The organism is Streptomyces spinosus (assembly GCF_020400655.1).
GTDB lineage: Bacteria > Actinomycetota > Actinomycetes > Streptomycetales > Streptomycetaceae > Streptomyces > Streptomyces argyrophylli.
Genome location: NZ_JAINRC010000034.1, coordinates 1 through 48,831 on the forward strand (window position 1 = coordinate 1; position 48,831 = coordinate 48,831).

The window sequence follows — 48,831 nt, forward strand, 5'->3', positions numbered from 1 at the left end:
GGCATACCCTCCGGGATCCCCCATGCACGTACAGGAACTGGACGCCCTCGTCACTCAGCGCACCACAGCCGAGAGCGTGAAGCTCACCAGCGACGACTTCGGCGCCGCCGCCGCTCCGCTGGTGACCGAATGGCTGGGTGGCGCCCTCACCGTCACCGGGGTGACGCGCAGCACCCGGCCCGACGGGACCGTCGTCCTGAACGGAACCACCGACCTGCTCGGGGTGACCGGCCGGCCGGTCACCGGTATCGAGATCGGGCTCGACCCCGCCGACCAGCGGCCCTCGCTCTACCTCCCCTTCACGCTCCCCATCACGTGGAGATTCCCCACGTCCTTCCCGGAGACCAAGGACAGCGACCTGGCCCGGCTCGCCTTCGCCAGGGAACCGGAGTTCCTCCTCAGCTCCACCGTCCGGCCGGCGGCTGACGGGCGACCGCCCCTGCGCCCGGGGCTGACCTTCCACGGCGCCGGGGTGACGAAGCCGGACGCCCCGGAATGGCTCGGCGAGCTGCTCACCCTCGCCCAGGGCGCTCTCGCACTGTCGGGTCCCGTCACCCGCACGGCCGGTCCCGAGAAGAAGCGCCGGGCCGAGATTACGCTGACCTCGCCGGCGCGGGGTGCCGGGGTGCTGGGGGCGTCCTTCTTCCTGTGGGCCGGCTCACGCACCACCACCACCGACGACGGCACCAGCACGGTGACCCACCCGGTGTGCCTGCGCGCCGACCTCGCGCTTGGCCAGGACGTGACGGCGACCGTCAGCGCACCGCTGCCCACCGGCAACGACAAGGTGGCGTTCACCGCGGAGGTGCTGCCCGGTGAGCACCTGCCGGCAGCCATCCTGGCGTCCGGCAGGCCGTGTGCCGGTGCTCGGTCCACGTCGTCTCGGAGCAGGGCGAGGAGTACCTGGTCGCCGTGGCGCAGGGGACGATGGTGCGGGCGGCCAACCAGGTGGATGCCCCACAGGTTGCTCGGCCTGCACCACCGCGGCCCCGCTGGTTGCGGCCAGTGCCGTCAACGCCTGCTCCAGCATCCCCGTCCCTCCCCCTCCCGAAGGCCGGATGACCTCGCCGGCACGGAAGCGCCGCGTCCGGCGTCGGCGGATTTCTGAGAGATCAGTCAGTCGCGCGGCAGAAGCGGAGGGACGGCGGGGACCTCGACGGCGTTCTCGATGTCCTCGGGGCTCATCCTGAACTCTTCGGGGTAGTGGTCGCGCCGGGTGCGGCGCGCCGGTTCGCTGGTACGCCACGTGTACAGGCACCGCTGGCACTGGAGTACGTCCCACACACCCGGGACGGGTGAGGTGAACAGCTTCTCAACACTCTCGTAGACGCAACGTGGGCAAGTCGGGGGTGTCTCCACGGCACAGGTCCTTCCGAAGTCCGGGGTCGGGTGGGATCAGCGGGCGGCAGCCAGTCGTTGCAGCCTGGTGAGCCATTCACCGGCCTCGGGCAGGTCACGCACCCGGGAACTGCGGTCGCCTCGCCGCTCGGGTTCGACGGGGGTGGTGGCGTCAATGATCAACTTGTCGACGATGCCCGGCGTGTCGGCCTGTGGGGCCAGCGGCACCACCGACATGGCGGGCAGCCGGACAAGGTCGTGGGCCGGGTTCATCTTGGTCGACAGGGCCCACATCACCTGCGTCAGGTTGAAGGGATCGACGTCCTCGTCGACGACGATGACGGTGGCCGCGTACCCCAGGCCGTGCGACGTGCTCAGCACCCGCGTGCCGACCGCCTTGGCGAAGCCGCCGTACCGCGTCTTCGTGGAGACGATGACGACGAGCCCGTGCGTGTACGTGGCGTTGACTGCCTGCACCTCCGGGAAGTCTCTCTTCAGCTCTTGGTGGATCGGCACACAGGTGTTGGCGGCCATCAAGTAGTCGATCTCGGTCCACGGCATACCGAGATACAGATGCTCGAAGACAGGATCGGTGCGATAGGAGATCCGGTCGATGCGGATCACCGGCATGGAGCGTCCGCCGGAGTAGTGACCTGTGAACTCGCCGAACGGACCCTCGATCTCCCTCGTACGTCCCTCGACGACACCCTCGATGACGACTTCGCTGCCCCACGGCACCGGCAGCCCGGTCAGCGGAGCCTTCGCGATCGGCGCCGGCGCACCGCGCAGCGCCCCGGCCAACTCGTACTCGTTCTCGTCGTACGCCATAGGAGTCGCGGCGACGATGGAGATGACGGGATCGTTGCCGAGCGCGATGGCGACGGGCAAGTCCTCGCCCCGCTCCTCGGCCTTGCGCAGATGGAGGGCGATGTCGTGCACCGGCGCCGGTTGCAGGGCGAGCCTGCGCTTGCCCTTGACCTCGATGCGGTAGATGCCGACGTTCTGTTTATCACTGTTGTCCGGGTCCTCCGGGTCCTTGGAGACGACGGCGGCCTTGTCGATGTAGAAACCGCCGTCGCCGTCGTTGAGGCGGAACAGTGGGAGCACCTGAAAGACGTCGACGTCACCGCCCTCGACGGCATTCGCCGCCCAGAGGGGTTCCGCCCGCCACTCGGGCTGCACGGGGAAGTCCTCCCAACGGCGGATGAACTCGGCCACCTGCGCCTTGGCCCCCGTCTGCTTGGGGAGACCGAGCGCCAGGGCGTGGTTGGCCCACGAGCCGTGCACGTTCATCGCGATGCGGGCGTCGATGAAGCCCCGGACGTTGTCGAAGTACAGCGCGGGGGCCGCATCTCCCATGCGTGGTGCCGCGTTCGCCGCGGCGGCGATGTCCGGTTCGGGCACCACCTCGTCGGTGACGCGCAGGAGTTGGCCCTCTTTGTCGAGGGCATGGAGAAAGCTGCGAAGGTCGTCGTAAGCCATGAGGAAGCTGAACTCCTTGGTACGTGGTGCCGCGGCCGGTCAGACGGCGGGTTCGAGCCCGCGTGCGGCGCGCATGCCCGCCCATCGCTCGGCGGCGGGCGCGGGCAGGTCGAGCTGGTCGAGGACGCGGGCGGCGACGTGGTCGACGATGTCGTCGACGGATCGCGGGTGGTTGTAGAAGGCGGGCATGGGCGGCACCATCGTCGCCCCCATGCGCGTCAGCGCCAGCATGTTCTCCAGATGGATCTCGCTCAGCGGCGTCTCCCGCGGCACCAGGACGAGCTTGCGCCGTTCCTTCAGGACGACGTCGGCGGCCCTGCCGATCAACCCGTCCGCGAAGCCGGCCCTGATTCCCGCCAGGGTCTTCATCGAGCACGGCGCGATGATCATGCCGTCGGTCCGGAAGGAGCCCGACGAGATGGTGGCGCCCTGGTCCCCGGGCGCGTGCAGCTCGTCGGCGAGCTCGCCGACCTCGCGGACGGAGAGGCCGGTCTCCAGCTCGATGGTGGCGCGCGCCCAGCGGCTGAGCACCAGGTGTGTCTCCACCTGCGGTAGCCGGCTCAGACACTGCAGCAGGCGGATGCCGAACACCGCGCCCGTCGCACCTGTCATACCCACGATCAACCGCATGTCGTACCCCTTTCTCTGGCGCACGGCAGGGAAGACGGGAGGTCACGGACTCTTTTCGGTCACCCACACTTCCGTGCGATCACTACGCTAGGTACACATCGCAGGGACAGCGCAGTAGGCTGGGGACACGCTATGAGCAAAAACGGTCAACCTGATGTCACGGACATCCCGTACCAGTCGTCCGCGGGAGCTCCACCGGGGATCGAGGTGCTTGACTTCCCCGGACTGGCCGCGCGTGCCGCGAGTCACGGCGTCGACCCGTACTCCCCGTCGAGGGCGGCTTTCCACGAGGTGCTCACCGTGCGGACCGGCTCATTGCGCTATTCGCTGGACTTCACTGAACACCGGTTGGACGAGGGCCACTGGCTGTGGGCCCGCCCCCGGCAGATCCACCAGTACCGTTCCGACCTCACGGCCGCTGAGGGCGTCGTCGTCCTCTTCCAGCCGGGCTTCCTCGACGCGGCCACCGCCCAGGCCGCCGACGCGGACCGACCCCCGCCGCAGGGCCTGCTCGTTCCGGACTTCGCCGCGCGTGACCGGCTGCAGCGAGTCCTCGAACTGTTGGAGAGCGAGTACCGCGAGTTCGCCGGCCTCCCCCTGGACGTGCACATCCAGGTGCTCGGACACCTGCTCGCCACCCTCCTCCTGCACCTTGCTCACCTGCAGGGCTCCCAAGGCGGCGGCCAGGTCGGCAATGACGTGTTCCACCGCTTCCGGGATGCGGTGGAACGCGACCACACCCGGAGCCACCGCGTGGAGGACTACGCCAGGAAACTCCGTTACAGCACCCGCACTCTCACCAGGGCCACAATCGCCGCCACCGGGTCCGGTGCCAAGCGCTTCATCGACGACCGCGTTCTGCTGGAGGCGAAACGCCTCCTGGTCCACACCGATCTGTCCGCCGCCGCAATCGGCGAACGACTCGGCTTCCCGAGTGCCACAGTCTTCACGAAGTTCTTCCGGCAGCGCGTCGGCCGGACACCGACCGCCTTCCGCGCCTGCGAACTGGGCACCCGGACCTGACCGACCAGACGCCGACGACGCCCTTGGAGCGGGTAAATCTTCAACTCGTGTGTCGGAGGCTCGTTCAGCTGGGCGGTGGCGCGGAACCTTGCGGTCGGCGTGCGGAGGCGGAGGTGGACCGGGGACATGGTGGCCGCGTGCTTCCGCGAGCGGAAGGGCCCCCTGTTCCACGCGGCTGATGGTCATGGCGGTGAGCCGAAGAGTCGACGCCAGTGCCGGGCAGATCAGGCACCCGTGACCGCGGCATGTGCGGAGCACTCGCTTGCGTTCTCGGGGCTCGTCGTATGAACGGTGTCATCAGAGTGGTTGGCTTACCGGCGAGCCGCTGAGAGTCGGACGTCGAAGCAGATGCCGCCGGCGATCAGGACGGTCTTCCAGCGCACGGTTGGACACCTCAGACCGCTGAACGCTTGGAGCAAACACCGCCGGATGGACGGGGAGAGCCGCGCCCTCCCCGATGGGACGCACCACCCACCCAACGGGCGCTCCAGCGCAGCAACCACCCGAAGGAGGGATCACCGATCCGTCATGGCGGCCGCCGGTGCCGCCCGCAGTGCTTTCGTCCTGCTTCTGGCTGCGCCCGGCCCGGCCTCCGCGGCAACCGGCCAGTTCCGCTCCCGGCCGATCGGCCGCCAGTAGTCGCCCTCGATACGGACCGCACCGCGTTGGGCCCGGGGAATGGACGGTCCGACCACTCCTGGTGTGTACGGCCTGTTCTCGCGCCACCGAGCGGGGCACCGTGCATGGACTGACCCGCAGGACGGGACCACCAGCCTGCTCGGCGAGTTCGAGGTGGTACCGAGACCCCCGAAGTGGCCGGGGGCGCAGGCTCAGTCGGCCGCCGCGACTGCGTCCCTGATGAGCCGGTGCGCGGCCGCGTCGGTACGGGCCGCGTCATGGGTCACCAAGCGGTCCTGGCACAGACCGCGCAGGCCGGAGACGAGGAGCGTGGCCGCTGTCCGCGCCTGCTGTGGTGGGTGCCCCAGCCGGACGTAGGCCGCGGCGATGGGGCCGATCATGACCTCGACGGTCTCGGCCGCGATGTCGCCGTACTGCTCGGGATCGGTGGCGGCCAGGCTGAGCAGCTGCAGCAGCATGCGGACCGGCCCGGACTGCTCCCCGACCGTCATCGCTTCCCACAGGGTGTGAGCCGCCTTGCGCAGTCCCTCGCTGTCGCGGACGTCGTCGAACATCGCGTGCGCGTCGGGACGGCTGGTGGCCAGGGCCCGGGCCAGGAGGTTCTCGCGGCTGCCGAAGTAGTACAGAAGCATGCGTTTGGTGGTGCCGATCGACTCGGCGAGCGGACTCAGCGACATCTGCGCGACGCCGTGCTGCTGGAGGTGGTGCACCACCTGCTTCAGCAGCTCGGCGCGCTTCTCGGCGTTGACGGGGCGAGGCACGCTTTTGACTGTACCGACCGGTACGCGTAGGGTCCAGTAAAACGTAGATGTGCCGATCGGTACGTTAATCGAGTGGCGCCATGGCGACGGTCAGGCGCGGCACAGCCGAGAGGGGCGCCGTGAAACGGGTTGGACCGCGAACAGTGAAGGACCACCGGTACCGGAGAGGCGACCACGGGGTGACCGGGCATCGGGTCGGCCGTGTGCCCCGCGGGCTCGGCGGCACGGCCCGCCGTGGCGGCCGAGGGGTGGTCCTGTGAAGCACCGGATCGAGCGTCCCCGGGGCATATCCGCGGCCAGAGTCCTCGTCGAGACCCTCACGATCCCGGCAGCACTCTTCCTCGGCCTGCTCTTCTGCTTCCCGCTGGCCTTTCACCAGCCCGAGCCCCACGATGCCAAGCTCGTGGTCGCTGATCTCGCGGTGGAACGCAAGGTCGACACCGCTCTGCAGGCGCAGCGTCCCGGCGGATTCGACGTCACCGCCGTTGCAGATGCCCGGGAAGCCCGCCGGGCGGTGCTGGACCGGGACGCCGTGGCCGGCTTCGCCACCAAGGGCGGACATGCCGTGCTGTACGTGGCCGGAGCCGACGGCGCGTCCCTCGAACAGGCGCTGACCACGGGCTTCACCCAGCTCGCGGTGCACAACCACCAGAAGCTCACCGTCACGGACGTAGCCCCCACCGTCAGCAAGGACGGGTCCGGCGCGACCCTGGTCTACTTCGGGATCGCCTGGAACGTCCCCGGCTACATACTCGCCACCACCCTGCTGCGGGCGGTGACCTTCAACCGGCGCACGAAGCTGATCACGATTGCGGGCGTCGCCGGTCTCTTCAGCGCCGTGGGCTTCCTCGTCGGCGTGGGACTGGGTTTCTTCCCCAACGACCCCACAGCCCTGGCGATCGCCTTCCTGCTCACCACGGCCGTGGCCACGTTCTCCCTCGGCATGGCGCCGTTCGTCAAGCACTTCTTCCCGCTGGCGGGTCTGGGCCTGTACGTCGTGCTGAGCGTCCCCTCCAGCGGCCTGGTCCCCGTCCAGCTGCTGCCGAGGTTCTTCCAAAACCTGCACGCCGTCATGCCGCTGGGCAACGCGGTCGACGGCCTGCGGGGAATCCTGTACTTCGACCATGTGGGGGTGCTGAAGCCGGTCCTCGTGCTGTGCGCGTGGATCACCGCGGGACTGGCGCTGCTGGGCCTCGACGCGTGGCGGCACCACCGTATGGCCGTACGACGGGGAGCGGAGGACGAGAACCAGGACATTCCCGAACCGCCGGTGGAGGACCCGTCCGTGGAGGCGCCCGCACCCACGGCACTACCGGTCCACCCGCACCACTTCGGCGAGCCGTTGCCGATGCTGGAGGGCACCGTCCGCGATGGCGAACAGCAGCCCGTCCGCCATGCCGCGGTGACCGTCATGGACACCGGTGGTCGGCAGTTGGTGCGGACCACGACGAACGCACGGGGCGAGTACGCCGTGACCGGTCTGCCCGAGGGATACATCAGCGTCGTCGTCTCGCACCCAGGCCGAGACCCCCTCGTCCACCAGAAAGTGCTGCAGTCCGGTGTGGCCGTCCGGGCCGACTTCACCCTGCACGACCGGCGCGACGGGACGTCCGTCCGCGCGGGCGCTCAACGTCTCGATCTCGGACACGCGAGACACGGCTCTTGAGACCACACGGATGGCGCCGGCCGGGGCCGACGTGGGTGACGCGCCCTGCTCGATGCACATTGAGACGATCTTGGTTCCTCGGGAAGCCGCCGCCCCGCGTGGTGGCCCCTGGCGCCATCGCACGGCCGGAGGATGCGGCCGGAACCATCATGTCTGACAAGAATCACGCCACGGTGGCGGTCACCGGGGTGACTGGTGCGCTCGGCAGCCGGATCGCGGCCCGACTCGCCGGCCACGGCGTCCCGCAACTCCTCGTCGGACGTAGTCCCGACCGCATGCCCGAACTGCCAGGCGCCCAGCGACGCGGTCCGGCCGCCTACGCCGACGCCGCAGACATGCGCAGGGCACTGTGACCTCATCTGCAGATGGAAACGTACCCGGGCTATCTCGGCGGTGACCTTCTCCCCGGGCAGCACTCCACCGATGCCGGGCTTGGCTCCCTGGGACAGCTTCAGGGACACGCACTTCACGCTGTCGTGAGCGGCCTTGTCCGCGAACCGCGCCCGGTCGAAACGGCCGTCCGCGGTGCGGCAGCCGAAGTAGGCTGTGCCGATCTCCCACACCAGGTCGCCACCGTGACGCAGATGGTATTCCGACAGGCCGCCCTCACCGGTGTCGTGAGCGAATCCCCCGAGGGCGGCGCCCCGGTTCAGGGCGAGGATGGCATTGGCGGACAGCGAGCCGAAACTCATCGCCGAGACATTGAACAACGACATGTCGTAGGGCTTGGTGCAGTCCGGACCGCCGATGCGGACCCTCGGCTGCTCCGACGGCACCGGGCGTGGCCTCATCGACGACTCGAAGTACTCGTAGCCTTCGGCATAGACGTTCCGTTCGGTCCCGAACGGTTGCTCCGCCTCCAGGCCCTTGGCGCGCTGATAGACGAGACTGCGCACATCCCGGTCGTAGGGACGGCCGTCGTAATTGCGCTCGATGAAATACTGCTGCAACTCCGGCCGGATCGACTCCAGCATGAAGCGCACATGTCCCAGCACGGGGTAGTTGCGCAGTACCGAGTGGCGCTTTTGGAAGAGATCATAGGCACCCACACCCGCCAACGCCGTGCACAGCAAAGCGGCCGGCCACCACCAGGGAGACACGGTCGACGCGAAGACTCCGAAGGCTACTGCCAGGGCTCCGATGAATGCGATCGCTGAGATTCTCATCATCTAGGGAACCTACTCCTGCCCCATCCGTCTCACAAAGTATCGATGATGCGATATGCGGCACATTCGCCGGGACGGAAGTCCTGTCAGCTCGGCGTGTGCGCATTTCGTTGGCAGTTTCTCCTCTCCGGAAAACAGGGAGTGATTGTTTTGCGCACCGAGAACAAGCTCGCACGGCGTACAGCGACCGCCGCCGCGCTGGCATTCTCCGGAGGAACTTGGAATAGCCGGAAACGCGGGAAACCTGCCGGTGTCCGGCCGCCGCGGCCGCACGCCGGACCGCCGCAGAAGGCACACCGCCGAGCTGCTCGCCACGTGCGCCGCCTGTCTCATGCCGTGGACCGTGATGCTGGGTCTGACGCTGCCGCCGTCCCACCACGTGCACGAGTGGCGCCTGCCCGGGTCGGATTCGACGTGCTGCTCATCTCGGTGCCGGCGTCCACGGCGTTCCTGGCCGACCGCGCACACCGCCATCGGCGACACCGCCGGGAGCGCGCCGGAACCGGCCCCGGAGGGGCGCGGATGCCTGGCAGTGGATCAGACGGTCGTGACCACTTGGTCGTATGTCAGGCGTGGGGAGCGCGGGAACCAGGCGTTCTCGCCCGGCCTGCCGATGTTGACGACGGCGAGAACGGAATGCTCGCCATCACCGAAGAACTCCCTGTCGATGCCCTCGGCGTCGAAGCCGGTCATCGGTCCCGCGGCCAGGCCTGCCGCGCGGACGCCGATGATGAAGTAGCCGACCTGGAGGAGCGCATTGAGCCTTGCGGAACGCTCACGCACCGCCCGCTCGGCGAAGAGATCCATTGCCTGCGGGAAGTGGGGGAACTGGCTGGGCAGTTCCTCGTGGAACTCGTTGTCCGCGGCGAGGACGGCGACGAGAGGGGCGGCCGCGGTCTTCTTGCGGTTCCCCTCGGACATGTGCCCGATCAAGCGTTCGCGCGCCTCGGCGGAACGAACCAGCAGGATTCGCAGCGGCTGCTGGTTCATGCTGGTGGGGCCGTACTTGATCAGATCGTAGATGGCCTTCGTCTGCTCGTCCGTCACCGGCTCGTCGGTGAAGGTGTTGGCTGTACGAGCCTCCCGGAACAGCAGGTCCTGGGCTACGGGGTCGAGTGCGAGCGACATGGTGAACCTCTTACGCTTGTACGGTTTTGGCATCTGGGTGATTCGGCGAACTGTGAAGCAGAGGAACCGGGCACGCGCAGCGAGCAGACGGACAGCCGTCGTGGTCGTCCCGACGCCCACAGGAGGGGACCGGAACAGCACCGGGGGAAAGTCCTGCCACGCCGGTACTCCTTCTCGAGCGCCGGGTACGCGGCCCGGTCGCTCTCCGGGCTCAACCTCCGCTCGCGATCGGATCGCTGACGGCGCCGTGCCTGCGGCGCCGTCGCGACCAGCATCACCCGTACGTCAGGCGCCGGCATCGCCTATATACGGGATCTTCGCGGTCGCGCCCCGCCGCCGCAGGCGTCGCTCAGTGCGCCCTGTCGGAGATGCCGCCCCGTTCGATCGCCAGCCGGGTCAGCTCGACGCGTGTGTTGATGCCGAGCTTGGTGAAGATGTGCTTCATATGCGTGTTGACGGTGTGCACGGACACGTAGAGCCGGTCGGCGATGGCCCGGTTGGTCAGGCCCTCCACGACGAGCGGAATGAGCTTCCGCTCGGACTCGGTCAGGTTCTCCCATCCCGGTGCCCCGGTCGTGTGGTGCAGTGGGGCAGCTGTGCGCACGCCGAACTGTCTGAGGCGCCGCATGATCCGGTCGTGATCGCGCAGGGCTCCGGAAGCCGACGCCAGCTCGCCCGCCTCCTCGAAGTACGGGATCGCCGAGGTGGTGTCGCCCGACGCGGCCACGAGATCCCCGAGGTCCTCGCAGACCGCGGCCAGGGCCAGCCGCCTGCCGGTGCTCCGGTAACCGGTGACGGCGGACGCGAGCGCACCCCGGTCGTTGTGGAGCAGGCCGTCCACATGGGCACGGACGGTCCCGATGATCTGCTGGCTGTCGTCCTCTTCGGCGAGGGTGCGCAACGCGCCGGACACGGCCTGCGCGAGCGGCAGGTCCTCGCCGCGGAGCGCCATGCGCGCGATCCCGGGCCAGTGGGACGGCGGCACCGCAAGCAGCTGTGCCGGCTTGGCGCCCGCGAAGCTGCCGCCCAGCGCCGCTGCCGCTGCGGCGTCCCGGCCCTCCGAGTCGGCCAGGCAGGCACGCGCGAGCGACACCCACAGGCCGAACCTCTGGGTACTCGTGCCGGAACCGGCTTCGGCGGCACGGAGCTGGTCCCTGGCTTTGGCGAGGTCACCGCGTCTGATCTCCACCAACGCCAGCACAGAGAGGGCCTGGGGATTCAGCTGGGTGATCTCGAGTTCGTCGGCCACGTTCAGACTGGACTCGGCCTCCACCGCCGCGTCGTCCAGCGCCCCCTGTTCGAACAGCGCGCAGGCACGGCTCGCATGCCAGTGGGGAAGTGACCAGCCCAGGCCCAGCGCCTCCGCTTCGCGCTGCCCCTCCCGCAGCACCCGCTCGGTGTCCGCGAGCCGGTCGGTGGCGGTCAGCACCGTGGCCAGCCACAGCGCGGGAATCCGCGGCGGCCGCAGGTGGAGTACGCCGGACTCCGTGCCGGCGCGTGCCGTGGCCTCCCCGGCGAGCTCGAGGGCGCGGGCGAGACGCCCACGGTAGAAGGACGTCTGCGACTGGAACACCATGGCGCTGACGACGACGGCCGGGTCCTCGCTGCGGTAGGAGGCCTCGACCAGTCCGACGTCGGTCTGCTCGGCAGCGGTGATGTCCCCGAGGTACACGTGGCCCGTCGCCTTGGTCTTGAGCAGCCGGACCCGCAGGTCGGCCGGCAGCCCGGGAAGGGCCAGAGCCTGCTGGAGATGCGTCATCGCCGCGGCGTCGTCCCCCGCCGCCTGGTGGATCTCGGCGGCCACCAGGCGCAGACGCGCCTCCTGGAGCGGCTCCAGCCGGTCCGACAGGGTGGCGTCGACCAGGTTGAGCGCCTGGTGCACCCGGCGGGTCCGGCCGAGGTACTCGGCGGCGTCGGTCAGCAGGGCGATGCGCCGCCGGTCGTGCATGGGCAGCAGTCCGGCGATCTGCTGGGCCAGGTCCGCGGCCGCGTCAGGGGCCGACGAGGACAGTTCCCGTACCGCGGTGGTCAATGTGGTCACGGCGTCGTCGTCGACCGGTCCGCCCGACAGCACGACGTGCCAGGCCACCTCGGCCGATCGTGCCCCGATGCCACGCAGGATGTCGGCGGCCTCCTGGTGCAGCGCGGTCCGTACGGCCGGCGCCAGATTCTCGTGGACGGCCTGCCGCATGAGGTCGTGGCGGAACGCCAGTCGCGGCCCGTCGCCGGAGAGCAGACCGGCCTTCAGCGCCGCCTCGACGCCCGACAGCAGGCTGCCGGCCTGCCTGCCGAGCATGCGGGCGGCCGTACCGAGATCGAACTCCCGGCCGAGGACGGACCCGATCTGGAGCAGGCGCACGGCATCCTCCGGGAGCCGGTCCAGACGCGCGGCGACGCTCCGCCGAAAGCCGACGGGAATGCCGTCGTGCAGCAGGCTCGCCACGCCCGCCTCCACTTTGACGGCGTCCGTGTCGGCGAAGGCGCGCACCAGTTCGATCGCCAGGAACGGATTGCCCGCGACACCCCCCAGGAGCCGGGCCAGCCCGGGTGACGGTTTGGCCCCGAGGACGTCGGCCGCGATGTGCTGCAGTTCCTGCTGCGGCAGGGGGCCGAGGGTCAGCCACCGGGCCCCGAGGCGTTCGAGGTCCTCCCGCACCCTGGCAACGGTCGGCCGCTCGGTCTCCGACCGTACCGCCAGCACCCACAGGATGCGCGAGGCCGCCAGTCTCCGGGGCAGGGTGCGCAGCACCAGGAGCGTGGCCGGATCCGCCCACTGCGCATCGTCCACCAGCACGGCGACCGGGGCGCGCTGGGCACGGTCCTCCAGAGCGTCCGTGATGCTGTCCAGCAGCCACAGCCGCTGGTCGTCGGCGGCCGCGGCCGCTCGTTCGGAACCGTCGGAGAGCTGCAGGGCGGACTGCAGGGCGGCTCCGGCGGCGTACTGGTCGAGTTCGTCGGCCCGTACGGACACCACGTCGAACCCGGACCGCCGTGCCAGGTCGTCCAGCTCCGCGAGCAGCCTGCTCTTGCCGACGCCGGGTGCGCCTTCCACGACGACGCAGGCGCCCCGTCCGCCACGCACCGCGTCCAGGGCCTCACGGACGGCGGCCATCTCGCGGCCCCGTCCCCTGAGGCGCAGCCCGCTCCCGGCCTGGTTCCCTCGCCCACCGGGCCGGTCGCCCGCGGGGCCTGTGCTGCGCATGGGGCCCAGCATGCCGCACGGCCACATCCGCCTCAAGGCCGGTTTCCGTCTGCCCGGCGCTTTCACCCGGGTGATTGTCGGTTCCACTCCGTCCGCTCACCCCGTCGCGACGCATAGTTCCGGGCGTCCAGATCTGTTGCCTCCGAGAGGAACATGACGTGCGTACAGGCAAGGAGTACCTGGCGGCGCTGAACGACGGCCGCACGGTGTGGGTGGGTGACGAGCTCGTCGACAACGTGGCCACGCACCCCAGGACGAGGGCGTACGCCCGGAGCATCGCCGACTTCTACGATCTGCACTACCGCCCGGACCTCGAGGACGTCATGACGTTCGTGGACGAGGACGGTGTCCGGCGGTCCATGACATGGTTCCAGCACCGCTCCAAGGAGGATCTGCTGCGCAAGCGGCGCTACATGGAGACGGTGCAGCGGGAACTGGGCGGCGGTGCGATCCCGCGCACACCGGACGTCAACAACTACGTCCTGCTGACCTACGTCGACGACCCCGAGCCCTGGAGCAGCCAGTCCGTCGGGGCCGACGGGCGGGACCTCACCGGGGGGATCGTCGACTTCTGGAACGTGATGCGGGACGGCGACCTCAACGCGACGCCGGCCTTCGTCGACCCGCAGGCGGACCGCTCGCGCGATTCGGCGCAGGCCCAGTCCCCCGCGCTGCGGGTGGTCGCCACCTCGGACGAGGGCATCACCGTGCGGGGTGTGAAGGCGATCAGCACCGGCGCGGCCTTCGGGGACTGGATCCACATCGGCGTCTTCTACCGCCCCGGCATCGTGTCGGAGCAGATCATCTACGGGGCGGTGAAGCCCAACACCCCCGGGGTCACCATCATCTGCCGCGAGAGCAACGTCCGCGACGGCGAGGAGGTGGAGCACCCGCTCGCCTCGCAGGGTGACGAGTTGGACAGCATCATCGTGTTCGAGGACGTACTCATCCCCTGGAACCGCGTCTTCCACATCGGCAACCCCGAGCACGCCTCGCTGTACCCGCAGCGCGTCTTCGACTGGCTGCACTACCACTCGCTGGTGCGTGCCATGGTGAAGGCCGAGCTGATGCTCGGTCTGGCCCTGCTGATCACCGAGCACATCGGCACCTACCAACTGCCCCCCGTCCAGGCCCGGATCGCCCGGTTCGCCGGCTTCCTCCAGACGCTCAAGGCGCATGTGATCGCCTCGGAGGACGAAGGGTTCTTCACCCCAGGCGGCATCTACAAGCCGAACGTCCTGATGTTCGACTTCGGGCGGGCGTACTACATCGAGCACATCACCGACCTGACCCACGAGCTCATCGACCTGTCCGGTCGTGCCGCGCTCATCTATCCCACCGAGGGGCAGTGGGAGCGGCCCGAACTGCGGCCGTGGCTGGCGGCGCTGCAGACCGGACCGGTCGGCAGGCCGCACGACCGGCTGAAGATCAGCCGCGTGATACGCGACATGTTCCTGTCCGACTGGGGCGACCGCATCAGCACCTTCGAGAACTTCAACGGCACACCCCTGCTGGCCATTCGAAGCCTCACGATGAAACGTGCCGAGATGTCCCCCTCCGGCAGCATGGCGGACCTCGCGCGCAAGGTCTGCGGCATCGAGAGCGTGAGCGGCGACGGGGAGCAGGAGACCGCGTACCTGGCCCAGGCCGACTACGCCCGACGTCAGGACGCCTCTCGTCAGAACGCCTCGTAGCAGGATGCCGGGGCCCGGGTCAGAGCATGCCCCACTCCCGGGCCCTGGCAACCGCTGCGCTCCGGTCGTGTGCGCCGAGTTTGCGGAAGATCGCCCGTACCTGTGTCTTGACGGTGTTGTGGGACACGTAGAACTCGGCGGCGATCTCACGCAGTGTCAGCGGACCGCACAGGGCGTGGAGCACCCGGCGCTCCCCGAACGACAGCTCTTGGGAGCCGGACACGACCAGCGGCACGACGGTGTCCTCGACGACCCGCCCGAGGAGTTTCGTCAGTGCTCCTGGTGACTCGCACCGGGCCGCTGCCCGCTCGGCTGCCACACGGGCCTCCCCCGCGGCGGCCGTGTCGTGCTGAGCGGTGGCAAGTCGTGCGCGTGTGACGTGGTACCAGGCGTGCATCTGGGGTTCGCTGCCGGTCCCGGACGAGTCCGCCAGCGCCGCTTCCGCGTCGGCCAGGGTCCGTTCGGCCTCGTCGGCCCGTCCCTCGTCGAGGAGCAGGCCGGCCCTGCCGATGTAGGCGGGCGCAGCGACGAAGTGCTGCCGCAGCCCGGCCGCCCCGGCCGCGTCCAGGGCTTCGTCGCTCAGCATGCGCGCCGGCTCATGGCGTCCGGCCAGCAGGGCGCACAGCGCCCGCAGACCCAGCGCGCGGACGAGCGTCAGGCCGTGCCCGGCGGCATGCGCGTCACGGGTCGCCTCGCCGAGCAGCGCCTCGGCCTCCTCGTACCGCGAGGTCCACAGCAGAGCGGTACCGCGGGCTGTACAGGCCAGGGCGCGCCAGGAAGTCAGCGGGACGGTGCCGGCGAAGACGGTTTCGGCGAGGCGGTCGCCGGTCAGGATCTCCCCCTGTAGCCAGCAGGCCACGGCCTGGGCGACGGCTGCCGCATCGGACACCGTGCTGCCCTCTCCGACCGTCTCCGCTCCCGGCTCCCTGAGACGGACGACGTCCAGCCAGCGCCGGGCCGTTTCCGGAGCGCCCCTCGAGAGGGCCGCCATCGCCGCCACCACGCACAGTCTCGCGTCGGCGGCGACCGTGCGGGGCGGCAAGAGCTCAAGCCATTGCGCGACCTCCCGGCTGCGGCCTGCCGAGATCGCCTGTTCCCAGCCCTGGAGTACCGCCGCGACCGCGGCGGCCTCGTCACCGCCCCGCACCCAGTGCCGTACGGCCGCGGTCGTCTCGCCATGCCGTGAGTACCACCGAGCCGCCGATCGGTGCAACGGTACGGCGGTCTCCGGCCCTTCGGCTCCGAGGAGGTCGCAGAGCAGCGCGGACAGTGCGCGGTGACGCCGGTATGCCGAGGGATCCGCGGCGACGGGTACGAGCAGTTGGACGGTCCGTGCGAGCTCACGCAGCAGCACGCCCGCCCGGTCCCCGGCGAGGGCCCGGCACGGCCCGGCGCTCAGCTCGTCGAGCACACTGGTGCGGAGCAGGAACCGGCGCTGTTGGGTGGTGAGCCGGTGGAGCACTTCGGCGGCCAGGTACTCGGTGACCGCTCGCCTGCCACGGGCCAGGCCCGCCTTCGTATCGGCGTCGTCCGACGAGCGGGCGAGGGTACGGCCCATGATGCACACTCCCGCCGCCCACCCCTCGGTGGCCTCGTACAGCGCGCTCGCCGTGTCCGGGGCCGGAGCGGACCCGAGCAGATCGGTGAGCACGGCGTGCGCCTCTTCGGGGGTGAAGGCCAGGTCGTGCTGGTCGAGTTCGGCGACCGCGCCCCGAACGCGCAGGGTCGGTACGGGTCCGCCCGGTACGTGACGGGTCGACAGAACGACGCGAAAGCCCCGCGGAAGCCTTGTCACGAAGTCCGAAAGGCCGCGGACCGCGTCGACGTCCGTGATCGATTCCACTCCGTCGAGGATCAGCGCGAGCGGTCCCTGTCCGTCCCGTCCGGTCACGAGACTCGGCAGGCTCTCCTGGAGCCACGCGTCGAGTGTCCACTCGCCGCTTCGGGGGTGGTCGGGCAGTTCCGGTCGTACGTGCTGCAATGCCCGCAGGATGCCGGCCCAGAGCCTGCCCGGGGCGTTGTCGTACGCGTCCAGGCTGAGCCAAGCGCACGCGCCACGAGGTGCGAGACTTCGCGCCCACTCGGTCAGGAGCACCGTCTTTCCGGCACCGGCGGGCGCGGAGACCACCACCACGGGCTCGGCCGACGCGTCCAGCCGGCGCAGCAGCCGGGGGCGGGTCAGCAGGTGCGGGGGCTGGTCCGCGGGACGCAGCTTGAAGGTCGGCACGGAGCTGGTCATGGCACCTTCGGTGGAGTCGTCGGGACGAGCTGAGCCCCCGGCGTCCGTGGCTCGCCTGCAGGAGCCGGACGTCGGAGGCCGTTGTGGTCCGGGTCAGGGGTACGGCAGCCTCAGTCGGGCCGCTCTCACCAGCGCTAGCACGGGGGCCTGAGCGTGCCGAAGTCTCCTCCGAAGTGGAGCAGCGGCCGGCCTTCCACCCGGTGTTCGAAGTGGCGGACGTCGCCCACGAAGATGGTGTGATCGCCGCCGGGCAGTGCCGCCGCGACGTCGCACACGACAGCCGCGATGGCGTCCTTCAGCACCGGCACCCCGTGGTCGTCGGTGATTTCCACACCCGTGAACTTGTCCGGCTTGGAAACGGCGAAGTTCCGCGCGAGGTGCTCGCTGTCCTCGCCGAGGACGTTGACGGCGAAGCGACCGTGCTCCGCGATCGCGGTCCGCGTGTACAGCTGGTTGCCGATACACACGATCAGTTGGAGCGGGTCGAGGGACAGCGCGGAGACGGCGCTCGCCGTCATGCCGATGGCCGTGCCGCCCGAGCGTGTGGTGATCACGCTGACGCCTGTGGCGAGTCGGCTCATCGTGGCGCGGAAGCCGAAGACCTTGTCGAGGGTTTCACTCATCTGAAGACCTCCGTGAATGCGGGGCCGGACCCCGCGGTGTGATGGAGTGTTCGGCGTCGGCCGTCCTGGTGGATTGCCGGTTCTCGTCGTGGTGGCGCCCTGGGGATCAGTCCGTGACGAGGGGTTCGAGGACGAAGGTGTGGCGCAGCAGGGTGTACGGGACCTCGGTCGTTCCCCGGTAGGGCCCGGCGTCGGCCGCGTACGTGTCGTAGCGCTCGATCAGCGACTGCCTGACGCCGAACACCGGATCGGTGTCCAGGTACGGGTCGTCCGAGGGGAAGAGCATGGTGGTCACACGCTGGAATCCCGGAGCCTCGATCAGGACGTGCACATGGGCGGGACGCATGAGCGACCTGCCGGTCGCGCTCATGAGTTCGCCGACCGGGCCGTCACCGGGGATCGGGTAGCTGGACGGGCGAATGGAACGGAAACCGAAGTGCCCTGTCCCGTCGGTACGGAACAGCGCGCGCATCGCCGGCTCGTCCAAGCCTGGTACCTCCATGTCGTAGTGGCCGTCCGAGTCGCTGTGCCAGACGTCCACCGCCGCATCCGCGACCGGCGCTCCCTCGTGGTCCACAACCCGTCCCTCGAAGAACAGCGGGGTACCGGGCAGACCTCCGGAGATGTCGGCGGCGTCTGCCTGCTGCGGCCGGTCCTCCCTGAAGTACGGGCCCAGCACGCTGTTCTGCGTGGCCCGGCTGGGGCGTCGGTTGGTCAGGGTGTCGACCAGCATGGTGCTGCCGAGCACGTCGGACAGCAGGATGAACTCCTGACGCGTCGGGGTGCACGTCTGCCCGGTGCGCGTCAGGAAGTCGACTCCCCTGGCCCATTCGTCCTGCGTCAGTCCGACGTCGCGGACGAAGGCGTGCAGGTGCCGCACCAGTGATTCCAGGATCTCGGCGACGCGGGAGTCCTTGGTGTTCCGCATGGTCGAGATCACGGCCTCGGTGATGGCGTCGCTGGTCAGATCACGCATGACGCGCTCCCGTGGTGGTTGGGTGGTGGGTCGCGGACATGGTCCGGGGATGTCCGTCGCCTGCTGATGTGCACGGCTGCTGCCCTGCCCAGGCGCGGGCCAGGAGGGCGCGTACAGCGGTCCGTTCGACCGGTCGCGGGTTCCAGTAGCCGTCCCGCACGATGAGTTCGGCCGCCTGCTCGATGCCCGATTCCGGCATGCCGAGGTCCCGCAGTGCCCGGGGGGCGCCGAGCCTTCCCGCGAAGTCGAAGAGACCGCCGGCGGCATCAACCGCCGACAGCGCCTTCGCGATGCGTGCCATGGCCTCGGGTGCCGCCGGCGCGTTGTAGGCCACCACGTGCGGCAGGACGACAGCGTGGGTTTCGGCGTGCGGAAGCCCGAACGTGCCGCCCAGCACATGGCACACCTTGTGATGCAGGGCCATGCCCACCGTGCCCAGGCACGTGCCGGCCAGCCACGCCCCGTGCAGGGCGTCGGCCCGCGCCTCGCGGTCGTCCGGGCGTTGTGCGACGACCGGGAGGGAGTGGACGAGGGATTCGAGCGCTTCACCGGCCATCAGGAAGGCGAGAGGGTCCCGGTCTTGTGCGTAGAGGGCTTCCACGGCGTGCGCCATCGCGTTGATGCCGCTGACCACCGATGCCGCCGCGGGAAACGTGAACGTCAGGTCGACGTCGTACACCACGGTCTTCGGCAGCACCTCCGGCAGCCGGCGGGTCGTCTTCCGGCGCCCTTCGGTCTCTCCGAGGATCGGCGTCATCTCCGAGCCGGCGTACGTGGTGGGCAGCGCCAGCTGTGGCAGCCCGGTCCGCAGGGCGATCGCCTTGCCGAGGCCGATCGTCGAGCCACCGCCGATGGCGAGGACCGAGTCCGCTCCCACGGTCCTGGCGTATGCGACCGCCTTCTGCGTGACCTCGACGGGGGTGTGCGCAGCGGCTTCCGTGAAGGTTCCCACCGCCACCGTACCCAGGACGTCGTGTACCTCCGCTGCCTGGCCCGCTTGACCGGGTGCGCACAGGATGAGCACCCGACGGCATCCGAGGGCATCAGCCTCTTCCGGGATACGGCTGCGGGTACCGCTGCCGAAGACCACCTTGGTGATCTGTCCCCGGTGCACGAATGTCTTCATGAGTATTTCCCCAGTCCCCCCGTCTGCTTGGGAGCAAGACTCTCGATGCTCGAATGACGGGGGTCAACGGAAATTGCGAGGGATAACGAACGCCGGCGGTCAAATACCTTGTTCGTGGGACAGGCGCCGTGCGCGTGCCTCCGTCTCTCGACGGATATCACCCATCTGCGGTATGCCGGGGATGCCCAGGAGCTGGGATGGTGGATGCGGAAGTCCGCCAGGCGGCATATGCCTGGCGACATCACCGAAGCGACGTCTGACGGCTCCGCAGTGACGGGCGGCGAGGGTGCACGCAAGGGAGCGTGCAAACCCGGGATCCGGGCGCTTTTCGCGCGTTTCCCAGGCCAGGTGCCGACAGTCCGGCACGCACCTGATCCACGGCTGAGATCCAGCCGTCGCCCCCACACCGGGAAGCCGCCACTCAAGGGATCGCCGACATGGCGCAGGCAGCCGTCGGCACAGTACTGCGCGGGTCTTCACGGCCCTCCTACCCGGCGTCCGGGAGAGCCCCGGGCCGGAGGGCGCGAGCTCTTCTCGCAGGGCCCTGAACGACACAGAGCGATCGATCAACGCGCTCGCCGACAGGAGACAACGATGCTGACCGTGCTGTCGCCGATCTTCGCTCTCCTCGCAGCTGCGACCAACGCTCTGGGAACGGTGATGCAGCGCCGGGCCGCCACCCTGGTCCCGCAGTCCAACGCTCTGCGCATCGGCCTCATGTGGGACCTGCTGCGCACCCCGGTCTGGCTGCTCGGCATAGGCGGGGTCGTCCTCTCGGCGATCTTCCAGGGCGCCGCGCTGGCCACCGGTGCGCTGGCGATCGTGCAGCCGCTCTTCATGCTGGAGTTGCCGTTCGTGCTGCTGCTCGCGAGCGTCGTCTTCGGGCGCCCGTTGCCCAGGGCCGGCTGGCTGCCCGTAGGCGGTATCGCCGTCGGCCTCGGCCTGGCGCTGTTCGCGGCAGCGCCGACCGGTGGCACTCTCCGGGTTCCTGCGGCCCGGTGGACGGCGGTGGGAACCTGCTGCCTGCTCGCCGTGGCGGTGCTGTGCAGCGTCGCGGTCAAGCTGCCCAACGGCCCTGGCCGCGCCGCATGCCTGGGGTCGGCCGCCGCCGTCTCCTACTCCCTCACTGCCGCGCTCATGAAGTCCTCGACCGTCGTCCTCGGCCGCCAGGGTATGAGTGCCTTCCTCGCCGCATGGCAGACCTATGCGTTCGCCGCTCTCGGCGTGTGCGCCCTGTTCCTGCTGGAGAACGCCATGCAGTCCGGACCACTGGTCGCCTCCCAGCCGGCCCTGACCCTCGGCGACACGCTGGTGAGCCTGGCTCTCGGTGTCACGCTCTACGGGGAAAGGCTCCGTGGTGGCTGGTGGCTGGCCCTGCAGGTATTCGGGCTCGCGCTGGTGGCGTATGGGGTGACCCGCCTGTCACGTCAGCATCTCATTCCCGCAATGACGTGAAATACGGTTCGGTGCGACAAAGGCCGGCAGCACAATTCCGGGATCGCAGCCAATATCGCCGATCTGCGCGGTGGCCATGTGTATGCGACCGGAGTCTCCCCGAGCGACCCCGACTACTTCGGCCTCGCCCCGTCGAAGCCGTCAACCGGGCCCTGGCCGAAGCCGGCCGGGCCTTCGCCGAGCTCGACCTCGACCTCGACCTACGGGAGCTGAACGAGGCCTTCGCCGCCCAGGTCCTCGGCTGCCTCGCCGCGTGGCCCGAGTTCGACACGGCGATCCTCAACCCGCAGGGCGGCGCGATCACGCTCGGCCACTCCCTCGGCGCCTCCGGCGCCCGCCAGCTCGCCGGCCGCGGCACCGGCACCGGCGTGGCCACCCCCTGCATCGGCGCGGGCCAGGAACTCGCCCTCGCCCTCGAACGCTGACACGCACGGGACGAGCACACCGTCGTGGGGCACAGCGTCCGTGACGGGAATCGGCAGCGGCCTCCGCGCGGGGGCGGCAGGTGCGGACGTACGGTACTGGTATGTGCGCCATGCGGGAAAGCGGCACGGCGCGGCCCGACGGGCCCCGCCCCCCTTCGCCCGCCGCCGGGTCGCTGCGCCGTGCCGAGCTGGACCGGCTGCTGGAACTCGCCGTGCGCGACACGGGCGTACACGCGGGAGCGGTCTTCCTGCTGGCGTCCGACGGGCAGACCCTGCGGCTGGAGGTGACCGCGGGGATGCCGGCGGAGTATCTCGCGCCCTGGTTCGGGGTCCCGCTGTCGAGCCGCTTTCCGGTCGCCGACGCGGTGCGCGAGCGGCGGCTCGTCTGGCTCGGCGACCCGGAGGAGCTCGCCCGTCGCTACCCGCGCACGGCGATCGCCCTGCCCTACCACCATGCGGTGGCCGCGGCACCGGTCCTCACCGGCACCACGGTCTGGGGCGCACTGCTGCTGCTCTGGCCCGGCGCCGGCTCCCCCTGTGCCGACGGCCCGAGCCCTGAACGGGTCCGTGCCGCCGGTCGGCGTCTGGGACGGTTCCTGCGCGACGCCGCCGGCACCGGTCATGCCGTCGGTCCGGGACCCACACCCCGCACCCTGGTGCGGCCGCCCGCCCGCAAGCGGGGGCCGGCCGAGGCGCGTGCCGCGGCCGACCTCGTCGAGCGGCTGCCCTGGGGCAGTTGCTCCCTCGACCTGGAGGGCAGGTTCACCTACGTCAGCGCCACCGCCGCCGCCCTGCTGGGCGCGAGCAGCACCGACGCACTGATCGGCACGCGTCCCTGGCAGTCTTTGCCCTGGTGCACCGACCCGGCCTTCGAGGACCGCTTCCGCGCCACCGTGGTCAGCCGGAAGCCCGGGCGTTACACCGCCGTGCGCCCACCGGACCAGTGGCTCGCGTTCGAGCTCTACCCCGACGACTCGGGGGTAAGCGTCCGCATAGCGCCGACCGGTCCAGGCGGAGATACGCAGCCGGCGCCCACCAGGACGGAAACGTTCCGGGGCGAGCCGATCCGCCTGGGCGAGGTCTACCGGGTACTGCACCTGGCCGCCGCCCTCTCCGAAACCGTGGGCGTCTCGGACGTGGTCGATCTGGTCACCGAGGAGATGCTGCCGGCGTTCGGAGCCCGGACCGTCGCCCTGCTCGCAGCCGAGGACGGCAGGATGCGGGTCATCGGCCGCAGCGGCTACAACCCCTCGCTGCTCGAACACTTCGACGGCATTCCGCTGACCCACCCGGCACCCGTGGTCCGGGTCCTCGCCACCGGCGTGCCCAGCTTCTTCGCCTCCTTCGACGAGCTGTCCCGGGCCTACCCGCCCGCCCCGCACCAGAAGGGTCTGCATGCCTGGGCGTTCCTGCCGCTGATCGCCTCCGGGCGTCCGGTGGGCTCGTGCGTGTTCGCCTTCGACCGGCCCCACCCCTTTCCCGACCAGCAGCGGGTCGTCTTCATCGCGCTCGCGGGACTGATCGCGCAGGCGCTGGAACGGGCCCGCCTGTACGACACCAGCAACGAACTCGCCAAGACCCTGCAGGCGGCCCTGCTCCCCGACTCGCTGCCCAACCTTCCCGGACTGGATGTGGCGGCCCGCTATCTGCCCAGCGTCCGCGGCATGGACATCGGCGGCGACTTCTACGACCTGGTCCGGGTCGACGACAACACCGCCGCCGCGGTCATCGGAGACGTCCAGGGCCACAACGTCAACGCCGCCGCGCTCATGGGCCGGGTGCGCCCCGCCATCCGCTCGCACGCCGCCTCGGGGGCCACGCCGTCACGGGCCCTCGCCCAGGCCAACCGCCAGCTGGTCGCCATGGACACGGGCCGCTTCGTCAGCTGCCTCTACGCCCATCTCGACCTAGCACACCGCCGAGCCGTCCTCGCCACCGCCGGCCATCCCCCGCCCGTTCTGCGCCGCCCGGACGGCCACGCCGAGGTCCTTGCGCTCCGACCCGGCGTGCTGCTCGGCATCGACCCCTTCGCGGACTATCCCGCCACCGAGATCCCGCTGACCCCCGGCACCGTCCTCGCCCTGTACACCGACGGCCTCGTCGAGACTCCCGGGGTCGACATGGACGACGCCATGTCAGGGCTCGCCACCCAGCTCGCCCGGGCCTCGGCCCAGCCCATGGACCGGCTCGCCACGACCCTGATCGACCATGCACGGCAGACCGCGCCCCGGACGGACGACATCGCCCTGCTGCTCATCGGGATTGCCACCACCGGATAGCGCGCGCCCCGGCTGGGCTTGCACGGCAGGCACTGCGACCGCGCGGCATGCCTTGACAGCGCAGAGACCGAGGGCAACGATGGGAACCATGGAAACTAATCAAGTTTCTTCAGTTTCCCCCCATGACGAGTGGCGTGCGGACGTGATCGTGGAGGCGGCCGGCCGGCTGTTCTTCGGGTCGGGTCTCGCGCGCGTGAGCATGGACGATCTCGCTCGTGAGCTCGGGATGAGCAAGAAGACGATCTACCGTCACTTCCCCGACAAGCGCAGCCTGCTGACCGCGGTGCTGGACCGCCAGTTCGCCGCGGTGGAGCGCACGCTGGTGGCGGCGACCGAGGAGGCGGAAGGGCGGCCGTTCGCCGTGCGGGTGCAGCGGTTCCTGATCGCGGCGGGCGGTGAGCTCGGGCGGATCGGCGCGCCTCAGCTCGCGACCGGGCGGGGCGACGCGATGCTGCGCCAGTACGTGCAGCAGCGTGTGGACGCGGTGGTCTACCAGCGGCTCGACGAGTTGTTCCGGGAGGGACACCAGCAGGGCTTGCTGCCGGCGCCGCCGGAGCTGCTGAGTGAGATCACCCGCGGCGCGCTGGAGCGGCTGCTCATGTCGGATCTGCCGCGCGATCTGGACTGGACCGCGGCCGATCTGCTGCGGGCGACCGTCGACACCGTGCTGTACGGGGCGATCCGCCCGACAGGGCAGGGCATCGACGACGAACAACCCCGGGCGGTTATCCCGACGGCCCGCGATGACGAGCAGGAGGTGGGCCCATGACCGGGACGACCGGCAGGGTGGCGTTGGTGACGGGGGCCAGCAGCGGAATCGGCGCGGCCACGGCGCGACTTCTGGCCGCGCGAGGAATGCGCGTGGTGGTCAACTACCTCCGCAACACCAAGGCGGCCGAGGAGGTCGTGGCCGACATCGAGACCGCAGGCGGCCAGGCCATGGCCGTGCAGGCCGACGTGCGCGAGGAGACGGCCGTCGAGAGTATGGTCGGGCGGGTCCAGGCCGCGTGGGGCGGCGTCGACGTGCTCGTGCACAACGCGCTCATCCCCTATGCGGTCAAGCCGTTCCAGGACATGACGTGGGAAGAACTGGGCGGCAAGATCGACGCCGAGATGCACGCGGCGTTCGCGGTCACCAAGGCCGTACTGCCCACGATGACCGAACGGCGCTGGGGACGCCTCGTCTACATCGGCACCGGACTCAGCCGCGTGCCTCGGGCGGGCATGATCGCGCTGGGCGTCTCCAAGGCCGCACTCGAGCAGTTCGCCCGGTATCTCGCCCAGGAACTCGGCCCGCAGGGCATCACGGTGAACGTCGTCTCGCCCGGCCCGGTGGAGTCCCGCACCGCCGATGCCGTGCTCGACGACGCGACGAGGCAGCGGCAGGTGGCCGCCACCCCCCTGGGCCGCCTGGCCCACCCGGCCGACGTCGCCCAAGCGGTCGCCTTCTACACCGCCGAGGACAACTCCTTCATGACCGGCACCACGGCCGCGGTCAACGGCGGCATGGCCATGTACTGACACGCGCTGCCCGCACACTCGGCCGCCCTCAAACGATCAAGGAACTGCGTTCATGCACACGATCGACCTGGCCTACGTCGGACGGGGCCTGCACGAAGAACTCGCCGCCTACATCGCCGACCAGCAGGACTTCTACGCCGAAGAGGGCGTCCACGTCGCGCTGCGCGACGGCTGCACCTGGGACGTGGAACGGCTGCGCCGCTGCGCCACCATCGGGCTCGGCCGGGCACTGCTGTCACGACTGACCGACGGCACCCCGTGGGTCGCACTCAGTGTCAACACCCAACGCCCGCTGTTCTGGTTCCTGGCCCGCCCCGGCCTGACCTCCCTGTCCGACCTGGCCGGGCGACGGCTGGCGGTCCACGCCCCGCACACCCCTCCCGGCGCATTCGCCCGGATCGTGCTGCGAAAGGCCGGCCTGGATCCGGACCGCGACGTGAAGACCATCGTCCGCTCGCCCGGCGACTACGGCATGGACCTGCGCCGGCTCAACGACGGCAGCATCGACGCCGCCTACGTCGGCAGCACCATGGCACCGGAGGCGGTGGCCGCCGAGCACGGCTGGAACGTGCTGGCCTGGGTCGGCGACCACTTCCAGATCCCCACCGTGGGCGTGGCCGTCGACCCCACCTACATCGCACCGGACGACCCCGCGGTCCATGCCGTCGTACGAGCCCACCGGCGCGCCCTTCAGGTGATCCACGACGACCCCGACACCACGGTGCGCCACATGCAGACGTTCCTCGGCGGACAGACCGCGGAAGAAGCCCGAGCCCACTACGACACGTTCATCGCGCCGTACTTCACCACGGACGGCCAGGCCGACCTCACTGTCGGCGACAAGGCGATCACCGCGGTCGCCGCCGAACTCGGCGTTCCCGCCGGCTTCACCGCGGCCGATTTCTACCGCACCGAGATCACCTCTGGCTGAGGACGCGGCCTGGTACGCGGGCTCGGTACAGGGGTCGTGGACGAGCAGTGGCGGCGATCCCGGCGAGAGATCCGTCTGCGGGAGCGGCCGCGAACCCGCACCACCGGGGTCCGGCCGCGCTGTGACAGGTCTTCGCGTGCGGCGGCGTCATGGGGAATCCGGCTTCGTCCTCGAAGATGAGCCAGGCTCCACTGGCCGCCGCGAGTCTCCCGCGCAGGGCCACACCCCCTTGACCCACCCGGCCACCGCCTCGTCGTCCCGCTCCATGGCGCGCCGGGCCGGGACTTGCCAGGACCAGCCGTTACGCGCCAGCAGTTTCCGCACGCCCTGGATCGTGTAGGCGATATGGAAGCGCCGACCGATCACCGTCGTGATCCGCGCCAGTGTCCAACGCTGATCGTCCCAGCCGTGCACGGCCGGCCCCTTGGCCAGCACCGCCTCCAGTTGCGCGAACTGCTCCTGGCTCAGCCTCGGCAACGATGCCGGCCCCTGCGACCGCACGGCCCGCGTACCGCTCCTCCCCCTTCTGCCGCCACCGTTGTACCGAGCGGACGTTGATGCGCAGGGCCCTGGCGATGACCGAGCTCGCCTCGCCCTGGGCGAACCGCTCGGCTGCCTCGAGCCGTAACTCCTCGCGGAACCGCTGCCGTTCGGCAGTCGGCCCGCCTCCTTGTGGACACCGCATGCCCCGGTAATACCGCACGGACAACGAGTCATCAGCCCCTACGACACCACGAGTTCAACCTCAGTAGATCGCGGGACGCATCGACTCAGCCGCCGCTCTTGCGCCTGAACGACCGCTGGCTCGCAGCCGGGCCATGGGCCGAACGCACCTTCGACGCATCGGACTTGGCGGCGATGTCAGCGGCGTCCGCCTGTGCACCGCGCTTGCGCGCCAGGGCTTCGCGGAACTTGCGCTTGAGGTCGTAGTTGCCGTCGCTGTCCGGCTCCAGAGGGGACGTCTCGGGGACAGCCGGCTCCGAACCTTCCGTAGATACGGGCTTTGCGGTCATGGTGATCTCCTGAGTTCGGGGGTGGTCAAGCACAGCTTGTCATGCTGGGCGCAGCGCGAGGCGCCGGCAACGTCATTCTGCTCCGTTTCGGCGGGTATCCCTCTCGCGGCCAAAGGCGTTGACTTCGTGAGTGAGGCGCGCATGACGACTTCGAGCCGGGCCGAGGGTCGCCGATCCCGTGGCCAGGCTGCCAGGGCAACGGCTCTCAGCCGTTGCGACGCACGAGGGCGGCCCTGCTGGCCTCGGCGAGCTTGCGGGCCTCGCCGGCCTTTCGGGACTTGCCGCCGGCGCCGCGGGAGGTGCCCTTGCTGGTGCCGAGGCCGCGGAAGGGAGCGTTGGTGTTCTTGGGCCGAGGGACGGTGGGCTCGCCGTCGAGCGGGATCCCGGAGGGAGTCCTGGCGCCGGTGATCCGGCTCAGCTCCGCCTCGCCCGAGCGCACCTTGGTGACGGTCGGCTCGATGCCGGCTTCGGCCATCACGCGGCTCGTCTCGCGACGCTGGCCCGCCAGCACGAGCGTGACCACGCTGCCGGACTCACCGGCGCGCGCGGTGCGACCCGCCCGGTGCACATAGTCCTTGGGGTCGGTGGGCGGGTCGACGTTGACCACGAGATCGAGGTCGTCGACGTGCAGGCCACGGGCCGCGACGTTGGTCGCCACCAGAACGGTGATCGCACCGTTCTTGAACTGCGCCAGGGTCCGTGTGCGCTGCGGCTGGGACTTGCCGCTGTGCAGGGCCCCGGCGTGCACTCCACTGGCCCGCAGATGCCGGGTGAGCTGGTCGACGGCGTGCTTGGTGTCGAGGAACAGCAGTACGCGGCCGTCGCGGGCGGCGATCTCCGTGGTGACGGCGTACCGGTCGGGGCCGTGGACGACCAGCACGTGGTGCTCCATCGTCGAGACCGCTCCCGCGGAGGGGTCGACCGAGTGGACGACGGGGTCGTGGAGGTAGCGGCTGACCAGCTGATCGACGTCGCGGTCCAGAGTGGCCGAGAACAGCATCCGCTGACCGTCGGGACGCACCTGGTCGAGCAGGTCGACGACCTGCGGGAGGAACCCCAGGTCGCCCATCTGGTCGGCCTCGTCCAGCACGGTGATCCTCACCCGTCCCAGGCGGCAGGCGTTGCGCTCGATCAGGTCGTGCAGGCGTCCGGGGGTGGCGACGAGCACCTCGGCCCCCTCACGCAGCGCGGCGATCTGCCGGCCGATCGACATGCCGCCGACGACCGTGGCCATCCGCAGCCCCAATGCCTCGGCGTACGGCGTCAGCGCCTGCGTGACCTGCTGGGCCAGCTCCCGGGTGGGCACGAGGACCAGAGCAAGGGGCTGCTTCGGTTCCGCGCGCCGCCGGGCCGTCCGTGTCAGCAGCGGCAGGCCGAAGGCGAGCGTCTTGCCCGAGCCGGTGCGCCCGCGCCCCAGGACGTCGCGCCCCTCCAGGGCATCGGACAGCGTGGCGGCCTGGATCGGAAAGGGCTCGCGCACCCCGAGTCCGCTCAGCGTCCGCAGCACCTCCGTCGGCAGTCCCAGACCGGCGAAGGTGACGGCCGGGAACAGCGCCGGAGTCGTTGCCTCCGGCTGGGCGGGACTGCCGTACGCGATGCCGGAGTCATGGGGATGCTTCATGAACAGCCTTCCGCAAGGGAACGTACCGAGGAAGGCCCGGCGGGTTGGAACTGCCCACGCACAAGCCGAGCGCAACAGGCAGAATCGCCCACCGCGACGACCACGCAAACGCGTAAGGCTAACACATGGCATACCCTCGCGCCGCGTCCCTGTGTACAGGTGTTGGCAGCGGGTCGGCCTGGAACAACCGTTCCCCTTGAAGAACGGCCCCACCCCACGGGCGAACTGCCGAGCCACGCGTCGAGCCTTACGAGCGGGACGCCGGGCGGGACAGCCGGCCCCCGCTGCGGGTGCAGGTCAGCGTGCGCAGCATTCAGCACTCTTGGATGGTGCCGGCCATGAGGTTGGTGGCGCCGCTCGTAGGTGTTGACCTTCGAGTTGGTTGAAGCTCCACGATGGCGAGGTGCCGACTTCTACCGGTCGAGAGCGTTAAGGGCGTCGCGCAGGGCCGTCCGGGAGGTGATGTTCAGTTTGGGGTAGATCTGGTAGAGGTGTGCGCCGATCGTCCGGTGCGACAGGAAGAGGCGCTCCGCGATCTGTTTGTTGGTCAGCCCGCTCGCTGCCAGCGTGGCGATCTCGAACTCCTGGGCCGTCAGGGTTCCTCTGCCTCCCCTGCCCCCCGTGTCGGCCGGGACCGCGACGCCGCTCGCGCGCAGTTCGGACTGGGCGCGCACCAGCCAGGGTGTTGCCCCCAGCTTCTCGAACGCCCTGCCCGCCAGGGTCAGTTGCTCGCGCGCCTCCTTGGTCGCGCGTCGGCGCCGGAGGCGTTCGCCGTACAGCAGACGTACCCGCGCGACGTCGAAGGGCCAGTCCTCGGGGTCGGCGAGGGACAGGGCCTGCTGGAACAGCTCCTGGGCATCGTCGTTTGACGACGTCAGCGCCTCGCACGCCAGCACGAACATGTGCAGGCGCGGAGAGAGCCGCGCCATCGCGGACTCCCGCAGGGCCTTCGTGTGGGTGGCGGCCTCGGCGGCCCGTCCTGACCTGAGCGCGGCCTCCACCAGGTCCAGGGCACCGGCCATGGCATGGGGCAGATACGGGGCGAGGGGCGTGAGCGGGCTGACGGCGGTGGCCTGCCGGAAGGCGGTCTCAGGGTCCCCGTTGCCGAGCGCGGCCAGGCTCCTCGCGTGGAAGGCCAGCGCGCGGGCGCCATGGGCTCCGCGGGGGACGGCCCAAGCGATGATCTCCTCGCAGAGTGCCTCGCAGGCTTTCACGTCACCGCGTGCCCCGGCCACCAGCGCCTGCACGAACTGGAACTTGCAGGAGAAGAACGGGTAGCCGTACTCCTTGCACAGGGCGAGCCCTTCGCCGGTCAGGCGCATGGCCTCGTCCCAGCGGCCCTTGTAATAGTCGTCCAGGCCGAGGTGGATCAGGGCGGAGAGGTGTCTGCGGACGGGTGCGGCGCCCGCGCGGGCCTGCTCGACCAGGCGGAGGGACACCTCCCGTACGTCCGCCAGCCGGTCCGGGTAGACGGCGCAGGTGCTGACCCGTACGACGTGTGTCGCGTCGCCCAGGTCGGCGAGCTGCTCGTCGAGGACGTCCAGTCCTCGGTAGCCGGTGCGGGCCGGATCGGCGAAGGTCTGGGCGCACGCCCACAGCAGATCGGGCGGCGCGGGCGTCATCCGGTCCAGGGCCCGGAACAGCGGCGCCCACTTCTCCGGGTCACCGCTGTACCAGCACAGCGTGATCAGGGTGAACAGCGCTTCGACCAGGGCCTCGTCGGCGGCGTCGTAGCAGTGTCCGCCGGCCTCGATCGCACCGACCAGCAGCCGGTGGGCGGTGTTGACGTCCCCGTCCTGGTTGATGAGCAGCAAGGCTGAGGCCGCCGCCGCGTGCAGGGAGCCCTCCCGGATGGCCGGGTCGGCGCGGCGGGCGCCGACCAGCAGACGGGAGGCGTCCGCCATGTCGCCGCCCGCGTCGGTGCCGATGTAGGCGGCCTCCGCCAGCCGTCGGCTCTCGTCGGCCGGTGAGACGCTGAGGCCCGCGGCGCGGGTGAGGGCCGCCACCGCGCCCAGCGCGTCGCCCCGCCCCAGGCGCAGGCGGGCCGCCTGCTCCAGCAGTTCGGCGACGGTCTCGTCCCGCCCCGTCGTCGCTTCGCCGAGGTGGCCGGCCCTGCGTTCGGGCTGGTCGACGAGGACCGCGGCGAGCGCCTGGTGGGCCCTGCGTCGGTCGGCGGCACTGGCCTGGGCCACCACCGCGGATCCGATCAGGGGGTGCCGGAACGACATCCTCCGGGAGCTGGCAGAGACCTCCACCAGCCGATCGCGCTCCGCGGGCTCCAGGAGGTCGGCGGCCTCGCGGCCCCCGGCCGCGGCCTCTATGACCGCGAGCTCACCGGTGCCTTCGAGCGCAGCGATCAGCAGCAGTTCACGGGTGGGGCCGGGCAGATCGGCCACCCGCGAGGTGTACAGGCTCTGGAGGCGTTCGCTCAGCGGCAGGACCGAAGGCACCGCCGCCGGCGCCGTACGCTGTTCACGGTCGAGGGCGGTGGGCAGTTCCACCAGTGCGAGCGGGTTGCCGCGTGCCTCCGCGGCGATGCGCCGCCGTATCTCGTGGGACAGGCCCGGGTGCTCCTGGGCGAGGAGCGCGGCCGATGCCGCGGCGTCGAGCGGCTGGAGGTGGTGCTCGGTCAGCCCGCTCGCCTCGAAGAAGCTGTCGGAGGTGACGCGCGAGGCCGCGAGGAAGCTGACGCGGCTGCCGACGAGACGCCGCGCGATGAAACCGAGGACGAAGGTGGTCGGCCGGTCCAGCCAGGGCAGGTCGTCGACGACGATCAGGAGCGGGGTGTCGTGGGCGACCCTGCGCAGCAACAGCAGGGCCGCAGTGGCGGTGAGCAGCCGCTCGGGGGGCGGACCGCTGCCGATGCCCACGGCGACCTTGAGGGCGTCCCGGTGACCCCTGTCCAGCAGATCGAACGATTCGAACAGAGGGACGAGCAGCTGGTTGAGACCCGCGTAGCTGATGTCGGTCTCGAACTGCACCCCGCTCACCCGCAGGACGCGCACGCCGTCGACTGCTGCCTGCGCCGCCACGGCGTCGAGGATCGCGGTCTTCCCGATGCCCGCCTCCCCTGACAGCAACAGGGCCGCACCGTGGAGGGAGCCGCTGAAGTGGGAGCGTACGAACTCCAGGTCCTCGTCCCGCCCGATCAACCGCCCGGACGCAGGGCGCGACAATTGGCCGAGGTCGTTCATCGAGCTACTGTCCCCCAGAGCCGCGGTACTGAAAGCCGGGTGCCGAAGGCCGTGGTCCTCCTGTCAGCGCTCGCATCCGCACCGCGTGTCATTGCCCAAGCGCAAGGGTGTCCACCTCTCGACGTCACACGCGCCAGGATACTGCGCACGCCCCGGTGGATCAGGGCGGGCCCCGGTACCGTCGCAGAAGCAGCCTCCGCCACATACGCGTAAGGGTCCCCACGTTCGCGGGGCGACGGACGGCCAACTGATACACCCCGCTCAGCGGGCTGTCGGCGGGCGATGCACCGGTCACACCTGTCGTCCTGAGGCCGTCCCACACACTCACATCCGACGCAACCTTCCGACACGGGCCGTCCACGCCATGGGGCTCGGCCACGCGGTGCAGGGTCTCACGTCCGCCTTCAACAGTGTGGTCGTCACCCAGGACACCGCGACCGATGTGGGTGATCTCGACGGATGGGGCAGCAGCCTGTCCGCCCAGGCGCTCGGCAAGGCCGGGGTGAGCGCGGGCTCGACCGTCTCCCACAACGGGCTCGACTTCGTCCGGCCCACCGCCGCCGGCAGCGTCAGGAGCACCGGCACGGTCACCACGGGCGGTCTGGACAACGTCGTCTCCTCAGGTCAGACCGTGGCAATCAACGGCACCCACGGCAGCACGCTCGGCTTCCTGGTTGATTCGAGCTACGGCCCCGCCGGGGGACCGGCGACCATCCGCTACTCGGACGGCAAACAAGGGCCGGCCGAGGTGCGCGCTTCGGCGGGCCCTTGCACGCGTGCACGCCGTACCGCCGGACCATCACACGGGGCTTCCCCCTTGATCGTGGACACCGGTTGTCATGCGGCGTGGGACCGGATCGAGCCGTTGATGCCGGCCGATCCGGTCCGTGGCCGGCGGTGGGCCGACCACCGTCGCACTCTTGAGGCCACCGCGTGGAAGTACCGCACCAACTCCCCCTGGCGGGACCTCCCTCCAGACCGTCCACAAACGGCCGATCAGGTGGCCCTCGACGGCACCTGGGAGATGATCCTCGCCGCTGTCCTGTCGGCGGCGGACGCCGACGACGACATCGACTGGACGGTGTCGGATGACTCCACGGTCCTCCGGGCCCACCAGCACGCCTCCGGGGCACGTAGAAGCGGGCGGGCCGCGCCGGGGAACCAGCCGACCACGCTCTCGGACGCTCCCGCGGCGGACTGAGTACGAAGTCCGGGCGGTGATCCCGCAGCCTTCCGACCAGATCGGCCACCGCCTGCGACGGGGCCGACGCGGAGGCCGCCCACCCGGCTTCGACCGGGAGGTCTACAAGCAGCGGAACACCGTCGAGCGGTGCATCGGCGTCCGCCCCGGCGGAGGGCATGCGCCAAGCCGCCGACCCGGGATGCCCCGGACGCGCGGTGGCCGACGACGCCGCCGGGTCGCGGCGCAACTGTGCCACGGCGCAAGAGCGACATGTGCGACCCCTTGAACGACGGCTGGGGAGGCCACAGGATCCAGTGATCTTTCGCTCTTCGCCGCGTCTCAGGAGTCTTCTTTGCCCAAAGTTCCCATCCCCCGGCCCGGGCCGATCGCCCTCGCCGTGGCGGCCGCGCTCACACTCGGCGTCATACCGGCGACTGCCGCTGTGTCCGCGTACGCCGCCGGCGAGGTATCGCCCAAGGACGCCGCACACCGAACCCCCGGCGATGCCGGCACGCACACCGTCACCCTGATCACGGGGGACAAGGTCACCATCGGGACCGCCGCCGACGGCACCGTCGTGCGCTCCTTTCAGGCCGCGAGCGGGGCCACCACCGGCTTCCACCGCGTTGTCGTGGACGGCGCCACCTATGTCTACCCCGACGCCGCCCTGCCGTACGTGAGCGCCGGCAAACTCGACAAGCAGCTCTTCAACGTGACGCGGCTGATCACCGAGGGCTATGACGACGCGCACAGCTCCCGGCTGCCGCTGATCGTGCGCTACACCGGAGCTGCCGCCAAGGCCCGCACCCGGACGAAGATGGCCGGCTCGACCGACGTCCGCCGCCTGGACAGCATCCAGGGCGCGGCCCTCGCCCAGAACCACAAGCAGGCACCGGAGTTCTGGTCCTCGCTCACCGGGGGTTCCGGCGCGGCGGCCCGGTCCGCGAAGCCGTCCTTCGCGGGCGGCGTCGCCCACGTGTGGCTCGACGGTAAGGTAAAGGCCGACCTGGCCGACTCCACCGCCCAGATCGGCGCGCAGAAGGTATGGGCGGAGGGCGACACCGGCCAGGGCGTGAAGGTCGCGATGCTCGACAGCGGCGCGGACACCGAACACCCGGACCTGGTCGGGCAGGTGTCCGACAGCGCCAGCTTCGTCCCCGGCGAGGACGACATCGCCGACTACAACGGCCACGGCACGCACGTCGCCTCGACCATCGTCGGCACGGGCAGTGCCTCCGGCGGCAAGGAGCGGGGTGTCGCCTCCGGCGCCCGGCTGGCCGTCGGCAAGGTGCTCAACTCCGAGGGCAGCGGTCAGGAATCCTGGATCATCGCGGGCATGGAGTGGGCCGCCCGTGACCAGAAGGCCAGGATCATCAGCATGAGTCTGGGCGGCGGCGGTGACAAGACCGACCCGATGAGCCAGGCCGTCGACGAACTGAGCCACGAAACGGGCGCGTTGTTCGTGATCGCGGCGGGCAACGGCGGCCCGCACTCCATCGGCAGCCCCGGTGCCGCGGACTCCGCGCTGACCGTCGGCGCCGTCGACTCCACCGACACGCTCGCCGACTTCTCCAGCCAGGGCCCGCGTGACGGCGACGGCGGGCTGAAGCCGGAGATCACCGCGCCCGGCGTCGACATCGTCGCGGCGCGCTCGCACTACAAGCGCGGCTCCGGCTACTACACCACGATGAGCGGCACGTCGATGGCGACACCGCACGTCGCCGGTGCCGCCGCGCTCCTCGCCTCCGAGCACCCCGACTGGACGGGCACCCAGCTCAAGGAGGCGCTGGTCAGCAGCGCCAAGGCAACCGAGGCGTACACCCCGTACCAGGCGGGCGCCGGCCGGCTCGACGCGCTGGCGGCCGTGCACACCACGGTCTTCGCCACCACGACCGCCTACTCCGGCTTCCACACGTGGCCCCCGAAGCCCGGAGAGACTGACGTCCAGACGGTGACGTACACCAACGTCGGCGACGCCCCGGCCAGCCTCAGCCTGGCGGTCGACGGCACCGTCCCAGCCGGGTTGTTCAGCCTCTCCGAGGATCATGTCACCGTGCCCGCGCACGGCACCGCCGCGGTCACGCTGACCGCGGCTCTGGACAAGCTGGCGGGCGACCAGTCGGTCAGCGCCATGATCACCGGTACGGACGCCGCCGGGACGGTCCGCGCCCGGACCCTGATCGGCGCGGCCCGCGAGGGCCGGCGGCAGAATCTGACCGTGGTCGCCAAGGACCGTTCGGGCAAGCCGCTGGAGGGCCGGGTCGTCCTGACCGCCGAACACCTCTTCACGGTGATGGACCTCGACGCGTCCGGCACCGGCACGGCGCGGCTGCCCGTCGGCAGCTACAGCGGCTGGCTCACCGGTGACGTGCAGGGCGCCGAAGGCCCGCACTCACGCGGCATGGCGCTGCTCGCCTTCAACGACGTGAAGCTGGACCAGGACCGTACCGTCACCCTGGACGGCCGCAAGGCACGCCGGATCCTGGCGCACGTGCCGCAGCAGACCACCGCCGTCGCACCGCGCCTGGATGCCCACCGGTCCTTCACCGACAGCCTGGTGGAGACGTCGATGCTCCCGGACTCGTCGTACGACAGCATCTGGGCGCTCCCGACCGGCAAGAAGGTCACCGACGGCGAATTCGAGACCGGCGCACGCTTCCGCCTCGAACAGCCTGCGCTGACCGTGAGCACGAAGTCGACGACCTTCAACGACCCGCTGGTCAAGCGCGCTGCCACACCGCTGCCCGCCGGTACCCGGAACCTGACGGCGGTCTTCGCCGGTGACGGCACGGCCGATGAGCTCGCGCGGCAGAACGTGCGCGGCAAGGCCGTCGTGGTGCGCGGTGCCGGCACGGCGGGGATCAAGGCCCAGGCGGAGGTCGCCGCGGCCGCCGGCGCGCGGCTGCTGCTGGTCGTCAACGACGGCGTCGGCCGCATGGAGCCCTGGGACGAGAACCCCTGGAGCCCGGAGAGCCCGGCCCCGGTGACGGTGGCGACGCTCAACGCCGACCAGGGCGCCGACCTGCTCGGCCGACTCCGGCACGGCACGGTCTCGCTGAAGGTCACCTCGCACCCCACGACCGACTACGTCTACGACGTCGTGCACCACTGGACGGGTGCCGTTCCGGCGGACCCGACCTGGCGTGAGGAGTCCGAGGATCTCGGCCGGGTGGACGTCTCCTTCCGGAACTACCGGCAGGGCAAGGCGATGGAGTTCCGCCCGGACGTCTGGCGCGGCTGGGCCGTCGGCAACCAGCTCACCGCGCCCGCCCAGGGCGAGCGCACCGACTGGGTCACCGCCGGCACCACGTGGCTGGACGACGCCTTCATCCAGGGCGAGACCGGGCAGCACTCGATCGAGCCGCTGACCTACCCGGCGCGCAAGACCGGCAAGGTCAGCTGGTTCGGCCCGATCCAGCGGCCCCGCATGGGGCCGATCAACTACCAGCCGGTGCGCTACCTCGACACCATGTACATCACCGCGCCCGGCTGGGGTGACTCGGGGTCCGGCCACGTCGGCGAGGCCGGCGCGAACTTCGACGTCAAGGACTGGATGTCGCTCTACCAGGGCGACCAGCAGCTCGACTGGGGCAACGCCGAGTACCTCCAGGTTCCCGGCCTCGGCGCCGAGCGCCTGCCCTACCGGCTGGTCCTCGACAACGACCGCGGTACCTGGGCCAACCCGTACTCGACGCACACGCTGACCGAGTGGGACTTCACCTCCGCGGTCACCGGCAGCGATGCGGCGGTGTCCCTGCCGCTCATCCAGCTCGACTACGGCGTGGACACCGACAAGTCCGGCCGTGCCGACCGGCACGCCGGCCTGACGGTGACCGCCTCGCACCTGCCGGGCACCACCAGCACCATCGGGAAACCGACCGTCGAGGTGTCGTACGACGACGGTGCGACCTGGCAGCGGACCGACCTGAGCCGGCGCGACGAAGGATGGCGGACGAACCTGCGCGCGCCGCGGTCCGCCGACTTCGTCACCCTCCGGGTCGGCGCCCGGGACAGCGCGGGCAACACCGTCTCGCAGACGATCACCCGGGCCTTCGGCCTGCGCTGACGTCACCCCCCGGGAGTCACCCGGGACAGCACCGCGTGGGTGGGACCGCAGCCGGCGGCCCCGCCCACGCGGCGTTCCCAGGTGTCAGAGGATCTATGAGGACACCTCGTCGCGGAACGGCAAGCGCGTGCTCGTGGACCGCCTGTAGCCCCGCGGAATGCCCAGGGAACGGGCTCACGCGGACAAATGGCTCCGCGACGTGACGCCGTCGGCGGACCTGCGTCACTGGCACCACCACGACCAGGAGCGCTTCGCGGAGTTCGGGGATCGCTACATCGGTGAACTGGAGGACGCCGATCACCGGCCGGCCGTGCGGCACCTGCGTGATCTCACCGCCCACGAGAAGGTCACCTTGCTCACCACCACCACTGGCGGTTCGGCGGCCGGCGTGCGCGACATCCTCGGCGCCGAGGCGCTCACCTCTTACGGCACCGAGGAACTGATCCCCTACCTTGACGCCAAGCTCGCCGCCCTCGCGGGAGCGACGGCGGCGAGACCTCCCCCGCCTGATCGAACCGTCCGACGCCAATGCGGGGCCCGGCGCCGGCGGCGCGCGAGCCCCACCCCGTCCACGGCGGAATCAGCCGGCGGTCTTCGGCGGTACCTCGCCGTGCCGGTCGACGACTCCGCGGGCCATGACGGCGTCGACACCGAACAGGACGTCACCTGCCGTACTCCCCGTCCTGGCGCCACCGTTGATGAAGTACGCCTGCGAGCCGAGGTAGGCGAGTGTGCCCTTGTCGAAGATCAACACGGATCGGGTCCTGGAACCGCTGTCCTTGTGTGTGATGCCGATGCCGTGGCGGCCGGCCGCGTCGACGGCGTCGGGGACCCGGGTGACGCCGGGAACCCTGGCGACGGCCTTGTACAGGGCGGAGGCGGTCGCGGGCGGCATGATCACGCTGCCCAGCAGGTCGCCGATCTCCCTGAAGACGGCTTCGTCCTTCGATTCGCCCTTCTCCACCGTGGTCTGGCTGTAGAGCACCTTGAGCAGGGCGTCGGGGTCGGTGGGCAGTTGGGCCAGCCACGCGTAGGTGGGGTGCCACAGGCCGGGGCGCACGGGAGTCGCGAAGGTACTGGGCACCAGTTGACCAGGCATGACGGCGTCTTTCCCACTCGAACGCAGCCAGCCGGTCGTGGTCACGGGACCGGGCTTCTGAGCCGTCCAGGCCTCTTCCTTGTGCGTGGCTCCGAGCGCCACCGGACCGCCGAAGGCGCCCTTGTTCTCGCGCGCCAGGCGCCGGATGTACACGAACTGGTCTTCCGTCACCGGCGTGACGTCCGTCTTCATGGCCGCGGCGGCGATCCGGTCGAGGGTGGCGGTCGCGCTGTTCACGCGGGCCGGTCCGGAAGCGGCGGACCCGGCCGCCGGAGCGGAACCGTGGCCGCCGTGGGAAGAGGTGATGACCAGGGCGCCGGCCAGGGCCAGTGACACGGCGGGCAGCACCAGGCCCAGGCGTGGCAGCCTGCGGCGGGGCGGGGCGGGCGACGTTGCGCCCGGAGCGGAGAGGTCCTGGTCGATCTGCTGCATCAGCATGTCCTTGTGGTGACGGTGGCGGCTCGGCGAGAGGTCCCAGTCGGCCGGAGCTGCCAGCAACTCCTCCGCTTGACTCCGGGCGGAGCCGGAGCGCGGGTTGTCGGCGTTCATCGGGTCTCCTCCTGCAGGAACAGGGCCGCGATCGCGGCCTCACTCTCTTCCTCTCCGCGACGGCCACGCGGTTCCACGTTTCCTCGAGGCGCTGCACCGGCGCTGTACCGGGCCAGTCGGGCCCGGGCACGCGAGAGCCGCGACCTCACGGTGCCGACCGGGATGCCCAGCGCCTCGGCGGCCTGCTGGTAGTCCAGCCCGGCGCCCACGCACAGGGCGATCACCTCCCTGTCCGGGCGCCGCAGCCGGCGCAGGGCGTCGTGGACAAGCGCGAGACGGCGGGCATCGTCGATCCGGCCGGCCGTCTCGTCGGCGAAGTCCTCCACGGGCCGGGGCTCCGGGCTGCGCGCCAGGAAGGCGAGCCGGCGGCGCAGACCGCGGTTGGCGTTGTGCGCCTTGTTCGTCGCGATGCCGAGCAGCCACGGTGTGAGTGAACCGCCCTCCGGATCGACCGTCTCCCGAGTGCGCCATGCGCTGAGGAAGGTCTCGGACATCACCTCCTCGGCGTCCGACCAGTTACCGGTCAGCCGCAGGGCATGGCTGTAGACCGTGCGGGCGTTCCGGTCGTACAGGTCGGCGAACGCCGCACGGTCCCCCGCCCGTACGCGCGGCCGCAATGACTCACTGGGTTCTGTATGCCTCACACTTTCTTCTCTCCGCGGGTCCGGCCGCGTTCCTGTGTCGTGCGCCACACCACCGGGAGGACGCACACCACTGGGCCCTCGCACACCGGGGCTACAGCGGCTTGGACGCGCAGGGGGCGCCCGTGCGTGACGCCCTGCGCTCGGGGCCCCGGGCGCGGCGCCTCGCGCCCTTCATGGCCGTGCTCCATCGCGGGCGGCGCTCGCCGTTCCCGGGGCCCCGAGCCCTCTTCGTGCCCCGTCAGACCCCGGGGGACGCCCATCGGCCGGTGCCGCTACTCCCACCGGCCCGGCAGCGGGCGCGGTCCAGGAGTGTCCCGTTCGTCGAGGTGATGGAACACGTGGTTGACTCCGAGGAGGATCAGAGATACTCGCGACGGGCGACGCTGAGTCTCTTCCCGCTGTTCCACCCGACGAGCCCGACGGGGGTTTCACCCCGCGAGACGAGCACCACGAACCGGCGGGACGCCAAGTCGCCTTCCAGGAGGGTTAGTTCGCCGTCTCCTGGCACGGACCCGTGCACCTGTATCCGCACGTCGTACTGGTCACTCCAGAAGTAGGGCACGGGCTGGTACCGCTCGCGCGCTCCCAGGATGTCCGCCGCCACGAACACGGCCTGCTGCGTGGCGTTGGTCCGGTTCTCCAGGCGTCTGCCGGTGCCACCTTCCCACGGGCCGCGCGCCACATCACCGACGGCGTAGACACCCTCCCCGGCACGACAGCGTTCGTCGCACACGACACCGTCGTCCAAGGTGAGCCCGCTGCCCGCCAGCCAGCCGGTCGCGGGTGTCGAACCCACGGCCACGGCGACGACGTCGGCGGGTACCGTCCCACCGTTCTCGAGGTGGACGCCGCCGACCCGGCCCGCGTGCTGCGAGAGACCGGTGACCCTGGTCCCGGTGCGCAGCTCCACCCCGTTGCCGGCATGCAGCTCGGCGATCATCTTGCCGATCTCGGGCCCGAGTTGGTGCCACATGGGAGTGGGGTTCGGGTCGAGGAGGGTGACGTCGACACCCAGTTCCCGCGCGGTGCAGGCGATCTCGCAGCCGAGGACACCCGCGCCGATGACGGCCACGTTGCGGGCCTTGAGCAAGTCCTTCCTGAGCCGCATGGCGTCCTCGAGGGTGCGAAGCGTGTGGACGCCGGCGAGGCCGTGCCCGTACGGCAGGGGCCTGGCCCTCAGTCCGGTCGCGATGACCAGGGTCCGGTAGGGAAGGGCGCTCCCGTCGGCCAGGCCGACCACCCGGTCGAGCACGTCGAGCCGGACCGCCGGCCGGCCGAGGGTGACGTCGACGCCCAGTGCGTCCAGGCGCTTCCCGTCGAACAGGGTGACCTGATCGGGTGTCCAGGTGCCGGCGAGGACCTTTTTGGACAACGGGGGCCGGTCGTACGGGAGATGTGGTTCGTCGCCCACCAGCCGGATGCTGCCGGTGAAACCCCTGCGGCGGAGCGCCTCGGCCGTCGTGGCTCCGGCGATCGAGCCTCCGATCAGCAGCACATCCGTGGCATCTACACGCTTCAACTGCGCTTCCCTGTCAGTCAGTTGACCCAAGTGATCCTTGACAGGGCAAGTTAATCAGGAAATATTGCAGAGCGTCGCCAAGACCCCGCCTCGCCAGGGACGTCGGACGGTCGGCGGCGCACACCAGGTGGCGGCGCGCGTGCTCCGCCTCCCCGTCTCACACTTCGCCGGCTCGGGCACGCGCCCGTACGGCCCCATCATCCTGAGGAGACTTTCGTTGACCGCTAGCGAAAGCCGTGGCTTCGTCGTGACCGACAGAGAGCCGCGTTGCCCGTTCGACCCCTCCGCGCGACTGGTCGCCATGCGTGAGAGCGGCCGTCCCACCGAGATCCGGGTGAGCGAATCCGAGTACGGCGATGTGGACATGCTCCTGCTCACACGCTACGAGGACGTCCGCTCTGTCTTCGGCAACCGCAGGATCGACCACAGTTTCGTCCCGGCTCCTGCCGGTGAGGACAGCATCTCCAGTGCGCAGCCCGGGTTCCTGCCCCGGTACAACGGCGCCGAACACCAGCGGCTGCGGCGTCTGGTCATGGGCACCTTCATGCCGAAGTCGGTGGCGGCCATGCGTCCGATGATCGAGCGCGTCGTCCAGCAGAAACTGGACGCGCTCGCGGCGGCCGGCCCCGAGGTGGATCTGGTCGCCGACTACGCCCTGTCCGTGCCGTCCTCGGTGATCGGCCACGTCCTGGGCGTACCCGAGTCCGATCACGAACGTTTCCACACCGTCTCGGCAGGAGTGACCGACGTGTCACTGCCGCGCGACGAGGCGATGGCGGCCTTCATGCGGCTGAACGAGTACGTCGGCGCACTCGTGGCGGAGAACCACAAGAACCCCGGGGACGGTCTTGTCGGTCGCCTCGTGACGGGGCAGCACGGTGAGGCCACGGACGACGAGCTCATCGGGCTTCTCGGCATCCTGGTGGTGGCGGGTCACGAGACGACCGCGGCGATGATCGGCCTCAGCGCGCTCGCCCTGATGCAGCAGCCCGAGCAGCGGGCCATCATGATGGACCCGGCGCACTCGACGGCGGACGCGGTCGAGGAGCTTCTGCGCTACCTGTCCATCTCGGGCACGCTGACGCGCGCCGTGGCCGAGGACATGGAGGTGGCCGGCCATCCGCTCAAGGCGGGTGACCGCGTGCTGGTGTCCGCGCTGACGGCCAACCGTGACCCGGAGTTCGTGGAGAAGCCCGACGTCCTGGACCTGACCCGCGAGCCCTCGGCGCACATGACCTTCGGCTACGGGATCCACCAGTGCGTCGGTCAGCACCTGGCCCGCGTGGAACTACAGATCGCCATGCCGGCGCTGTTCGAGAGGTTCCCCGACATCCGGCTCGCCGTACCTGCGGAGGAACTGCGGTACACCGGCGGCGGGAACGTGTACGCGCTGGAGAGCCTGCCGGTCCTTCTCTGACACGGGCCGGCTGGGGGCCGTGTCACCGGCCGACACAGCAACGTATCAGCACGACGTATCAGCACCACGTATGAGCACAGCGAATCAGCTCGACGTATCAGCACAGGGAAAGGTGAACATGCGTATCACGGTTGATGAGGGCAGTTGCGTCTCCGGCGGACAGTGCGTCGCCGCGGCTCCGGCGGTCTTCGACCAGCGGGACGACGACGGGGTCGTCATCCTCCTCCATGCCGAGCCCCCCGCCGGTGAGCTGGAGAACGTGCGCCGGGCGGCGCAGATCTGCCCTGCCGCCGCGATCCGCCTGGAAGAGGCGTCTACGGCCTGACTCCGTGCGGGCCGGGAACGGGCGTGCCCGGCGTCCGACCCGGCCCGCACGGGACACGGGGCTCCGAAGCAGCGGCGCCCGAGGCGGCACCCGGCCCGGCACCGCGCTCGGGACGAGGAGGCGTCTGCGCACCGGGCTGCTCGCGGGCGGCGGAGCGCTACCGGATGCGGCGGCAGTGGTGAGGAATCGGCAGGCTGCCCACCGGGCCGGCCTGCCGTTGTCGCACCTGGCCGTCGCCTTCGTCCTCGCGCACCCGGCGGTCTGCGTGGTGCTCATCGGTCCGCGCCGCCCGGAGCAGCTGGCCGATCTCCTCGCTGGTGCCGGCGTCGAGCTCGACGCCGGCCTTCTCGATCGTATCGACGAGATCGTCCCTCCGGGTGTCGACCTCAACCCCGACGACTTCTACATCGACCCGGCCCCGGCCGTCACCGACAAGCGTCTGCGCCGCTGCTGACGCGCGCCGGCCCCCCGGCACGAGGGAGGAGCGCGGCCGCGGGCACCGGGTGCCGGGAGCGTGTCCAGCCTCCGGTGCCCCGACCACCGTTGTGCTGCTGGCCGGTAAGCGACGTGCGGCGTCGCCATGGAGGTGCCGCTGTCCCGCACGGCGCCGTGGACGCCTCCGACCGCCTCGCGCCGTGCTCCGGTCCCGGCCCCGGGCAGGCGACAGCGGTGAGCGCAGCCTGCGCGGTTCCCCCGTGCGCCGGACGGGCGGGCGCGCGGCGGCCCGTGGAGGCCGCCATCCGCTTCGCGCGGCCCCCGCCGGGTGCGCGTACGAGGATGCGTGGCACGGCCGGCCTGCCGAAGCGGCCGGGCCCCGGGCGTGATGCGGTGCACCCCGGCCGCCCGCCCGCCGTCCTGGTCGTTCAGTCCGTCAGCACTCCGTGCAGCAGCAGGTCGATGAGAGCCCTGGAATCCACGTCCGCCGTGCCTCTGCCGGCGGCAGGGAGGCCGCGCGTACGGGCGCCGCGACGAACACCGGACGGACATTCCCGACGCCGGCATCCGGGTGGCGCTCCTGCGCGGCCCGGGAGACGCGGCGGTGGAGCCGCCGGCTCGGTACCCCAGCGGTTCGCGGACCACATCCAGAGCGCCGGCGTCCAGGGTTGCTTCCACTGGGACCTGGCCGTGGACGACCTGACCGCGGCCGTTGCCCGCGCGGTCGACCGCGGTGCCCGCGTTGTGGTGCGGGCCTCCCCGGCCCAGCGCCCGGGGACCCGCTTCGCCTACGTCGCCGACATCAGTTCCACCGCCGGGCGGGTGGCCCGGCCCGGTACGGCCGTCTGCAACCTGACGGAGTTCGGCGTCAACGGCCTCACCGAGGCCCTGCGCCAGGAGGTCGGCCCGAAGCGCGTGCGCGTGAGCCTGGTGGGGCCCGGCACCGTGGACACCGAACTCGGCACGCACCTGCGCGACGGCGTGGGACAGGCCATCGAGCGTCAGATCGAGGGCATGGAGCTGCTGCGGCCCCTGGACATCCGACGCCGTGTCCTACGTCGTCACCCGTGACCCCCGGGTCGCCGTCAACCCATCACCTTCTACGCCGACGAGACCACACCGGCGCCGGAGGACAGGTTCTCGAAGAACATCACCATCCTGTGGCCGGACAGCGACGCGCTCTTCCCCACGGAGTGGAGCGACACGCTCGGCGACTACTACAGCGATTACGACCTGCACTTCATCGAGGGCACCGGCCACTTCAGCCCGGTAGGCTTTCCGGAGACCTGGGCGGAGCACTCCGCAAGCACGTGGAGGCCGCCGCGAAGCAGCCGAAGCCGACCCGGGCGGGTTTCCTCAGGGGAGAGCGGGCGATGACCACGACGGACCTCGACCGGTTCTGGGAACTGCTCCACGCGTTGCCCGGGACGGACGACGCACGGTTTCTGTACGGGCGGGACGCAGACGGCAGGTTGCGCGAGCGGAACCTGCCGCGGTACCTGGAGCTGATGGACGGCGTCCGTCCCCGGATGCTGCTCATCGGCGAGGCCCCCGGCTACCGGGGTCACGCCGTCACCGGGCTGCCGTTCATGAGCGTGGCCCAGTTGAGCGCCAGGCCCGGATTGATCACCGGCGACCCGGACGGTGACGGTTTCGAGATCCCCACCGACCCGCCGGGCCTGTGGGAGAACTCATCGGCCGTGGTGTGGCATACGGTGACGGCCCTCCGGGGGCCGGTGCCGATGTTCTGGCCGATCTACCCGAACCACCCGCACCAACCCGGCCGGCCCGACACCAACCGCCCCCCGCGCGCCAGTGAGATCAGCCGGGGCACGCCCATCGCCCTCGCGCTGGCGGCCGCCTTCCGGATCAGCACGATCGTCGCGGTCGGCCGCAAGGCGCAGGGAGCGCTCGCCCGCAACGGCGTGGAGGCGCTTGCCGTACGTCATCCGGCTCAGGGCGGTGCCAGGCTCTTCGCCGCCCAGCTCACCCTGATCGACGAAGAACTCCTCGCGGACAGCTGATCCGCGGCGCGGACGCCTCCCACGTCGCCGCCTCCTTCTGACGCGGTCCGAGCGGCCGGTGCCGCACATCGCCACCAGCCGGTGCCGTACATCACCACCAGCCGGTGCAGGCCCTCGGCCGCCCTCTTCGAGCGCCGAGTGATGAGGTCGTGTCCCCCGCCGGGCATGCCGGCGCCCCGCGAGCCCAAGCGGGACTTTCGGGCCATGCCGCCCTCGGGGTCCGGGATGCGCTTGACGAGGCCGGTGCAACGGCCGCGGCGGTCGCCACCGGCACGAGGTGTCCGAGTCTCCCACCAGCCGGCCCGGATACGTGTCAGCTCTTCACAATGCCGCGCAGGAGCATGCCGATGAGCCGGGTGGCCAGGTCGCGACGCCCCTCACTGGAGGCCATGAGGCTGATGCCGCCCAGGGCCATGAGCACGTCCTGGGCGTCGACCTCGGAGCGGGCCGGGGACCGCTCCTCCCCGGCGGCGAGCAAGTGGGCGATGGCGTCGGCGAGCAGGGCGCGGGTGTGCATCTTATCGCCGTCGTCGCTCAGCACCACGCGCAGCGCGTCGGCCATGCCGTCCTTGGCGGTCATGAAGTCGATGAAGGCTTCCATCCAGGTCCGCAGGGCGTCCACGGGTGGTCGTGTGGCGGCGAGGTGCGGCGCCGAGTCGCACAGCCGCTGCACTTCGTGCCGGTAGATCGCCTCGATCAGCAGTTCCTTGGACGGGAACCTGCGGTAGAGCGTGCCGACGCCGACGCCGGCTGCGCGGGCGATGTCCTTGACCGAGGCGCCCGCTCCCTCGCGGGCGAACGCTGCTGCCGCTGCCTCCAGCAGCCGGTCCTCGTTGCGCTGCGCGTCGGCGCGCAACGACCTGGGGCGCCGCGCCTGCCTCTCGCCGTTGCTGGTCACTCCGCACTCCCGTCGTGCCGCCGCCGCTTGCAAGCGGAACCAGTTCCGCTTACTGTCATAAGCGAACCGGAACCAGTTCCGGATATGAGACTACGGCGGCACCCTGCCCGCGCGCCACTCGCCTGCGCGCACGCCGCCCCGCATGACCGCCTTCTTGGAGCAGCTCGTGACCGACCACCTGATCACCACCCCCTTCGGGGCTCAGACCACCGCCGCCGAGGTGGTCACCGGAGTCGACCTCACCGGTCGGCGCGCTGTCGTCACCGGCGCGGCCTCCGGAATCGGACGTGAAACCGCTCGTGTGCTGGCCGCGGCCGGCGCCGAGGTCGTCATCGGCGTGCGTGACCTCACCGCGGGGGCGGACGTCGCACAGGAGATCACCCCGCAGAGCGGTCCGGGAAGCGTCCATGCCACGCTGCTCGACCTCACCGACCAGGCCTCGGTGCGCTCCTTCGTCGAGGCGTGGCAGGGGCCGCTGCACATGCTGGTCCTCAACGCCGGCGTAATGGCCTCACCGCTGGAGCGGACGAAGGAGGGGTGGGAGCTGCAGTTCGCCACGAACCACCTCGGCCACTTCGCGCTCGCCACCGGCCTGCACGACGCCCTCGTTTCGGCCCGCGGATCCCGCGTCGTTGCCGTCAGTTCGGTGGGGCACGTCAACGGCGACGTCCTGTTCGACGACATCAACTTCGACCGGCACCCCTACGACCCGTGGGCGGCCTACAGCCAGTCCAAGACCGCCAACGTCCTGTTCGCCGTCGAGGCGAGCCGCCGTTGGGCGTCGGACCTGATCGCGGTCAACGCCCTCAACCCCGGCCGCATCACCACCACCCGACTCGGCCGCCACATGGGCGACATCTCCAACAGCCCGGCCACGTTCGAGGCCGGCAGCACCGACGTGTCCTGGAAGGACATCCCGCAGGGAGCCGCCACATCCGTGCTGCTCGCCGCCTCCCCGCTGGTCGAAGGGGTCAGTGGTCGGTACTTCGAGGACTGCAACGAGGCCGCCCCGCACCAGCCCGGTATCCGCCGCGGCGTAGCGGCCCACGCCGTGGACCCCGAGCGGGCGGCCCTTCTCTGGCAGGTCTCCATCGACATGCTCGCGGCCACAGCGACGACCGCCTGACAGCACCATCCCCTAGTCACGACGAGGGTGGGCCGGCCCCGACGGGCGGCCCGCCGGGAAGGGCCAACCGTCATGCGTGAGGGATTCAAGGAAACCACCGCGCTCATCACCGGCGGGGGCACCGGCATCGGACGAGCCAGTGCGCTGACCGTGGCTGCCGCGGGCTGCACCGTCACCGTCGCCGGACGCACCGAAACCACGCTGGCCGTGCCTCTGATCCACGAGGCCGACCGTACAGCACGCCACGTCCAGTGCGACGGAGGGACGAAGAGTCGATCGCACACGCCGTTCGGACCGCCGTCAGCGACTCCGGGCGCCTGGACTCCGGCGTCAACAGTGCCGGCATCAGCGGCGGCGACAGCTTGCACGCGACCCTATGCGCTGGCGCTGTGACATTTGGGGGAAGATCGACCGCAGCTTCCGGGAATTCTTCGTGGCGTGACCCGAAGGTGATCAACAGGACTCCGTGTTGACGATACGATCATCTGTCATCGGCCGGGTCACTCCCCCGGACACCGTGCGATCCGAGGAACCACATTGACGGCGGCCTCCGCGAACCGTCCCGAGGCGCAGGCCTCGCCGGAACGGCGTCTTCACTTCGTGGGCAGCCTGCCCCAGTTCCGCACCGCGGAGCAGGCCCTGCGCTGGCAGGTCGGAGACCTCGCCGGCCGGTTGCGGCGGTTGTGCGGGGGCGAGACCGGAGACCGCCTGATGTGGTTCGTCCCCGTGGTCAAGGCGTTGAAGGTCTCGCCGAAGGTGCGTGTCGTACGAAACGGCGACTGGAGCGGATACGACGACACCGACCGTTTGGCCGTGCGCCGCGGCGAACGACTGCGGGGGGCGGACGTCCCTCTGCGGCTCGCCGAGTTCGCGGCCGAGGAGCTCCACACCCTGGCCGGCATGGGGCATCCCGCCACCGCCGAGTTGCCGCTCCAGATCGGGACACCCGGCTACCTCGACATGGCGCTGTTCACCTTCGGCCCGGTAGGCATGACACGCGCCATACGTGCGTTCTTCCAGGCACTCTCGGCCGAGATTCGGACGGTGCACGCCACGGCTGCCGACACGGTGGTCTTCCAGCTCGAGTCCCCGGCGGCCCTGGTCGCCGTGAACACCATGCCGCGCGTGCTGCGCCGTCCGGCGGCGCGGCTTCTCGCCCTCCTGGTGACCCGGCAGGCGGCCAAGGCGCCGGACGGCTCGCGGTTCGGAGTGCACCTGTGCTTCGGCGACCTCGGGCACCGGGCGGCGAGCCGACCTCACGACGCGGCCGCGGTCGCCGAACTGGCGGACGCGATCATCCGGAGGTGGCCGAAGGGCCGCACACTGGAGTACGTGCACCTGCCGCTCGCGGCGGCAGAGGAACCGCCCTCGGTCGATCCCCGTTACTACGCTCCTCTCCGGCGACTGAGGCCGC

35 protein-coding genes and 6 pseudogenes are annotated in these 48,831 nt (G+C 70.6%); 22 read left to right on the forward strand and 19 right to left on the reverse strand.

Features of this window, described 5'->3' with window-relative positions; translation table 11 throughout:
- Positions 1 to 22: 22 nt before the first annotated feature.
- Positions 23 to 1,108, forward strand: a complete 1,086-nt coding sequence (locus LG395_RS39265) for a hypothetical protein (protein ID WP_225814161.1) — start codon at positions 23 to 25, stop codon at positions 1,106 to 1,108.
- Positions 1,109 to 1,116: 8 nt separating this feature from the next.
- On the opposite strand, the gene LG395_RS39270 is transcribed toward LG395_RS39265, so the two are convergent.
- From LG395_RS39270 to LG395_RS39280, 3 genes are read right to left on the reverse strand one after another with little or no spacing between them, the layout of a single operon-like run.
- The gene (locus LG395_RS39270) at positions 1,117 to 1,359 is read right to left on the reverse strand and encodes a non-oxidative hydroxyarylic acid decarboxylases subunit D (protein ID WP_225814163.1); all 243 of its coding nucleotides are present in this window, start codon (positions 1,357 to 1,359) and stop codon (positions 1,117 to 1,119) included.
- 36 nt (positions 1,360 to 1,395) lie between these two features.
- On the reverse strand, positions 1,396 to 2,820 hold the full coding sequence (locus tag LG395_RS39275; protein WP_225814165.1) for a non-oxidative hydroxyarylic acid decarboxylases subunit C: 1,425 nt from the start codon (positions 2,818 to 2,820) through the stop codon (positions 1,396 to 1,398).
- Between the two features lie 39 nt (positions 2,821 to 2,859).
- Complete coding sequence (locus LG395_RS39280) at positions 2,860 to 3,450, reverse strand: non-oxidative hydroxyarylic acid decarboxylases subunit B (RefSeq protein ID WP_225814167.1); 591 nt, start codon at positions 3,448 to 3,450, stop codon at positions 2,860 to 2,862.
- Positions 3,451 to 3,657: 207 nt separating this feature from the next.
- On the opposite strand from LG395_RS39280, the gene LG395_RS39285 reads away from it, so the two are divergent.
- Positions 3,658 to 4,473 carry a helix-turn-helix transcriptional regulator gene (locus LG395_RS39285; RefSeq protein ID WP_308071493.1) on the forward strand — a complete coding sequence of 272 codons (816 nt, stop codon included), beginning with the start codon at positions 3,658 to 3,660 and terminating at the stop codon, positions 4,471 to 4,473.
- Between the two features lie 830 nt (positions 4,474 to 5,303).
- On the opposite strand, the gene LG395_RS39290 is transcribed toward LG395_RS39285, so the two are convergent.
- On the reverse strand, positions 5,304 to 5,873 hold the full coding sequence (locus LG395_RS39290) for a TetR/AcrR family transcriptional regulator (protein WP_225814171.1): 570 nt from the start codon (positions 5,871 to 5,873) through the stop codon (positions 5,304 to 5,306).
- Between the two features lie 256 nt (positions 5,874 to 6,129).
- Between LG395_RS39290 and LG395_RS39295 the strand changes: the two genes are divergently transcribed.
- Positions 6,130 to 7,539 (forward strand): carboxypeptidase regulatory-like domain-containing protein, encoded by a 1,410-nt coding sequence (locus LG395_RS39295; protein ID WP_225814174.1) that lies wholly within the window; start codon positions 6,130 to 6,132, stop codon positions 7,537 to 7,539.
- A gap of 371 nt (positions 7,540 to 7,910) precedes the next feature.
- On the opposite strand, the pseudogene LG395_RS39300 reads toward LG395_RS39295, so the two are convergent.
- The 3 genes and pseudogenes from LG395_RS39300 to LG395_RS39310 all read right to left on the reverse strand — a co-directional run.
- Positions 7,911 to 8,708 (reverse strand): annotated as a pseudogene (locus LG395_RS39300) (glutamate synthase-related protein); the annotation flags it as partial.
- 534 nt (positions 8,709 to 9,242) lie between these two features.
- Entirely contained in the window at positions 9,243 to 9,833 is a 591-nt protein-coding gene (locus tag LG395_RS39305; RefSeq protein ID WP_225814176.1) for a malonic semialdehyde reductase, read from the reverse strand.
- A gap of 349 nt (positions 9,834 to 10,182) precedes the next feature.
- Entirely contained in the window at positions 10,183 to 13,035 is a 2,853-nt protein-coding gene (locus LG395_RS39310; protein ID WP_225814178.1) for a helix-turn-helix transcriptional regulator, read from the reverse strand.
- Positions 13,036 to 13,193: 158 nt separating this feature from the next.
- Here LG395_RS39310 and LG395_RS39315 point away from each other — a divergent pair, with 158 nt between their 5' ends.
- Entirely contained in the window at positions 13,194 to 14,729 is a 1,536-nt protein-coding gene (locus LG395_RS39315; protein ID WP_225814180.1) for a 4-hydroxyphenylacetate 3-hydroxylase family protein, read from the forward strand.
- A gap of 19 nt (positions 14,730 to 14,748) precedes the next feature.
- Here the strand turns inward: LG395_RS39315 and LG395_RS39320 are convergent, their stop codons facing one another.
- From LG395_RS39320 to LG395_RS39335, 4 genes are all read right to left on the reverse strand, one after another.
- A complete protein-coding gene (locus LG395_RS39320) occupies positions 14,749 to 16,968 on the reverse strand; it encodes a winged helix-turn-helix domain-containing protein (RefSeq protein WP_225814182.1) in 2,220 nt (739 codons plus the stop codon).
- A gap of 134 nt (positions 16,969 to 17,102) precedes the next feature.
- Positions 17,103 to 17,591, reverse strand: coding sequence for a flavin reductase family protein (locus LG395_RS39325; protein ID WP_225814184.1), 489 nt, complete (start codon positions 17,589 to 17,591; stop codon positions 17,103 to 17,105).
- Positions 17,592 to 17,697: 106 nt separating this feature from the next.
- The gene (locus tag LG395_RS39330) at positions 17,698 to 18,567 is read right to left on the reverse strand and encodes a dioxygenase family protein (RefSeq protein ID WP_225814185.1); all 870 of its coding nucleotides are present in this window, start codon (positions 18,565 to 18,567) and stop codon (positions 17,698 to 17,700) included.
- The gene (locus LG395_RS39335; RefSeq protein WP_225814187.1) at positions 18,560 to 19,693 is read right to left on the reverse strand and encodes a maleylacetate reductase; all 1,134 of its coding nucleotides are present in this window, start codon (positions 19,691 to 19,693) and stop codon (positions 18,560 to 18,562) included. Before LG395_RS39335 ends, LG395_RS39330 begins: the two co-directional genes overlap by 8 nt.
- 594 nt (positions 19,694 to 20,287) lie before the next feature.
- Between LG395_RS39335 and LG395_RS39340 the strand changes: the two genes are divergently transcribed.
- The 6 genes and pseudogenes from LG395_RS39340 to LG395_RS39365 all read left to right on the forward strand — a co-directional run bounded on the left by LG395_RS39340 (position 20,288) and on the right by LG395_RS39365 (position 26,304).
- A complete protein-coding gene (locus tag LG395_RS39340; protein ID WP_225814189.1) occupies positions 20,288 to 21,148 on the forward strand; it encodes a DMT family transporter in 861 nt (286 codons plus the stop codon).
- Positions 21,149 to 21,226: 78 nt separating this feature from the next.
- A pseudogene (locus LG395_RS39345) lies at positions 21,227 to 21,573 on the forward strand (3-oxoadipyl-CoA thiolase); the annotation flags it as partial.
- Between the two features lie 101 nt (positions 21,574 to 21,674).
- On the forward strand, positions 21,675 to 23,852 hold the full coding sequence (locus LG395_RS39350) for a SpoIIE family protein phosphatase (protein ID WP_225814191.1): 2,178 nt from the start codon (positions 21,675 to 21,677) through the stop codon (positions 23,850 to 23,852).
- A gap of 88 nt (positions 23,853 to 23,940) precedes the next feature.
- Positions 23,941 to 24,621 carry a TetR/AcrR family transcriptional regulator gene (locus LG395_RS39355; RefSeq protein WP_225814194.1) on the forward strand — a complete coding sequence of 227 codons (681 nt, stop codon included), beginning with the start codon at positions 23,941 to 23,943 and terminating at the stop codon, positions 24,619 to 24,621.
- A complete protein-coding gene (locus LG395_RS39360; RefSeq protein WP_225814196.1) occupies positions 24,618 to 25,373 on the forward strand; it encodes an SDR family NAD(P)-dependent oxidoreductase in 756 nt (251 codons plus the stop codon). The genes LG395_RS39355 and LG395_RS39360 overlap by 4 nt, the downstream gene beginning before the upstream one ends.
- Positions 25,374 to 25,425: 52 nt before the next feature.
- Positions 25,426 to 26,304 (forward strand): ABC transporter substrate-binding protein, encoded by an 879-nt coding sequence (locus LG395_RS39365; protein WP_225814198.1) that lies wholly within the window; start codon positions 25,426 to 25,428, stop codon positions 26,302 to 26,304.
- Positions 26,305 to 26,369: 65 nt separating this feature from the next.
- Here the strand turns inward: LG395_RS39365 and LG395_RS41935 are convergent.
- From LG395_RS41935 to LG395_RS39390, 4 genes and pseudogenes are all read right to left on the reverse strand, one after another.
- Positions 26,370 to 26,989 (reverse strand): annotated as a pseudogene (locus LG395_RS41935) (transposase); the annotation flags it as partial.
- Positions 26,990 to 27,074: 85 nt separating this feature from the next.
- Positions 27,075 to 27,317, reverse strand: coding sequence for a DUF5302 domain-containing protein (locus LG395_RS39380; protein ID WP_225814199.1), 243 nt, complete (start codon positions 27,315 to 27,317; stop codon positions 27,075 to 27,077).
- 205 nt (positions 27,318 to 27,522) lie between these two features.
- Entirely contained in the window at positions 27,523 to 28,938 is a 1,416-nt protein-coding gene (locus LG395_RS39385; protein WP_225814200.1) for a DEAD/DEAH box helicase, read from the reverse strand.
- 413 nt (positions 28,939 to 29,351) lie between these two features.
- A complete protein-coding gene (locus LG395_RS39390) occupies positions 29,352 to 32,132 on the reverse strand; it encodes an AAA family ATPase (RefSeq protein ID WP_225814202.1) in 2,781 nt (926 codons plus the stop codon).
- 868 nt (positions 32,133 to 33,000) lie between these two features.
- On the opposite strand from LG395_RS39390, the pseudogene LG395_RS41860 reads away from it, so the two are divergent.
- From LG395_RS41860 to LG395_RS39405, 4 genes and pseudogenes are all read left to right on the forward strand, one after another.
- Positions 33,001 to 33,341: pseudogene (locus LG395_RS41860) on the forward strand (transposase); the annotation flags it as partial.
- Between the two features lie 2 nt (positions 33,342 to 33,343).
- Positions 33,344 to 33,469: pseudogene (locus tag LG395_RS41865) on the forward strand (IS5/IS1182 family transposase); the annotation flags it as partial.
- Between the two features lie 198 nt (positions 33,470 to 33,667).
- Positions 33,668 to 37,381 carry a S8 family serine peptidase gene (locus LG395_RS39400; protein WP_225814204.1) on the forward strand — a complete coding sequence of 1,238 codons (3,714 nt, stop codon included), beginning with the start codon at positions 33,668 to 33,670 and terminating at the stop codon, positions 37,379 to 37,381.
- A gap of 157 nt (positions 37,382 to 37,538) precedes the next feature.
- Positions 37,539 to 37,739 (forward strand): annotated as a pseudogene (locus LG395_RS39405) (DUF488 domain-containing protein); the annotation flags it as partial.
- Between the two features lie 222 nt (positions 37,740 to 37,961).
- Here the strand turns inward: LG395_RS39405 and LG395_RS39410 are convergent.
- The 3 genes from LG395_RS39410 to LG395_RS39420 all read right to left on the reverse strand — a co-directional run bounded on the left by LG395_RS39410 (position 37,962) and on the right by LG395_RS39420 (position 41,192).
- Positions 37,962 to 39,029 carry a CU044_5270 family protein gene (locus LG395_RS39410; protein WP_225814205.1) on the reverse strand — a complete coding sequence of 356 codons (1,068 nt, stop codon included), beginning with the start codon at positions 39,027 to 39,029 and terminating at the stop codon, positions 37,962 to 37,964.
- Positions 39,026 to 39,673 (reverse strand): RNA polymerase sigma factor, encoded by a 648-nt coding sequence (locus LG395_RS39415; protein ID WP_225814207.1) that lies wholly within the window; start codon positions 39,671 to 39,673, stop codon positions 39,026 to 39,028. Before LG395_RS39415 ends, LG395_RS39410 begins: the two co-directional genes overlap by 4 nt.
- A 358-nt stretch (positions 39,674 to 40,031) precedes the next feature.
- Positions 40,032 to 41,192 (reverse strand): NAD(P)/FAD-dependent oxidoreductase, encoded by a 1,161-nt coding sequence (locus LG395_RS39420; protein ID WP_225814210.1) that lies wholly within the window; start codon positions 41,190 to 41,192, stop codon positions 40,032 to 40,034.
- A gap of 217 nt (positions 41,193 to 41,409) precedes the next feature.
- Between LG395_RS39420 and LG395_RS39425 the strand changes: the two genes are divergently transcribed.
- The 5 genes from LG395_RS39425 (at position 41,410) to LG395_RS39445 (ending at position 45,393) form a co-directional block, all read left to right on the forward strand.
- Positions 41,410 to 42,609 carry a cytochrome P450 gene (locus LG395_RS39425; RefSeq protein WP_225814212.1) on the forward strand — a complete coding sequence of 400 codons (1,200 nt, stop codon included), beginning with the start codon at positions 41,410 to 41,412 and terminating at the stop codon, positions 42,607 to 42,609.
- Between the two features lie 118 nt (positions 42,610 to 42,727).
- A complete protein-coding gene (locus LG395_RS39430) occupies positions 42,728 to 42,934 on the forward strand; it encodes a ferredoxin (RefSeq protein ID WP_225814214.1) in 207 nt (68 codons plus the stop codon).
- Positions 42,935 to 43,112: 178 nt separating this feature from the next.
- Entirely contained in the window at positions 43,113 to 43,388 is a 276-nt protein-coding gene (locus LG395_RS39435; protein WP_372463527.1) for an aldo/keto reductase, read from the forward strand.
- 443 nt (positions 43,389 to 43,831) lie between these two features.
- Positions 43,832 to 44,440 carry an SDR family NAD(P)-dependent oxidoreductase gene (locus LG395_RS39440; RefSeq protein WP_225814216.1) on the forward strand — a complete coding sequence of 203 codons (609 nt, stop codon included), beginning with the start codon at positions 43,832 to 43,834 and terminating at the stop codon, positions 44,438 to 44,440.
- A gap of 302 nt (positions 44,441 to 44,742) precedes the next feature.
- Positions 44,743 to 45,393, forward strand: a complete 651-nt coding sequence (locus LG395_RS39445; protein ID WP_225814218.1) for a uracil-DNA glycosylase — start codon at positions 44,743 to 44,745, stop codon at positions 45,391 to 45,393.
- A gap of 313 nt (positions 45,394 to 45,706) precedes the next feature.
- On the opposite strand, the gene LG395_RS39450 is transcribed toward LG395_RS39445, so the two are convergent.
- Positions 45,707 to 46,291 (reverse strand): TetR/AcrR family transcriptional regulator, encoded by a 585-nt coding sequence (locus LG395_RS39450; protein WP_225814220.1) that lies wholly within the window; start codon positions 46,289 to 46,291, stop codon positions 45,707 to 45,709.
- A gap of 142 nt (positions 46,292 to 46,433) precedes the next feature.
- On the opposite strand from LG395_RS39450, the gene LG395_RS39455 reads away from it, so the two are divergent.
- The 3 genes from LG395_RS39455 to LG395_RS39465 all read left to right on the forward strand — a co-directional run.
- Positions 46,434 to 47,417 (forward strand): SDR family NAD(P)-dependent oxidoreductase, encoded by a 984-nt coding sequence (locus tag LG395_RS39455; RefSeq protein ID WP_225814222.1) that lies wholly within the window; start codon positions 46,434 to 46,436, stop codon positions 47,415 to 47,417.
- A gap of 72 nt (positions 47,418 to 47,489) precedes the next feature.
- Positions 47,490 to 47,810, forward strand: a complete 321-nt coding sequence (locus LG395_RS39460) for an SDR family NAD(P)-dependent oxidoreductase (protein WP_225814224.1) — start codon at positions 47,490 to 47,492, stop codon at positions 47,808 to 47,810.
- Positions 47,811 to 47,954: 144 nt separating this feature from the next.
- On the forward strand, positions 47,955 to 48,831 hold an 877-nt coding region (locus LG395_RS39465), incomplete at its 3' end, for a hypothetical protein (protein ID WP_225814226.1).

What these genes read in the sequence shown, in the direction of transcription:
- LG395_RS39265 (WP_225814161.1), top strand. Translation starts at nt 23, where the DNA reads ATGCACGTACAGGAACTGGACGCCCTCGTCACTCAGCGCACCACAGCC.
- LG395_RS39275 (WP_225814165.1), bottom strand. Translation starts at nt 2,820, where the DNA reads ATGGCTTACGACGACCTTCGCAGCTTTCTCCATGCCCTCGACAAAGAG.
- LG395_RS39280 (WP_225814167.1), bottom strand. Translation starts at nt 3,450, where the DNA reads ATGCGGTTGATCGTGGGTATGACAGGTGCGACGGGCGCGGTGTTCGGC.
- LG395_RS39305 (WP_225814176.1), bottom strand. Translation starts at nt 9,833, where the DNA reads ATGTCGCTCGCACTCGACCCCGTAGCCCAGGACCTGCTGTTCCGGGAG.
- LG395_RS39310 (WP_225814178.1), bottom strand. Translation starts at nt 13,035, where the DNA reads ATGCGCAGCACAGGCCCCGCGGGCGACCGGCCCGGTGGGCGAGGGAAC.
- LG395_RS39320 (WP_225814182.1), bottom strand. Translation starts at nt 16,968, where the DNA reads ATGACCAGCTCCGTGCCGACCTTCAAGCTGCGTCCCGCGGACCAGCCC.
- LG395_RS39325 (WP_225814184.1), bottom strand. Translation starts at nt 17,591, where the DNA reads ATGAGTGAAACCCTCGACAAGGTCTTCGGCTTCCGCGCCACGATGAGC.
- LG395_RS39330 (WP_225814185.1), bottom strand. Translation starts at nt 18,567, where the DNA reads ATGCGTGATCTGACCAGCGACGCCATCACCGAGGCCGTGATCTCGACC.
- LG395_RS39335 (WP_225814187.1), bottom strand. Translation starts at nt 19,693, where the DNA reads ATGAAGACATTCGTGCACCGGGGACAGATCACCAAGGTGGTCTTCGGC.
- LG395_RS39340 (WP_225814189.1), top strand. Translation starts at nt 20,288, where the DNA reads ATGCTGACCGTGCTGTCGCCGATCTTCGCTCTCCTCGCAGCTGCGACC.
- LG395_RS39350 (WP_225814191.1), top strand. Translation starts at nt 21,675, where the DNA reads ATGTGCGCCATGCGGGAAAGCGGCACGGCGCGGCCCGACGGGCCCCGC.
- LG395_RS39355 (WP_225814194.1), top strand. Translation starts at nt 23,941, where the DNA reads ATGGAAACTAATCAAGTTTCTTCAGTTTCCCCCCATGACGAGTGGCGT.
- LG395_RS39360 (WP_225814196.1), top strand. Translation starts at nt 24,618, where the DNA reads ATGACCGGGACGACCGGCAGGGTGGCGTTGGTGACGGGGGCCAGCAGC.
- LG395_RS39365 (WP_225814198.1), top strand. Translation starts at nt 25,426, where the DNA reads ATGCACACGATCGACCTGGCCTACGTCGGACGGGGCCTGCACGAAGAA.
- LG395_RS39380 (WP_225814199.1), bottom strand. Translation starts at nt 27,317, where the DNA reads ATGACCGCAAAGCCCGTATCTACGGAAGGTTCGGAGCCGGCTGTCCCC.
- LG395_RS39385 (WP_225814200.1), bottom strand. Translation starts at nt 28,938, where the DNA reads ATGAAGCATCCCCATGACTCCGGCATCGCGTACGGCAGTCCCGCCCAG.
- LG395_RS39390 (WP_225814202.1), bottom strand. Translation starts at nt 32,132, where the DNA reads ATGAACGACCTCGGCCAATTGTCGCGCCCTGCGTCCGGGCGGTTGATC.
- LG395_RS39410 (WP_225814205.1), bottom strand. Translation starts at nt 39,029, where the DNA reads ATGAACGCCGACAACCCGCGCTCCGGCTCCGCCCGGAGTCAAGCGGAG.
- LG395_RS39430 (WP_225814214.1), top strand. Translation starts at nt 42,728, where the DNA reads ATGCGTATCACGGTTGATGAGGGCAGTTGCGTCTCCGGCGGACAGTGC.
- LG395_RS39440 (WP_225814216.1), top strand. Translation starts at nt 43,832, where the DNA reads ATGAGAGCCCTGGAATCCACGTCCGCCGTGCCTCTGCCGGCGGCAGGG.
- LG395_RS39445 (WP_225814218.1), top strand. Translation starts at nt 44,743, where the DNA reads ATGACCACGACGGACCTCGACCGGTTCTGGGAACTGCTCCACGCGTTG.
- LG395_RS39455 (WP_225814222.1), top strand. Translation starts at nt 46,434, where the DNA reads ATGACCGCCTTCTTGGAGCAGCTCGTGACCGACCACCTGATCACCACC.
- LG395_RS39460 (WP_225814224.1), top strand. Translation starts at nt 47,490, where the DNA reads ATGCGTGAGGGATTCAAGGAAACCACCGCGCTCATCACCGGCGGGGGC.